General features: G+C 41.6%; 59 protein-coding genes and 1 tRNA gene (2 of these 60 only partly in view). 39 read left to right on the top strand and 21 right to left on the bottom strand.

The genetic code is table 11. The annotated features are described in order from the left end of the window. Positions 1 to 578 carry the 5' portion of a universal stress protein gene (locus BM291_RS03725; protein WP_092894820.1) on the bottom strand. It extends 253 nt beyond the left edge of the window, so only the first 578 of its 831 coding nucleotides appear in the window; it begins with the start codon at positions 576 to 578; the stop codon falls past the left edge of the window. Positions 579 to 849: 271 nt separating this feature from the next. Here BM291_RS03725 and BM291_RS03720 point away from each other — a divergent pair, with 271 nt between their 5' ends. Both BM291_RS03720 and BM291_RS03715 read left to right on the top strand, forming a co-directional pair. After that, positions 850 to 2454 (top strand): M14 family metallopeptidase, encoded by a 1605-nt coding sequence (locus tag BM291_RS03720; RefSeq protein WP_092894819.1) that lies wholly within the window; start codon positions 850 to 852, stop codon positions 2452 to 2454. Positions 2455 to 2466: 12 nt separating this feature from the next. After that, positions 2467 to 4209 carry a M14 family metallopeptidase gene (locus tag BM291_RS03715; protein WP_092894939.1) on the top strand — a complete coding sequence of 581 codons (1743 nt, stop codon included), beginning with the start codon at positions 2467 to 2469 and terminating at the stop codon, positions 4207 to 4209. A 407-nt stretch (positions 4210 to 4616) separates the two neighbouring features. On the opposite strand, the gene BM291_RS03710 is transcribed toward BM291_RS03715, so the two are convergent. The 6 genes from BM291_RS03710 to BM291_RS03685 form a co-directional block, all read right to left on the bottom strand. Then, entirely contained in the window at positions 4617 to 5183 is a 567-nt protein-coding gene (locus tag BM291_RS03710; protein WP_092894818.1) for a hypothetical protein, read from the bottom strand. 585 nt (positions 5184 to 5768) lie between these two features. Next, positions 5769 to 6254, bottom strand: coding sequence for a DUF4252 domain-containing protein (locus BM291_RS03705; protein ID WP_092894817.1), 486 nt, complete (start codon positions 6252 to 6254; stop codon positions 5769 to 5771). 85 nt (positions 6255 to 6339) lie between these two features. Beyond that, entirely contained in the window at positions 6340 to 6885 is a 546-nt protein-coding gene (locus tag BM291_RS03700; protein WP_092894816.1) for a DUF4252 domain-containing protein, read from the bottom strand. Between the two features lie 3 nt (positions 6886 to 6888). After that, complete coding sequence (locus BM291_RS03695) at positions 6889 to 7317, bottom strand: hypothetical protein (RefSeq protein ID WP_092894815.1); 429 nt, start codon at positions 7315 to 7317, stop codon at positions 6889 to 6891. Then, entirely contained in the window at positions 7314 to 7805 is a 492-nt protein-coding gene (locus BM291_RS03690; RefSeq protein ID WP_092894814.1) for an RNA polymerase sigma factor, read from the bottom strand. Before BM291_RS03690 ends, BM291_RS03695 begins: the two co-directional genes overlap by 4 nt. 274 nt (positions 7806 to 8079) lie before the next feature. After that, positions 8080 to 8152 (bottom strand) — tRNA-Phe (locus BM291_RS03685). Between the two features lie 104 nt (positions 8153 to 8256). On the opposite strand from BM291_RS03685, the gene BM291_RS03680 reads away from it, so the two are divergent. The 4 genes from BM291_RS03680 (at position 8257) to BM291_RS03665 (ending at position 13030) form a co-directional block, all read left to right on the top strand. Further along, on the top strand, positions 8257 to 9594 hold the full coding sequence (locus BM291_RS03680) for a 4Fe-4S dicluster domain-containing protein (RefSeq protein WP_092894813.1): 1338 nt from the start codon (positions 8257 to 8259) through the stop codon (positions 9592 to 9594). Between the two features lie 104 nt (positions 9595 to 9698). Beyond that, entirely contained in the window at positions 9699 to 10490 is a 792-nt protein-coding gene (locus BM291_RS03675) for a (Fe-S)-binding protein (protein ID WP_092894812.1), read from the top strand. Between the two features lie 79 nt (positions 10491 to 10569). Then, the gene (locus tag BM291_RS03670) at positions 10570 to 11058 is read left to right on the top strand and encodes a hypothetical protein (protein WP_092894811.1); all 489 of its coding nucleotides are present in this window, start codon (positions 10570 to 10572) and stop codon (positions 11056 to 11058) included. Between the two features lie 40 nt (positions 11059 to 11098). Continuing rightward, entirely contained in the window at positions 11099 to 13030 is a 1932-nt protein-coding gene (locus tag BM291_RS03665) for a CHU_0125 family OmpA-like outer membrane integrity protein (RefSeq protein WP_092894810.1), read from the top strand. A 331-nt stretch (positions 13031 to 13361) separates the two neighbouring features. Here BM291_RS03665 and BM291_RS03660 read toward each other — a convergent pair whose 3' ends face one another. The 3 genes from BM291_RS03660 to BM291_RS03650 are packed head-to-tail and all read right to left on the bottom strand — an operon-like array spanning position 13362 to position 16272. Next, positions 13362 to 14342 (bottom strand): YpdA family putative bacillithiol disulfide reductase, encoded by a 981-nt coding sequence (locus BM291_RS03660; protein ID WP_092894809.1) that lies wholly within the window; start codon positions 14340 to 14342, stop codon positions 13362 to 13364. Between the two features lie 6 nt (positions 14343 to 14348). Then, on the bottom strand, positions 14349 to 15113 hold the full coding sequence (locus tag BM291_RS03655) for an NRDE family protein (protein WP_092894808.1): 765 nt from the start codon (positions 15111 to 15113) through the stop codon (positions 14349 to 14351). A gap of 46 nt (positions 15114 to 15159) precedes the next feature. Then, a complete protein-coding gene (locus BM291_RS03650; protein ID WP_092894807.1) occupies positions 15160 to 16272 on the bottom strand; it encodes an alkene reductase in 1113 nt (370 codons plus the stop codon). 350 nt (positions 16273 to 16622) lie between these two features. Here BM291_RS03650 and BM291_RS03645 point away from each other — a divergent pair, with 350 nt between their 5' ends. From BM291_RS03645 to ftsZ, 15 genes are all read left to right on the top strand, one after another. After that, positions 16623 to 16994 carry a BlaI/MecI/CopY family transcriptional regulator gene (locus BM291_RS03645; RefSeq protein WP_092894806.1) on the top strand — a complete coding sequence of 124 codons (372 nt, stop codon included), beginning with the start codon at positions 16623 to 16625 and terminating at the stop codon, positions 16992 to 16994. Then, positions 16994 to 18988: a M56 family metallopeptidase gene (locus BM291_RS03640; protein ID WP_092894805.1), complete on the top strand. Its 1995-nt coding sequence runs from the start codon at positions 16994 to 16996 to the stop codon at positions 18986 to 18988. Before BM291_RS03645 ends, BM291_RS03640 begins: the two co-directional genes overlap by 1 nt. A 678-nt stretch (positions 18989 to 19666) precedes the next feature. Then, entirely contained in the window at positions 19667 to 20101 is a 435-nt protein-coding gene (gene mraZ, locus BM291_RS03635; protein WP_092894804.1) for a division/cell wall cluster transcriptional repressor MraZ, read from the top strand. A 4-nt stretch (positions 20102 to 20105) separates the two neighbouring features. Next, the gene (gene rsmH, locus BM291_RS03630) at positions 20106 to 21017 is read left to right on the top strand and encodes a 16S rRNA (cytosine(1402)-N(4))-methyltransferase RsmH (RefSeq protein WP_092894803.1); all 912 of its coding nucleotides are present in this window, start codon (positions 20106 to 20108) and stop codon (positions 21015 to 21017) included. After that, positions 21014 to 21397: an FtsL-like putative cell division protein gene (locus BM291_RS03625; protein ID WP_092894802.1), complete on the top strand. Its 384-nt coding sequence runs from the start codon at positions 21014 to 21016 to the stop codon at positions 21395 to 21397. Before rsmH ends, BM291_RS03625 begins: the two co-directional genes overlap by 4 nt. Then, complete coding sequence (locus BM291_RS03620; protein ID WP_092894801.1) at positions 21394 to 23502, top strand: penicillin-binding protein; 2109 nt, start codon at positions 21394 to 21396, stop codon at positions 23500 to 23502. The genes BM291_RS03625 and BM291_RS03620 overlap by 4 nt, the downstream gene beginning before the upstream one ends. Beyond that, positions 23503 to 24966, top strand: coding sequence for a UDP-N-acetylmuramoyl-L-alanyl-D-glutamate--2,6-diaminopimelate ligase (locus tag BM291_RS03615; protein WP_092894800.1), 1464 nt, complete (start codon positions 23503 to 23505; stop codon positions 24964 to 24966). Between the two features lies 1 nt (position 24967). Then, positions 24968 to 26179, top strand: a complete 1212-nt coding sequence (gene mraY, locus BM291_RS03610; RefSeq protein ID WP_092894799.1) for a phospho-N-acetylmuramoyl-pentapeptide-transferase — start codon at positions 24968 to 24970, stop codon at positions 26177 to 26179. A 5-nt stretch (positions 26180 to 26184) separates the two neighbouring features. Next, on the top strand, positions 26185 to 27537 hold the full coding sequence (murD, locus tag BM291_RS03605; RefSeq protein WP_092894798.1) for a UDP-N-acetylmuramoyl-L-alanine--D-glutamate ligase: 1353 nt from the start codon (positions 26185 to 26187) through the stop codon (positions 27535 to 27537). After that, a complete protein-coding gene (locus BM291_RS03600; RefSeq protein ID WP_092894797.1) occupies positions 27534 to 28712 on the top strand; it encodes an FtsW/RodA/SpoVE family cell cycle protein in 1179 nt (392 codons plus the stop codon). Before murD ends, BM291_RS03600 begins: the two co-directional genes overlap by 4 nt. A gap of 29 nt (positions 28713 to 28741) precedes the next feature. Then, positions 28742 to 29824, top strand: a complete 1083-nt coding sequence (murG, locus tag BM291_RS03595) for an undecaprenyldiphospho-muramoylpentapeptide beta-N-acetylglucosaminyltransferase (RefSeq protein WP_092894796.1) — start codon at positions 28742 to 28744, stop codon at positions 29822 to 29824. Then, positions 29821 to 31233 (top strand): UDP-N-acetylmuramate--L-alanine ligase, encoded by a 1413-nt coding sequence (gene murC / locus BM291_RS03590; protein WP_092894795.1) that lies wholly within the window; start codon positions 29821 to 29823, stop codon positions 31231 to 31233. The genes murG and murC overlap by 4 nt, the downstream gene beginning before the upstream one ends. After that, positions 31230 to 31988, top strand: coding sequence for a cell division protein FtsQ/DivIB (locus BM291_RS03585; RefSeq protein ID WP_092894794.1), 759 nt, complete (start codon positions 31230 to 31232; stop codon positions 31986 to 31988). The genes murC and BM291_RS03585 overlap by 4 nt, the downstream gene beginning before the upstream one ends. Before the next feature lie 10 nt (positions 31989 to 31998). Then, complete coding sequence (ftsA, locus tag BM291_RS03580) at positions 31999 to 33309, top strand: cell division protein FtsA (protein WP_092894938.1); 1311 nt, start codon at positions 31999 to 32001, stop codon at positions 33307 to 33309. 108 nt (positions 33310 to 33417) lie between these two features. Beyond that, positions 33418 to 35088, top strand: coding sequence for a cell division protein FtsZ (gene ftsZ, locus BM291_RS03575; RefSeq protein WP_092894937.1), 1671 nt, complete (start codon positions 33418 to 33420; stop codon positions 35086 to 35088). A gap of 3 nt (positions 35089 to 35091) precedes the next feature. Here ftsZ and BM291_RS03570 read toward each other — a convergent pair whose 3' ends face one another. Further along, positions 35092 to 35616 carry an NADPH-dependent FMN reductase gene (locus BM291_RS03570; RefSeq protein ID WP_092894793.1) on the bottom strand — a complete coding sequence of 175 codons (525 nt, stop codon included), beginning with the start codon at positions 35614 to 35616 and terminating at the stop codon, positions 35092 to 35094. A gap of 94 nt (positions 35617 to 35710) precedes the next feature. Between BM291_RS03570 and BM291_RS03565 the strand changes: the two genes are divergently transcribed. Next, positions 35711 to 36532 carry a purine-nucleoside phosphorylase gene (locus BM291_RS03565; RefSeq protein WP_092894792.1) on the top strand — a complete coding sequence of 274 codons (822 nt, stop codon included), beginning with the start codon at positions 35711 to 35713 and terminating at the stop codon, positions 36530 to 36532. Between the two features lie 12 nt (positions 36533 to 36544). On the opposite strand, the gene BM291_RS03560 is transcribed toward BM291_RS03565, so the two are convergent. The 3 genes from BM291_RS03560 to xerD all read right to left on the bottom strand — a co-directional run bounded on the left by BM291_RS03560 (position 36545) and on the right by xerD (position 38354). Then, entirely contained in the window at positions 36545 to 36793 is a 249-nt protein-coding gene (locus tag BM291_RS03560) for a hypothetical protein (protein WP_092894791.1), read from the bottom strand. 24 nt (positions 36794 to 36817) lie between these two features. Further along, positions 36818 to 37375 carry a hypothetical protein gene (locus BM291_RS03555; protein ID WP_092894790.1) on the bottom strand — a complete coding sequence of 186 codons (558 nt, stop codon included), beginning with the start codon at positions 37373 to 37375 and terminating at the stop codon, positions 36818 to 36820. 73 nt (positions 37376 to 37448) lie between these two features. Then, positions 37449 to 38354, bottom strand: coding sequence for a site-specific tyrosine recombinase XerD (gene xerD / locus BM291_RS03550; RefSeq protein WP_092894789.1), 906 nt, complete (start codon positions 38352 to 38354; stop codon positions 37449 to 37451). 130 nt (positions 38355 to 38484) lie between these two features. Between xerD and aroQ the strand changes: the two genes are divergently transcribed. The 4 genes from aroQ to rnhA all read left to right on the top strand — a co-directional run bounded on the left by aroQ (position 38485) and on the right by rnhA (position 41357). Continuing rightward, positions 38485 to 38898 (top strand): type II 3-dehydroquinate dehydratase, encoded by a 414-nt coding sequence (gene aroQ, locus BM291_RS03545; protein WP_092894788.1) that lies wholly within the window; start codon positions 38485 to 38487, stop codon positions 38896 to 38898. A gap of 11 nt (positions 38899 to 38909) precedes the next feature. Further along, positions 38910 to 39965 (top strand): aminotransferase class V-fold PLP-dependent enzyme, encoded by a 1056-nt coding sequence (locus tag BM291_RS03540; RefSeq protein ID WP_092894787.1) that lies wholly within the window; start codon positions 38910 to 38912, stop codon positions 39963 to 39965. Positions 39966 to 40274: 309 nt separating this feature from the next. Then, positions 40275 to 40865, top strand: a complete 591-nt coding sequence (locus BM291_RS03535) for a MarC family protein (protein ID WP_092894786.1) — start codon at positions 40275 to 40277, stop codon at positions 40863 to 40865. A gap of 36 nt (positions 40866 to 40901) precedes the next feature. Continuing rightward, a complete protein-coding gene (rnhA, locus tag BM291_RS03530) occupies positions 40902 to 41357 on the top strand; it encodes a ribonuclease HI (RefSeq protein ID WP_092894785.1) in 456 nt (151 codons plus the stop codon). 53 nt (positions 41358 to 41410) lie between these two features. Here the strand turns inward: rnhA and BM291_RS03525 are convergent, their stop codons facing one another. The 5 genes from BM291_RS03525 to yihA all read right to left on the bottom strand — a co-directional run bounded on the left by BM291_RS03525 (position 41411) and on the right by yihA (position 44681). After that, entirely contained in the window at positions 41411 to 42532 is a 1122-nt protein-coding gene (locus BM291_RS03525) for a sugar phosphate isomerase/epimerase family protein (protein WP_092894784.1), read from the bottom strand. A 101-nt stretch (positions 42533 to 42633) separates the two neighbouring features. Beyond that, complete coding sequence (locus tag BM291_RS03520; RefSeq protein WP_092894783.1) at positions 42634 to 43110, bottom strand: lipocalin family protein; 477 nt, start codon at positions 43108 to 43110, stop codon at positions 42634 to 42636. Between the two features lie 79 nt (positions 43111 to 43189). Beyond that, a complete protein-coding gene (locus tag BM291_RS03515; protein ID WP_092894782.1) occupies positions 43190 to 43498 on the bottom strand; it encodes a hypothetical protein in 309 nt (102 codons plus the stop codon). A gap of 42 nt (positions 43499 to 43540) precedes the next feature. Next, the gene (locus BM291_RS03510) at positions 43541 to 44029 is read right to left on the bottom strand and encodes a DUF5606 family protein (protein ID WP_092894781.1); all 489 of its coding nucleotides are present in this window, start codon (positions 44027 to 44029) and stop codon (positions 43541 to 43543) included. Positions 44030 to 44078: 49 nt separating this feature from the next. Beyond that, positions 44079 to 44681 carry a ribosome biogenesis GTP-binding protein YihA/YsxC gene (gene yihA, locus BM291_RS03505; protein WP_092894780.1) on the bottom strand — a complete coding sequence of 201 codons (603 nt, stop codon included), beginning with the start codon at positions 44679 to 44681 and terminating at the stop codon, positions 44079 to 44081. A 124-nt stretch (positions 44682 to 44805) separates the two neighbouring features. On the opposite strand from yihA, the gene ubiE reads away from it, so the two are divergent. The 8 genes from ubiE to BM291_RS03465 all read left to right on the top strand — a co-directional run bounded on the left by ubiE (position 44806) and on the right by BM291_RS03465 (position 51507). After that, positions 44806 to 45528 carry a bifunctional demethylmenaquinone methyltransferase/2-methoxy-6-polyprenyl-1,4-benzoquinol methylase UbiE gene (gene ubiE, locus BM291_RS03500; RefSeq protein WP_092894779.1) on the top strand — a complete coding sequence of 241 codons (723 nt, stop codon included), beginning with the start codon at positions 44806 to 44808 and terminating at the stop codon, positions 45526 to 45528. Beyond that, positions 45477 to 46298, top strand: coding sequence for a type IX secretion/gliding motility protein PorT/SprT (gene porT / locus BM291_RS03495; RefSeq protein WP_092894778.1), 822 nt, complete (start codon positions 45477 to 45479; stop codon positions 46296 to 46298). Before ubiE ends, porT begins: the two co-directional genes overlap by 52 nt. A gap of 81 nt (positions 46299 to 46379) precedes the next feature. After that, positions 46380 to 47144: an SDR family NAD(P)-dependent oxidoreductase gene (locus tag BM291_RS03490; RefSeq protein WP_092894777.1), complete on the top strand. Its 765-nt coding sequence runs from the start codon at positions 46380 to 46382 to the stop codon at positions 47142 to 47144. Positions 47145 to 47272: 128 nt separating this feature from the next. Then, positions 47273 to 47887, top strand: coding sequence for a M15 family metallopeptidase (locus BM291_RS03485; protein ID WP_092894936.1), 615 nt, complete (start codon positions 47273 to 47275; stop codon positions 47885 to 47887). Between the two features lie 66 nt (positions 47888 to 47953). Continuing rightward, complete coding sequence (locus BM291_RS03480) at positions 47954 to 48691, top strand: ThuA domain-containing protein (RefSeq protein WP_092894776.1); 738 nt, start codon at positions 47954 to 47956, stop codon at positions 48689 to 48691. 118 nt (positions 48692 to 48809) lie between these two features. After that, on the top strand, positions 48810 to 49391 hold the full coding sequence (locus tag BM291_RS03475; RefSeq protein WP_092894775.1) for a NifU family protein: 582 nt from the start codon (positions 48810 to 48812) through the stop codon (positions 49389 to 49391). 10 nt (positions 49392 to 49401) lie between these two features. After that, positions 49402 to 50475, top strand: coding sequence for a DUF3810 domain-containing protein (locus BM291_RS03470; RefSeq protein WP_092894774.1), 1074 nt, complete (start codon positions 49402 to 49404; stop codon positions 50473 to 50475). Between the two features lie 138 nt (positions 50476 to 50613). Next, the gene (locus BM291_RS03465; protein ID WP_092894773.1) at positions 50614 to 51507 is read left to right on the top strand and encodes a M23 family metallopeptidase; all 894 of its coding nucleotides are present in this window, start codon (positions 50614 to 50616) and stop codon (positions 51505 to 51507) included. Here the strand turns inward: BM291_RS03465 and BM291_RS03460 are convergent. Together BM291_RS03460 and dusB are read right to left on the bottom strand one after the other, a co-directional pair. Further along, positions 51504 to 52415 (bottom strand): DMT family transporter, encoded by a 912-nt coding sequence (locus tag BM291_RS03460; protein WP_092894772.1) that lies wholly within the window; start codon positions 52413 to 52415, stop codon positions 51504 to 51506. The two genes, BM291_RS03465 and BM291_RS03460, sit on opposite strands and share 4 nt — an antisense overlap. Before the next feature lie 163 nt (positions 52416 to 52578). After that, on the bottom strand, positions 52579 to 53568 hold the full coding sequence (gene dusB, locus BM291_RS03455) for a tRNA dihydrouridine synthase DusB (protein ID WP_092894771.1): 990 nt from the start codon (positions 53566 to 53568) through the stop codon (positions 52579 to 52581). Between the two features lie 37 nt (positions 53569 to 53605). Here dusB and BM291_RS03450 point away from each other — a divergent pair, with 37 nt between their 5' ends. The 5 genes from BM291_RS03450 to BM291_RS03430 all read left to right on the top strand — a co-directional run. Then, positions 53606 to 54556, top strand: a complete 951-nt coding sequence (locus BM291_RS03450) for a CPBP family intramembrane glutamic endopeptidase (protein ID WP_092894770.1) — start codon at positions 53606 to 53608, stop codon at positions 54554 to 54556. Further along, entirely contained in the window at positions 54531 to 54737 is a 207-nt protein-coding gene (locus BM291_RS03445; protein ID WP_092894769.1) for a putative signal transducing protein, read from the top strand. The genes BM291_RS03450 and BM291_RS03445 overlap by 26 nt, the downstream gene beginning before the upstream one ends. Then, positions 54721 to 55560: a phosphatidate cytidylyltransferase gene (locus tag BM291_RS03440; RefSeq protein WP_092894768.1), complete on the top strand. Its 840-nt coding sequence runs from the start codon at positions 54721 to 54723 to the stop codon at positions 55558 to 55560. The genes BM291_RS03445 and BM291_RS03440 overlap by 17 nt, the downstream gene beginning before the upstream one ends. A 70-nt stretch (positions 55561 to 55630) precedes the next feature. Next, positions 55631 to 56908 carry a Glu/Leu/Phe/Val family dehydrogenase gene (locus BM291_RS03435; protein ID WP_092894767.1) on the top strand — a complete coding sequence of 426 codons (1278 nt, stop codon included), beginning with the start codon at positions 55631 to 55633 and terminating at the stop codon, positions 56906 to 56908. Between the two features lie 72 nt (positions 56909 to 56980). Continuing rightward, positions 56981 to 57018: the 5' portion of a phosphatidylserine decarboxylase family protein gene (locus tag BM291_RS03430; protein WP_092894766.1), read on the top strand. Its footprint extends 622 nt past the window's final position; the window shows 38 of its 660 coding nt (coding positions 1-38); the start codon lies at positions 56981 to 56983; the stop codon falls past the right edge of the window.

Below are 57018 nucleotides of genomic sequence, written 5' to 3'. Positions count from 1 at the left end.
TGTCTGCGAGTTTGAGAGGCTTCTTCTTCTGAGTCTTCGCTGGCAGTTCCCATTTGAAGTCCATACATTTTGATTTCATTCAAAATATGAACCTGCTCAGCCTTGATTTTTTTGGAGAAATTAATCCCTACTTCGATCACGTGTGGAGTGATTTCTAATTGCGTTCCGTTCAGAACTATTTTGTCGAAAACGGTAGATCCTACTTTAGGTTCGATCAGTGTCAAAACTGAGCAAGGAGCTTTTCTAATAATTTTTCTACCTACAGAACCCATATAGTAGGTCAAGAATCCTTCACGTTTTAAGGCTCCCGCAACCAGAAGATCTGCTTGCTCCTCCTTACATGCTTGGATGATCATTTTCACCGGCTTGCCCTCTTTCCAGATCAGTTTGGTTTTCACTTTATCCAAACCTGTTTTCACAATTATTTCGTCAAGTTTGGCTTCCAGTTCATCGGTTTTTTTACCAATGTGAATAAGGATCAGTTCAGAGCCGAAAAGCTCCACTAGACGTTTTGTTTCTGAAATAAGAGCTTCCATCCGTGGGGAAAAAGCTATGGCAAGGGCTACTTTTTGATACATTTTAAAAAAGCTAATGCCCTTAAATAAGCGAATTTTCATCATCTGTACAATAGCTGGGGCTCAACTCCATTTATCCTGATCCATATCCATTCAAGAGCTATTTCTGCATTCAGAAAAAGGAAAGGGCATATTGTCACGAAATTTTAGTAAAATTTAGGTGTTGATCTTTTTTTTGGATTGGACGAAATTGAATAATATAACCCAAAGAGATTCCTCTCGATTGCCCCGATTATTATCGGAGGGAGGACCATTTAAAACAAATTATAATCATATGAAAAAAACACTACTCAGTTGGTTGTTGATCGGAGGTATGGGGCTTTCAGGAGCTGCGGTTGCGCAGTCGGATTACCCTACTATCAGTCAACTTAATCAACGTTTGCAGCGTGTGGCTTCCAACGCCTCAGCTACGCTCACTTCGCTCACCAAAACGGAAGGCGGAAAAGATATCTGGGTGCTGAAAATAGGCACTGGACAATTGGATCAAAAACCCGCTATTGCTGTAGTAGGTGGAGTGGAAGGTTATGAAGTTTTAAGTGTAGAGCTTGCAGTTCAATTTGCTGAAAAGCTAGTTGCTGATCACTCAGACGCACTTGAAGCGAGCACTTTTTACATTTTTCCAAATATGTCTCCAGATGCTTATGAGCAATATTACGCTTCTTTGAAATATGAGAGAAGGGGAAATGCAGTTTCAGTAGATCATGATAGAGATGGCACTCCAGGTGGAAGTGGTTATTCTGATCTAAACGGTGATGGCATGATCACTATGATGCGTGTAGAAGATCCTATGGGAGACTATATGATTTCAAAAGAGGATGATCGAGTGCTTGTAAAAGCAGATCGTTCTAAAGGTGAATCAGGCAAGTACTCGCTTTATAAGGAGTCTAGGGATGACGACAAAGACGGTGAATTTGCAGAGGACTTGAAAGAAGGAATAGCCTTCAACAAGTCTTTGACTTACAAATTCCCAGTGTTTGAGCCTTTGGCGGGCGATATGCCAGTGACACAAAAAGAGTCTAGAGCCATGTTAGATTATCTTTTCGAGCAATGGAATATTTTTGCTTTCGTTACTTTTTCTCCAGCTAACAACTTGACTTCACCTTTGAAATACAATGCGGGAAATGCAAAGAAAAGAGTAGTCACCTCTATTTTGGAGAAAGATCAGGCGCTTAATGTGTTGGTTTCTGACCTTTACAAAGAGACGGTGAAACAGAAAGCTTTCCAGCAAGACAACCAAGGGACTGATGGTGATTTTTTCCAGTGGGCCTATTTTCACTTTGGTAGATTGAGTTTCGGAACACCGGGTTATTGGACTCCTGAATTCAAAGACTCTACAGGAAAAGGCAAGTCGAATGCAGAAGCAAATTACTTGGCTTGGGCGGATTCACTGAACAATGATGTATTTGTACCATGGACAGAAGTGAAGCATCCTGACTTTCCTGGAAAAAAGGTAGAAGTTGGTGGTGTGAAGCCGTTTGCGATGACAACTCCTTCTTATGATAAAGTTGGGGAGATAGCAGAGCAGCATACAGAATTTATACTGAAACTAGCAGCAATGCAGCCTAAGCTTGAGATTCACAATGTGAAGACTGAGTCGCTTGGTAATGGATTAACTCGGGTGACGATGGATCTTTTCAATAATTCCTCCATGCCTACACATTCAGAAATGGGTGAAAAATCCAGATGGCTTCGCAAAATTAGAATCGATATAGATGCCGCCGCAGACAAAATCGTCTCTGGAAATAAGATTGAGCTTATGGAATCATTAGGTGCCTATGAGAAAGCTAGTTTTAGCTGGATCATTAAAGGCTCCGGAAATGTGACAGTAAAGGCCGGCGCTTCTCATGCTGGATTCACTACTTCAACTGTAAAACTCTAAGCCATGAAAAAGATGATAACAAAAAAATTGATCCTTTCCTTGGCTGTAGGCGCACTTAGTCTTGGAAGCTATACCACTGCCGATGCGCAGGAGAAATTTTTCCGAGCCGTAGGTACACCGCACAATCCTAAAGTAGATATCGCTTTCAATAGATATTATACCTATGAGGGATTGGTAGATAATATGAAAAAGATTGCCGCAGCACATCCCGATATCGCCAAACTTGAAACGATAGGGAAATCCTTCGAAGGCAGAGACATAATGACGCTGACGATTACAGATTTCTCTACAGGTAAAGATACAGACAAGCCAGGCATGTGGATCGATGGCAATATTCACTCTAATGAAATTCAGGGTGGGGAATTCTCACTCTATGGTGCTTGGTATTTGACTGAGATGTTTGCTGATAATGAGTTTGTCCAGCAATTATTGAAGGACAAGGTGTTTTATATCACTCCGACTATCAATCCTGATGCGCGAAATGATTTCTTCTTAGAACCTAACACCGCTAATTCGCCTAGATCTGGAATGATTACTCTCGATAACGATGGTGATGGTATAGCAGGTGAAGATGGAATGGATGATCTCGACGGTGATGGTCATATTACTATGATGATCAGAAAATCTCCTACTGGACGATATATCAAAGATCCCCAAGATGGCCGAAAGCTCATTATGGTTGGGGCTGATAAAGTGGGAGAGTATGAAATGCTTGGTCAGGAAGGTACTGATGGTGATGGTGATGGTCGCGTGAACGATGATGGAGTTGGGTATTATGACCCGAATAGAGATTGGGGATGGAATTGGCAGCCTGATTATATCCAGCGTGGTGCGATGAGATATCCGTTTACACTACCTGAAAATCGCTCTGTGATGGAGTTTGTGATGAAACATCCAAATATCGCTGGAGCTCAGAGTTTCCACAATTCAGGCGGAATGATTCTTCGTGGTCCAGGTGCCGAAGAAGATGCAGGTACGTACAATAGAGAAGATATACGGATCTATGATGCGATAGCAAATAAAGGAGAAGAGATTATTCCTGGCTATAGATATCTGACAGTTTACAAGGATATGTATTCTGTATTTGGCGGAGAGTTAGATTGGTTTTATGGAGTAAGAGGTGTTTTTACGTACTCAAATGAGTTGATGACGCCTTATCTATATTTCCATAAGGACTCTCAAGGACGTGGACAAGATGAGATGTTCAAAGTAGATGAATTGTTGACTATGGGCGATGCTTTTGTCAACTGGCATGAATTTGAGCATCCGCAGTTTGGAACTGTGGAAATTGGAGGATTTAAGAAAAACTTCGGACGTGCTCACCCAGGTTTCTTGCTTGAGCAAGATGCGCATAGAAATATTGCGTTCACGATCTATCATGGTTATCACACGCCAAAACTATCTGTAATGGATGTGAAGGAAGAAGATCTTGGTGGAGGCTTAAAAGCTATCACGGCTACGATCTTCAACGAGCGCTTAATGCCAACTCATGCGAGCCAGGATCTCAAGTACAAAATCGAACGGCCTGATTACGTAACGCTTTCAGGAGCCAAAGTTGTCGCAGGTTTTGTAGTAGAAGATGAAGACTTTAACAAGTTGACAGAGCAGAAATTGACTCCTGAGAAAATCTCTGTTGCTAATGTTCCGGGGATGACTGGAGTAAAAGTGAAGTGGATTGTATCCTCAGGATCTAATTATTCTATCACTGTTGATTCTGCCAAAGGTGGAAAAGCGAGCTGGAAGAAAGAGAAATAGGGTCGCAGAGGTCATCACTCAGTGATCTCGCAGTTTAAGATTGAAAAATGGAATGCGGAGCAGAGATGTTCCGCATTTTTTTTGGTTTAACCGAAATGGGTACAAACAAAGGTTAACACAGAGGGCGCAACTTTGGCGGTAATTGAATTCAAGTCCCTTTAGGGACGAACTATGGCTAGGAAAGTAAGGAAGAATTAATCTTTTATCTCTGTCCCTTTAGGCACGGGACTAGAGAACAATTATTAATAGAAATGAATAAATCCTGATTCTGGAAAAGAAGGATAACATTAAATGTAGCATGTGGGAAGAGCAGGGAACTCCGCAACAAAACCAGTACAAATCCTTATAAACAACAAAACCCCGCTTGATTGCTCAAGCGGGGTTTCTTTACAGAAAGTTGGTTTAGCTTAAAGGCTAGTCACGTATCCTTCAAATCCTGAAGCAGTTTTTACTTTGAAGTTGATACCTGCTCCACTAAGATTGCTTAGTGTATAGATTTTGTGAAGTCCCTGTGGGTTATCGATTTTCTCTGTGTGGATCAATTTGTCACCATCGTAGATCATCACTTCTACATCTTTAGACTGTAGGTTGCTTACAAGCAATCTGTATTGATTGTCACCCATTGGAGATACTCTAGAGAATACAGCTGGAACTTCTGTTACGAAGTTGTTGAAAGAAGCAGTTCTTAAAACGCCTGATTCGTCCATAACTTCTACAGAGTATGATCCTTGAGGAAGAGATTTTAGATCATATTTCTTAGCAAACGCTTCGTCCTTGTTGATTCTGTCTCTCAAGATCAAACGATCTTCTGAATCTGTGATTTTCACGATCACAGTTCCTTGTGGTGCTTCATTGAAGGACACTGCTACCTTAGTAGTTTCAGTTTTTCTAATTAGAACAGTTGTTCCTTCAGATTTTGCAAAAGCTCCTGCAGCGATCCCCGCTACAAAAAGCAAAGTGAATAATTTTTTCATGTTAATAATTGGTTTGAATAGGTTCTAAATTTTGTGTAACCGCCAGACGACTGATCCGTCTTTTAGTGAGTATTTTGGGTTACAGTTTCCATCGGGGTAACCGATTGGTTTGTTATTATGATTCAAAGGTACTACGGAAAAACTCAATTGCAAATACTTCAATAAAAAAACATCATTGTTAATGATTCCATAACATAACATTGTAAAAATTGTAAATACAATAAAATGCTTTCGCAATCGATAGCGTGCCTTGTTGCATTTTGATTTTTGGGCTATTTGTAAAATATTTGTTTGTTATTTTGAAATACACAAAATATAATTACTTCAAGGCAAAAGGATTTCTATAGAATTCCAATGTAAATTTTGTGAAAAAAAAATCTCAAGTTTTAATATTGACCTTAAAAATTGAGGTTAAATCAGACCATTATTATAATAATCTCCTGAAAAATATTTCTTGATAGATGTGTTTTTACCCTATGATTCTAGATTTGACAAAAAAAATAGGTTTAGAGTTAAATTTCTAAACCTGTTTGGATGAATATAGCGAAAACTGAAATATTGCTGTTTTCGGCCTTTTGGGTAAAATCAGTTTTTGTTCTTATAATTTGTCGCTTTAGCCACCAATTCTTGATCAAACTTACCTTTCAATTCTACTACCATCAAGTCTCCATCATCACCTCCAACAAGTACCACTAAATCTGAAATGGTATTACCTCCTTTTGAATATACGATTACCCCGCCTTTTCCTTCAGAAGCTTCCATCAACAGCTCATATCTTTCTCGCTCCAATCCTTTCTGTAGTGCTTTGTATTCTTGACGTGTGTCATCAGCGTGGTCTGGTAGTGTGAAGAAGTTCAATTTCTCGATTGACTTTGCTACAGTAGCCATGTCATTTTTATCGATATCGATTTTGAAGCCTTCGGCAAAGTTCATGAAGTTGCCTCCCAGCTCCATGTGGAAGAAGTCATCTTCACCTTTGAATTTTTCATAAAGTGCTTTGACGCTTTTGCTTTGTGCCTGAACGGACATTACCGCTCCAATTAGTGCTAGGGTTAGAATGAGCTTTTTCATATGCGTATTATATAGTATGATTTGTTTAATGTTTTCCGAATTGTGAAACCTAGGGACTACCTTCTAGTTTCGCTTTACTTAATACTTATTTAACTCCCTTTGGCCCCTTGCTTCCTTTGCCATACATGTCCATTCCAGGAATATTAGTCTTTTCAGCAAGTAGGTTGAGATCTTCGTAAGTGAAGTTTCCTAGCATAGATAATAAGGTAAAGTCTCCCTCTTCTCCAGAGATCATCATTAGCTCTTTTACTAACCCGCCCTCCTCGCGAACCATAAACTTGAGGCTACTTCCTTTGTCTTCGACAATCATCAGGTCCTCGTACTTATTTTTGGAGAGTGTTCCCATTGCCTCTTTATAGAAAGTCAATCCATTGACCTCGTCTGAGGAAAGTATTCGGATCCCTTTTACTTTTTGTATTAGGGCGCCTAGGTCTTTCGAGTCTTTGTCTGTCCCCGCATTGCTTTTCAGAAATCCTCCCGCCATCTGCATCATCTTAGGGCTGATGTACACTCTGGAGAATCGATCGTCATCCATGTACTTGGAGAAAAAGCGCTGAATAGCATCATCCTGAGCCTGCGCTTTAATAATAAAGGCAAATAGCAATAGCGGAATTAGTATGAATTTTTTCATAGCTTATTTATTTGAAGGGTTGCCAAATAGTTGGTTAGTCGTATTCAGGTATTTCATATCATTCATTATGGTCATTTGCTCTTGCCCTCTGGAGAGATTGGTTTGGATCAGCGCAAAAGCCTGCATGACTTCCATATAAGCTTCTTGCTCAGCCTGCTTTTGCTCATAAACTCTCCATCCCCATACAGAACCTATCAGGATTGCTGCAGATGCCGCCCAATTCATCCAGTTTCTGGATTTGATTGGTACTACCTTGGTTGGCATTTTTAGGCTTGGCTCTTCAGAGGAAAAGTCACTTAAGCCCAAGAACAAGGCTTTTTCATCGGCATAGCCTTCAGTAGATAGGAGTAAGGTCTTGAGTTCTTGCTCTTCTTCTTGGCTGCTTTCAGCTTCCCAGTACTTTTCGAGTAATTCTTCTATTCGCTGGCTCATTTGGTTAATTTTTGGTTGAGCATCCGCTCTCGAATGCTTTTTCTGGCTCTGTGAAGGTTTACTTTCACTTGTTCCAGGCTTATATCTAGGTGCTCAGTGATTTCCTCGTAACTCAATCCTTCTACTTCTCTCAGGTGAAAAATCTCCTGCTGACGCAAAGGCAGTTCCTTGACAAGGATCATTACTTTTCGTACCGAGTCTTTCGTGTCCTCTGAAATTGATTCTTCTGCTTTCAATGCTTCCAGTCCTTCCAAAGAGTCGAGCTTTTTGGTTTGCCGAAAGTGCATCAAAGCTTCATTTTTTAAGCTGCTTACTAGCCAGCCCATCAGGTTTGGGTGGCTCCGAAGTTCATCTTCCCGTGCAAAAGATTTTTCGAAGACATTCTGAAGCATATCCTCAGCAAGGGATCTATCCCTCACCCAGAGATACCCTAGCCGGTAGAGCCTGCCTCTTTGCGGCCAGATATGTGCTTCAAAAAATGACTTCATTTGATACGGTAATGCATGGGAATTGTAAATGTTACAGTTGAGATGAGAAAAAAATTTAAAGTTTTTTAGATAAACTACAATAAAGGAGAGGGGAAGATGCTCAATAAATTAGGGTTTGGCTGAGATGGCTGTCTAGACTAAATTGCTTCTAAATTAGAGAGGGAAATAGTATGCATGCCGACTATTTCTTAATTTGCTAGAGCCTTATGGAAAAAATGACTGGAAATCTTACGAAAAAACGCATAAAAAAAGCCCTGAATTGCTTCAGGGCTTGTGGTGATAAATGGACTCGAACCATCGACTCACGGATTTTCAGTCCGATGCTCTACCAACTGAGCTATATCACCTTGTTTGTAAAGTGATGCAAAGGTAATTATTTGAGCATTTGATGCAAGTCATTTCATGAAAAAAAAACAGTCTAAAACCCAAAAAACACGCTAATAACATCACTATGAGCTTTTTACCTCAATTAATATTTTTGATCATTTTGAGCGCTGCAGGCTTCTTTCTGGTCAAACGGGTCAAATTCCTCCGAAGGAACATTCTTTTGGGTAAGGATGAAATCAGAAACGATCAGCCGGACAAGCGTTGGAAGACAATGCTGTTGGTGGCTTTTGGTCAGCAGAAAATGTTTAAGCGCTTTATCCCCGCATTTCTCCACTTCTTCGTCTATATAGGCTTTCTGGTTATCAATCTTGAAGTCCTAGAATTTGTCCTAGACGGTATTTTCGGTACGCATAGATTATTTGCTCCTTATCTCGGTGGTGCTTATCTGGCGGCGATGAACTTCTTTGAGTTTCTTGCTGTGATGGTTCTTGTTTCCTGTGTGATCTTTTTGATCCGAAGAAATGTGGTCAAGGTGCCTCGCTTTACGAAGCCAGAGATGAAAGGATGGCCAGCGATGGATGGTAACTTGATCCTTTGTATTGAGATCGTCTTAATGATGGCGATTTTGAAAATGAATGCAGCTGATCAGATCCTAGCTTCGAGAGGAGTGGGGCATTACATCGTAGTTGGGGATTTGTTCTTCAGTGGTCTGCTCCATCCGATTTTCGAAAGCATGAGTACGGGATTCTTGATTTTCGTGGAGAGAGCAGCTTGGTGGTTTCACATTGTTGGGATTTTAGCCTTCGCTATTTACGTGACGTATTCGAAGCATTTACATATTTTCCTAGCCTTCCCTAATACCTGGTATTCGAATTTGAAGCCTAAGGGTGAAATGGAAAACATGCCAGCCGTCACCAATGAGGTGAATATGATGCTTGGAATTCCTACAGAAGCGCCAGCTGATCCTCCCGCTGAGATTGGCAGGTTTGGAGCCAAAGATATCAATGACTTGAGCTGGATAAATGTGATGAATGCGTATTCCTGCACCGAATGTGGGAGATGTACTTCAGAATGCCCGGCAAATCTCACTGGAAAGAAGCTTTCCCCTCGTAAGATCATGATGGATGTGCGGGATCGTGCTGAGGAAGTAGGAAAGAGTTTGGATGCAGGAGGAAAAGGTTTGGAAGATGGTAAGTCTCTTTTGGGGGATTACATCACCAAGGAAGAATTGAATGCCTGTACGAGTTGTAATGCATGCGTGGAAGCATGCCCAGTGAATATAGATCCGCTAGCTATCATTCTGGAGATGCGGCGCTATGTCGCCATGGAAGAATCCGGAACACCAGCGCAGTGGAACGCGATGTTCCAAAACATGGAAACCAGCTTTGCTCCTTGGAAATTTAGTCCTCAGGATAGATTCAATTGGGCAGAGAAGGTGAAAGATGAAGAGATTCCAGATTAAAAAATTGAAAAATTTTGTAACCCAAAGAGTTTGAATTCGCGAGAATAAGCACAACTCTGAAGTTGCCCTCGCAAATCCAATATCGTAAATCGTAAATCAAAATCATGTCAACATATAAAGTACCAACCATGGCCGAAATGGCCGGCAAAGGAGAAAGTCCAGAAGTATTGTTCTGGGTAGGTTGCGCCGGGTCATTTGATGAGCGATATAAAGCCGTCACACAGGCTTTCGTGAAAATCTTAAATAAGGTAGGAACAAGCTTTGCCGTGCTCGGTCCAGAAGAAGCCTGTACCGGAGATCCTGCTAGACGTGCTGGAAATGAATTTCTTTTCCAAATGCAAGCAGTAGCAAATATCCAGGTGATGAATGGCTACAACATCAAAAAAGTAGTCACTGCCTGTCCTCATTGCTTCAATACCATCAAAAACGAATACCCTGCTTTGGGAGGGAATTATGAAGTGATTCACCATTCTCAGTTTCTCCAGCAACTCATCAATGATGGGAAAGTGGCGCTGAAAGGTGGTGGAGAATTTAAAGGAAAGAAAATAACCTTCCATGATTCCTGCTACTTAGGACGCGGAAACGATGTGTATGAAGCTCCTAGAGATGTTATCAAAGCGTTGGATGTGGAATTGGTGGAGATGAAGCGCTGCAAGACCAAAGGGCTTTGCTGTGGAGCTGGTGGAGCGCAGATGTTCAAGGAGCCAGAGCCAGGTAAAAAAGACATTAACGTGGAGCGTACCGAGGAAGCTTTGGCTACTGGTGCGAGCACAATAGCAGTAGGATGTCCTTTCTGTCTGACCATGATGACGGACGGTGTGAAGAACAAAGAAAAGGAAGCGGAAGTGAAAGTTTATGATTTGGCAGAAATGATCGCCAAGGACATGGGGATTTAAGTATTTTCTCTGAATCAATTTGGCCCTTTTTGCCGTTAGGTAGAAAGGGTTTTTCTTTGCCAACAAGAAACAAGCAATTATGTACGTAGAATTTAAAGATATGCCGGAAGATTCGCGGGTTTGGGTTTACCAGGCTGCACGCCAATTTTCTGAGCAGGAAAAAGAGTTAATAGCTTCCAGATTATCCCTCTTCTGTAATGGGTGGAATACACATGGCAATAGAATGCCGACTTCCTTCCAGATCTTGGAGGATCAGATTCTGGTTTTAGCGGTAGATGAGTCAGGACTTGGGGCAAGTGGTTGTTCTATTGATAGCTCCGTTAGAACTTTACGGGAACTGGAGGATGAACTGGAAAACAATATCACGGATCAAGGCAAAGTGACTTTTAAATCCAATTCGGGTGAAATCAACGTAGCTTCTGCTTTGGGAATCAAGTCAAAAGTCACTTCTGGAGAGATTGATTCGCAAACACTAGTGATCAATCCGCAGGTGCAAAGCAAAAAAGAACTTGAAAGTGTGTGGATTTTGGCAGGGAATAGCTGGCTGAACCGATACTTTCCAAATTAATTTAGTAATATTCAGAATAGATCATCAATAGCCGTTTCAGATGAAAAACCATTTTTTTTGGATTTGTCTTATACTCCTCATCGGGGTAAGCTCATGCAAAAGCCTTCAGGAAAAAGGTAATGACCAGTTTCTATCTGGTCAGTATCAGTATGCCATCAATTCTTTTTCTCAGATCTTGGCAGATGATCCTGAAAACAAGGAAGCAAATCAGGTGATCGCAGAGAGTTATAGACTGTCTAATAGGATCGAAGATGCTGCTCCGTATTACCAGAAACTAGTCGAGGCAGACCCTACTTTTGATAGCTATTATCGACTAGGTTTGAGCTTGAAAGCTCAAGATAAAAACGAGGAGGCACTGGAAGCTTTTGAAAAAGCTAAAGGCTACACACAGGACGAAACTTACTTGGCAGAGACTCAGCGTCAGCTCGAAGCTATCAAACTGACAAAGGGTATTAAAGATTATTGGCCTTATCATGAGTTGGTTAATTACAAAGAACTCAACACGTCGGGGCCTGACTATGCGCCTGTAGTCTCCGAGGATTTCATTTATTTCACTTCAGGTCGTCAAGCAAGCGGGCTTTATCCTGCCGATGGGTCGCCCTATACTAAAATATTCCGAGCAAGAGCAGAAGGACTTCGTGTAGATGTCACTGGAGCACAGCCTCTTCCTGAGTTTAAAAATGAAGAAGGATTGAATCAGGCGGCAATTGCTGTTAGTCCTGATGGAAATACGATTATTTACGCGAGAGGAAACTCTACCTCTGATAAAGATCTTCCAGAAACTGCGCTTTTTGTTTCTTATTTCAGAGGAGGAGGCTTTACACAGCCGATATGGATGCCTGTGAATGAGGATGAAACTTGGTGGAATTCTACTCCAGCTTTCTCCGCGGATGGTTCTGAATTGTATTTTGCTTCAAATAGACCAGGTGGTTATGGAGGGGTAGACCTTTATAAAGCAACCAAGTTAGCAAATGGAGATTTTGGAAGTCCTGTGAATGTTGGGCCAAATATCAATACTCCAGGCAATGAGCTTTTCCCAAGGCCGATGGCTGATGGTAAGTTTTTCTTTTCTTCAGACGGACATCCTGGTTATGGTAAACTTGATCTTTTCGTAGCTGAAAAAGATGCTTCCGGTGCTCAGGTGATCAAAAACCTAGGAGAAAACTTCAACAGTACAAATGATGATTTTGCTCTTTTCTTCACCGAATATCCAAAAGCTGGTTTCATCTCATCCAATCGTGATGGTGGTCTAGGTGATGATGATATCTATTTCTTTGAGGATAAAACACCGAAGCCAAAAATCATTAATGTCTTGCTAAATGTATTTACCAAACAGAGAGTGGCAGGAGCGGATGACGCTGTGCTAGAGCAAGCTCGAGTGGTATTGTATGATGAAAATAGTAAACAAGCAGGAGGAGATTTCTCGAACACCACTGGTCGTGTGAGATTTACATTGACACCAGATGCTGACTTTACTATCATAGCTTCAAAGAGTGGCTACTTCTCTAAGTCCATACCTTATACCACAAAAGGTAAAACGCCTGATATTTCCACACTCATCCAAGATGTAACCAATATTACGTTGGATACTACGATCGTGTTAGATCAGCTTGTTCTTGATCGTTCTATCGTATTGGAGAATATCTATTACGATTTGGATAAAGCGGAAATTAGAGCTGATGCAGCAGTGGAACTGAGTAAATTGGTTCAGATTTTAAAGGATAATCCGGCGATAAAAATTGAGTTGAGCTCACATACCGATTCGCGTTCTGGAGATGCTTATAATCAAAACCTTTCACAGAGAAGAGCTCAATCAGCGGTTGATTACATTGTTTCGCAAGGTATAGCTGCAGATAGACTGGTAGCCAAAGGCTATGGAGAAAGTCAGTTGATCGTCGCGAACGCAACTACTGAAGAAGAGCATCAGATTAACCGTAGAACTGAATTTAAGGTAATCGAGATTAAAGAGTAAGACAATATCTCCGATGAAGTAAATGGGCCTGTGCAAATCACTTTGCACAGGCCCATTTGTTTTAAGTGTATAGAACTTATAGATATTCCGCTTTGCTGCCAGTAGTTATTATTTTGCAATTGGCCTCGACTGCGCTCGGCCACCGGATTTAGGTAATTGTTAGGAGGGGGAGGAAAAGTGCGGCAGCGCCGCACTTTTCCTCCCCCTCTATATCTTCATTAAACGGCCGCCGAGCGTAGTCGAGGTGCAACAATTTTTATTTGGGTATTGATGCAATCTAGTATATACACGCATTGAATTACCTCTTTACTGACTTACTACTTATCACTTTTTACTTCCTTTTTACCTTCTCTACAATATCCTTCACGATCATCCCAGCATGTACTACGCTGTTTTCGATGAAGAACTCCCGGGTATTTAATCCACCGCAAACTACCCCTGCTAGGTAAACTCCCTGCACGTTAGTCTCGTGAGTGTGCTCGTCGTATTGTGGCTGGCATTTCTCGTCTTCACTCAGTTTTACTCCTAATTGATTTAATAATCCAAAATTCGGCTTGTAGCCTGTCATGGCAAGCACGAAGTCATTTTCTATGGTCACTTCTCCCTCAGGAGTTGAAATCACGACTTCATGCGCACGGATTTCCTTAAGCCTAGATTTGGTGAAGGCTTTGATAGATCCTTCCTTGATTCTGTTTACAATGTCTGGACGCACCCAGTATTTCACTGCTTGGTCTACTTCTTCTTCGAGTAAAACCATGCTTACTTCTGCTCCTTTTCTCCAGCATTCCAATGCTGCATCTACCGCGGAATTTGCTCCGCCAACTACCACGATTTTTTGGTTGATAAATGGCCAAGGCTCCTTGTAGTAGTGCTGCACTTTTGGTAAGTCTTCGCCTGGAATATTCATCAGATTTGGCAAATCGTAAAAGCCAGTGGCCAGAACCACATTCTTAGCTTGATATTTTCCCTTGGAGGTTTTGATGTGGAACAGCTCATCTTTCTTCTCTAGTATCTGCACCGCTTCATACAGTTTGACATTCAGATCGAAATGGGAGAAAATCCTTCTGTAATATTCCAGAGCTTCGGTGCGGTTAGGCTTGTTGCCAATTGACATAAAAGGTATATCTGCCATCTCCAGCCTATCTGAGGTGGAGAAAAAAGTCATGTTGATCGGGTAATTAAAGATAGAATTCGTAAGTGCTCCTTTTTCTACAATCACATAATCCAATCCTGCTTTTCCTGCTTCTACACCGCAAGCCAGACCAATTGGTCCACCGCCGATGATCAGCATATCGTATATTTTGTTTGACATTTGGTTTTAGGTTTGATCGAGTTGAAATTGAAAATCCAAGTCCTGAAAGATCTCAGGTTTCCATTGAAAACTTCGTTGTTTGAGCTGAACCAGCCCAGATGTATGTTGAACCACCGCAGCTGCCGAAACCGTTCCATAATTACCTGACATTCGAATTAATTGAGATGAAAGGCAAGTTTCCATTTCTAGGGGAATACCGGTTTTGGGAAGTTTTTCTGGCGGATAAGTGTCTTTGGATTTCAGGATATTAAGCAGATCATTGGTGGAAAAATCAGTCTTAATTAATTGCTCAAGCTGTTGTTTTGCCAATTGTACTTTTGGCCAAGGATCATCGAGAAGGGCATTACTCAAACCATAAGTTCCTGGTTGAACTTCCTGTATATCAAGTGAATAATTGCTTAGGTAAAACAGCTTTTTCCCATCACTGACCAATAGATTAAATCCATCATATTGATCTTGGTGTTTTTGAATTCCTTTCAGATATTCCTCCGCAGTAATATCAGTTTCAAGCCAATCCTGAACAAGCTTACCTCGGCTGATTTTTGCATTTCTAGGATTGTCAAAATCCCGATAATTTGTTAAAAGAGACCATCGTCCGTTAGGATGAAATCCCATCCAAGTACCACCGCTTCTAAGATCTTTACCAGCGTAAAATCCGCTTTCCCAGACGTGCATTGCTTGGGTAGGGCGTTCAAAAAACTCATCACGATTGGTACTGATGATCAATGGGTATTCTGGATGATTTCTCCAAGAAAAAGCTACTAGACACATAGGCTAAAAATAAAGAAAAGGCCGGGAATTCCGGCCTTTAGGGTGATTATCCAACTTTTATTTCTTCTAGTGTAGGGTAATCGGTGTAACCTGTTTCTCCAGGAGTATAGAACGTGTCCTTGTCTGGACTTTCAAGCTCGGCATTCTGCTCGAAACGCTCAACCAGATCTGGATTAGAGATATATAGTGTACCAAATGCAACCGCATCTGCATCGCCTTCTTCAATCACTTTATTTCCTTTTTCTTGATCAAAATCTGCGTTGATTACTAAGGTGCCATGATACAATGGACGGAAATGCTTCGCAATTTTGCTTACCAAATAAGGGATTTCTCTAACGTCATTAAAAGGCTCAGATAGGTGTAGATAAGCTAAATCGTACTCATTCAGTTTTTTGACGATGTACTCAAAAGTAGGGATGGTTTCTTCATCAGCAGTCATTCCGAAAATACCATTAAGAGATGGGTTTAGTCTCAAACCGATCTTTTGCTCAGGCATTACTTCTTTGAGTGCATCGATGATTTCAAATAGAATTTTTGCTCTATTCTCAATAGATCCTCCATATTCATCCCTTCTTGTATTACTGGTAGCATTGAAGAACTGATGAAGCAAGTAGCCATTAGAACTGTGAATCTCAATTCCGTCAAAACCAGCTTCCATTGCATTTTTACCAGCATTCTTAAAATCCTGAATGGTCTGCTTAATTTCTGCACGACTCATCTCTTTCGGAGTGACAGTTTCTTTGAAACCTTCAGGGGTAAAAGACTTTTCGTGCGGGTTAATGGCTGAAGGAGCTAAAGGCAATTCACCGTTATGAAAATCTGGGTGAGAGATCCTGCCTACATGCCAAAGTTGAATGAAGATGTGTCCACCTTTCTCATGTACAGCTTTCGTGACGCCTTTCCAACCTTCTACCTGTATGTCGGAGTAAATCCCTGGCGTGTTAATATAACCTATTGCCTGCTTAGAAACTTGTGAACCTTCGGTAATGATAAGTCCTGAAGAGGCGCGCTGAGCGTAATATTTTTCATGGATGTCAAAAGGTTTGTTGGAAGGATTGTCAGCTCTGCTTCTTGTCATTGGTGCCATCCAAACTCTATTTTTTAATTCTAACCCGCCTGCTAGAGTAATGGGTTTAAGTAATGCTTGATCGGTATTCATGGTATAGTTGGTTTACTTTTCAAAAATTCAATGTCTATACAACTAATGTCAGGGAAGTAAAGTTCAGCGTTTAAGGCTTAAGCTTATAGACTATGACATAAGGTTTATGCGAATTCCTTATTTGTATTCAAAACCTTTCCAAAGATTACCAATGGAACGAATTTCATCTTAAAATTAGGCGTAAATATGAGCTAGCTTTTACAGTGGGAGTGTTTTCAAAACATTTTTTCTATATATAATCGTTTGTTAAATAAGGTTTTAACGATTTTTAATACGATTATTTTCGTAGATGTTTTGACTTACGATTCTCTTCGTATATCTTTGGTACGAAAGTTATCGTATAACCTCCTATGAGTAAGCCAACCGAGTCAGAATTAGAAATACTTTCCCTGTTGTGGGAAATGAAGCAGTCCAATGTTCGTCAGATTCATGAGCGTTTAGCTCTGACAAAGGACACTGGGTACACTACTACCTTGAAGACCATGCAGAACATGCACGCCAAAGGAATGGTCAATCGAAATGAAGACCAGCGAACTCATGTTTATAGTCCTGTGACCAATCAAAAGGAGACCCAAAAGTCTTTGCTAAAGAATCTGGTAACTACGGCTTTTGGGGGGTCTGCGCAGAAATTGGTACTCCAGGCACTGGGGGAAGAGAATCCTTCTAAAGAGGAATTAGATGAAATACGTGCATTTTTAGACCAACTCGAAAACAAGAAATAATGAATCTTTTAAACGACTGGGTTCCTGAAAGTTTGCTTTATGCCATGGGCTGGACGCTCGTGCATTCACTTTGGCAATTAGTATTGATAGGAGCGGCTCTGTGGTTGATGCTGAAAGTTTTTCACAAAAACAGTCCCAATTTCAAGTATAATCTGGCTTTGGGAAGTCTGGGAATGAGTTTGCTTTTTGCGATAGCCACTTTCATCTATGAATTCTCAAGCTTTAGTCCGACTCCACTAGTGGATCGAATAGCATTTGAGGGAATGGTACTAAGTCAAGTTCAATCCTCAGCGAGCTTAGGAATCGAGAGTTTGATCAACCAATCAATTAACTGGATTGAAGGTCAACTTCCGCTCTTGGTTAATTTTTGGTTTTTGGGAGCACTGCTCTTTCTTTTCCGCTTAGTTAATAGCCTTTCAGAAATCAGAACACTTCGAAAATCATCCTCGGATCCTCAAGATTTTCAATTAGAAAAAATGCTTTACCGCCTAATGGGTAAAATGAATGTTTCCAGAAATGTGGAGATTCGACTTACTTCTTACGGTGTGTCTCCAGTCACTTTCGGCTATCTCAAACCTATTATTCTTATTCCGTCAGCACTGATTTTACAATTAGCACCAGTACAGCTTGAAGCGATCATCGCTCATGAACTGGCACATGTGAAGCGTAATGACTACCTCTCGAACCTACTGCAGTCTGCTCTAGAAGTACTTTTCTTCTATCATCCATGCTACTGGTGGATGAACCAGACGGTCAAAGAATTGAGAGAAAATGCTGCCGATGATGTGGCGGTGAAGGCGGGTGTAGCTCCTAAGGAATTAGCTTATAGTTTGGCTGAGGTCTTGAACTTTGCTAAGCAAAATCCTCCGGAATTAGCGCTGGCAGCAGCTAAAAAGAGAAATCCTACGCTGCAGAGAATCAAAAGAATACTAGGCCATCCAGCCCAGACTTATCCACAAAACCCTATTATTTCTATCCCTATGTTACTTACACTCTTATTAAGTGCTGGCCTGATGGCTACAGCGCAGCAGGACGTTTCTGTCTCTGTAGAAAATGCGAAGACGGTAGCCGTGAATGTGAATACCAATTTAAATCCGGTTGTTGAAGTTCAGAAAAATGCCAACGTTAATTTGGATGTCAATACGAATGTCAATGTGACTGTTGACACGATTATTTCCAAGTCCGATACCGTAATTGTGAAGAATAGCAACAAAAGGTCTTACGTATATAGTCATAATGGAGAGACCATCATTTTGGAGGATATGCCAGCGCTAGAGCTGACTCCAATGCCTCCGTTCCCAGCTGAATCGATGGCTCCTGTGATGGATTTCGTCATGGCAAGTGCTCCAGTAATGGACTTTGCAATGTCTCCAGTTCCTGGGTTCGAAATGGGTTCTATGCCAGCTATGGACTTTGATATGGGTGCCATGCCTATTATGGATTTCAAAATTTCTCCGCCGGTTTTTGATTATAGTTTTTATTCTTTCTCGTCAAAAGACACGATCAATATGTCAAAATCGGAGAAAGAGAACTGGGTAAAAGACATGGAGAAACGTGCCGATGAGTATGCCAAAAAGATGGAGAATTGGGAAAGTTCTATGAAGCCACAAATGGAAGCGTATGAGGCAAAAATGGCTGAGTGGCAAAAAGCATATGAGCCAAAAATGGAAGCTTACGAAGAGAAAATGAAGGCTTGGCAAAAGGAAATGGAGCCAAAAATGAAAGAGTTTGAGCAGAAGATGGAGGCGTGGCAAAAGACGCAAGAGCCTAAATTGAAGGAGTTTGAAGCTAAAATGAAAGCATGGCAAGATGCTAATGAGCCGAAAATGAAAGACTATGAGGCTAAGATGAAGGCGTGGGAAAAAGAGATGAAGCCAAAGATGGAGGAGTACGAGCGTAAAATGGAAATCTGGCACCAAGAGAATGCTGCCAAAATTGAAGGATACCAGAAAAAACTTGAGCAAGAATTAAAGAAAAAAGAAGACAATAAATAGACCTTTTATTCTTACGAACTTATCTGAAAAGATAATTGTGTGTTGATGCTTTGAAAAAGACCTGTCCGTTGGGCAGGTCTTTTTTTGGTTCTAGTTTAATTGCGCTAGTAAAGAGAATATCACGGTCAGTAGACGTGTAGATTCTGTTCTTTTTGTCCCAAATTCATTTCTGTTTTTTGGCTCTAATTTTAAGATTTTTCTAGTTTGATTTTTCAGCACTTTGGTCCTGACTAAGGGATCATCTAATCAGAAAAAGTCACCATTTCACTCTTTTTTTTGCTAAAAATGAGTGTTCAGTATTTAAATTTTCAAAATCAGAGTGAAGTACCGTGGGATTTTTCCCCACTTCACCGTAGAGTCTTCATCATTTACGGGAAATCACCCCACTTTTCTTCTGAGGGATAGGACTCTAATGCTATCATATTCCTTTCTGGCTATGAAAAACCTGTAATACGCTCTGTTTTACCCCATTTTGGGGAATGTCTAACCGCTTTCTAATCAATACTATACCCCTAAAAAAAACCTAGATTTTTTACTGATAAATATTGGGATGGAATAAAGATTTGTCTACTTTTAAGTCAAAGTGGGAATTTGTGGGGGAAAGTGGTAGAAAGTGAAAGTCATTTTGCTACTTTTGTCTTTACTACATACTCATCATTCTAAAGAGTTCAAGAAATTATGTTCAACAGTCAATACGATTGCAAGCTAGATCCCAAAGGGCGTCTGGTATTGCCAGCCAAGATCAAGGCGGCAATTCCGGAGGCTAACGGCGCTACGCTTATGCTTCGGATGGCTGAAGATAGATGTTTGGCTCTTTATCCTATGGTGGAATACAAGAAACTTGAGAATCAAATCAAGTCACTCTCCATTCATAATCCGGAGCAAAGAATGTTGCAACGTTCCTTTTTCAATTCTGTCGTCGATGTGGAGTTGGATAGTGCAGGGCGCTTGTTGATCCCAAAAGCTTACCAAGCCTACGCAGGTCTTGAAAAAGATGTAATCGTGATAGGTAATGGAGGGAGAATCGAATTCTGGAATCAAGAAAATTATAGCAAGAATATCATAGTTGATCCTGCGGACTTATCCAGTCTAATGGAAAAGCATCTCTCTTAATCACATGACAGAGTCTATTTACCATATCCCAGTGATGCTAGCCAAATGCACTGAAGGCTTGTCTATTGATCCCAATGGGATTTATGTAGATGTGACTTTTGGTGGAGGAGGTCATTCCAGAGAGATTCTGAAGCACCTTGATAAAGGGCATTTATATGCTTTTGATCAGGATGTAGATGCTGAAGCAAACATACCTGCCAGTGACAACTTTACTTTCATTGCTGCCAATTTCAGGGATTTGAAAAGATACCTGAGGCTTCATGGTGTAAAGAAAGTGGATGGCATCTTGGCTGACTTGGGAATTTCATCTCATCAGATCGATGAGCCCAGCCGAGGTTTTTCTACCAGATTCAGCGGTGATTTGGATATGAGGATGAACCAGTCAGATGAAGTTTCTGCCAAAGAAATTTTGAACACATACGACGAGGGCAGACTTCATAAAATTTTGGGGATGTATGGCGAGGTGAAAAATGCTAAGACCTTGGCGCAGGCCATCGTCTCTGAAAGAACCTCACAACAATTTGAGACTACAGAAGGATTTACCTCCTTCCTAAAAAGATATGCTCCTCGGGGCAAAGACTTCAAGTATTACGCTCAGGTCTTCCAGGCATTGAGAATAGAAGTGAACGATGAAATGGGCGCTTTGGAGGAAATGCTTTTAGAAGCAGTGGAGTTGCTGAAGCCTGAAGGCAGATTGGTGGTGATGAGTTACCATAGTCTAGAAGATCGATTGGTGAAAAATCTGATGATCAAAGGCAAGTTTCAGGGCGAAGTCGAGAAGGATTTCTACGGAAATCTTATTCGTCCGCTTGAGCCTATCAGCAAAGGTGCTGTGGTGGCGGATGCAGAGGAGATAGCATCTAATCCTAGAGCAAGAAGTGCAAAACTGAGAATAGCGAAGAAGATAGAGGCATGAGCAATAACACGTTCAGAAAGAAATTAAAGTCAGGTAACAAGCCAAAAGGCGGTCCTCGCAAATCCATATTTAGTTGGATTGAGGAGAAGTTGGATGTCACTGGAATTTTGGGTGAAGGCGTACCTGTCCAATTGGTTCCTCCTGTTGGATTTGTGGCTTTACTGGCTTTGGTCTATATCTGGAGTAATCACCGCGCAGAAAACATGGTGCGGAAGATTGAAAAGGCTCAGCAAGAAGTAGAGGATTTGCGTGCAGATGTCACTACGCTTGAAGCTGAGTACATGCTTAGTAGCATGCAGTCTGAAGTGGCGAAGCGTGTAGCAGCACAAGGAATATTTGAACTCAATCAACCACCGATTAAAATCGAGGTAGAAAAGTGAATTTTAAGCGATCCATATTGCTCCGAGTACGGGTGGTGTTCATCCTGATAGCGCTTTGTGCAGCGGCGATTCCTTATAGGGTTGCGAAGCTTCAGATGGCGGAGGGAGACGTATGGCGCGAAAAAGCTGAAACAATCAACTTCCAATACAGAGAAGTGCCAGCTACTCGTGGTAATATTTACGCAAGCGATGGGTCCTTGTTGGCTACTAGTTTACCATTCTATAGAGTAGCGCTCGATCCTACTATTGCGAAGTCTGATCGATACAAAGCTGGAATTGATTCCCTTTCAAGAATGCTTTCTGCCTACTATAAGGACAAGTCATCTGCCTCTTATAAAAGAATGATTAATGATGCCAGGTTGGATAACAAACGCTACTTGGTGTTGAACAGAAAACAAATCGGTTACCAAGGCATGCAGGAAATGTCCAACTGGCCGATTTTCAGAGAAGGAAGACTGGGAGGTGGAGTGATTTTCGAGAAAGTAGAGAAAAGATATAGACCATTTAATTCCCTTGCCAGCCGTACAGTTGGCTTTTTGAATGAAGATGATTACGGTGCAGGAATTGAATATAGTTTCAATAATTATCTACAAGGTCAGGATGGCAAGGCTCTTTTTCAGCGACTAGCTGGTGGAAGCTGGAAGCCAGTATTTGACGCAGAAGATGTAAAGCCTGAAAATGGCTATGATGTCACCACTACGCTGGATGTAAATATGCAGGATGTGGCTGAAACTGCGCTTCGTCGTCAGTTGACTGATCGGGATGCGGATTTTGGTTCGGTGATCGTGATGGAAGTGAAGACTGGGCAGATCAAGGCCATTACCAATTTGCAACGCAACAGCAACGGCAATGGCTATGGTGAGAATTACAATTATGCCATTGGTGATCAAGGGAACACGGAGCCTGGCTCTACTTTCAAACTGCTTTCCATGCTTGCGCTCTTGGAAGAGAATAAAATCACTCTAGAAGAAACTGTGGAAACCGGAAATGGTGCACACAAATTCTATAACCAAGTGATGCGTGATTCTAAGAATGGCGGTTACGGAACCTTGACTATTCGTGAGGCATTCGAAAAATCCTCCAATGTAGGTATCTCCAAATTGGTAGATGAGCACTTCGGGGCAAGTCCTTCCAAATTCATGGCATACATAGATAAAGTCGGTTTGAGAGAGCCTTTTGGTTTTCAGTTAATCGGTGAGGGTAAGCCTTACTTCAAGAAGCCAGGTGATAAAAATTGGTATGGAACTACTCTCCCTTGGGTTTCTATAGGGTACGAAGTAAAGCTAAATCCACTTCATACGCTGGCATTGTACAATGCAGTAGCGAACGGTGGAAAGATGATGAAGCCATATATCGTAAAGTCAGTTTCTAGAGGAAATACCATCGAGCAACGATATGAGCCTGAGGTGGTGCGCAAGCAAATTGCCTCTGAGAAAAATATTAAACTTCTACAGAGTCTTCTGGAAGGGGTAGTGGAAAAAGGGACTGCAAGAAATATTGCTAACGCAGATTATAAAATCGCCGGCAAAACAGGTACTGCGCAGAAGCTTCTAAACGGGAAATACACTAAGAATTACTATACGAGTTTTGCTGGGTACTTCCCAGCTGATCATCCAAAGTATTCCATGGTGGTGGTGATCGATAGCCCTAAGGGTCTATTTGCCTACGGGGGAGATGTTTCAGCGCCAGTTTTCAAGGAAATCGCAGACAAAATCTACGCACTTGATGTAGAGTTGAACCCTGAGAATCAGAAGGGAATAATTAGAGCCGAAGCAAATGGAACTCAATTGCCTTATGTGCAAGCAGGTAAGGCGGAGGAGCTACAGGGGATATTCCAGGAATTAGGATTGAAGGCGACTGCTGCCAATCCAGAAGAATGGGTGAAGACGGTGGCTCATGAAGCTAGTGTGCAAATGAACGTTAATGACACGGATCAATCACTTGTTCCAGATGTGTCAGGTCTTCCACTTAGAGATGCACTTTTCATCTTGGAAAACAAAGGAATGAAAGTGAATTACTCTGGAAAAGGCCGGGTGAAAGGCCAGTCTATTTCACCGGGAACACAATTAACTCCAAACGCAACTATAAATCTTGTATTAGGATAAATGAAAGTACTGAAAGACATATTATATAAAGTATCACTTACCTCTACTACCGGAGACATGGAGTTAGGGGTGAAAGATATTGTCTTTGACAGTCGTCAGGTGACGGAGGGAAGTGCTTTTGTAGCTATCAAAGGCACTCAGGTTGATGGACATGAGTTTATAGAAAAAGCGATCGGGCTTGGAGCTCAGATTGTAGTTTGTGAGCAATTGCCAGAGAAATTGATCGATGGAATTACCTACGTAGAAGTAGTGAATTCTGCTCGTGCGCTAGGTATCATGGCAAGCAATTACTTTGACAATCCTTCTGAGAGTATCAAAGTCGTAGCGATCACCGGAACCAACGGCAAAACAACGACAGCCACACTTTTGCATCAGTTATTTATGCGAATGGGCTACAGCACAGGTTTGCTTTCTACAGTAGAAAATAAGATCAATGAAACAGTAATTCACGCTACTCACACTACGCCAGATGCGGTAAGTGTGCAGGCTTTGCTTCGCAAAATGGTAGCGGAAGGATGTACCCACTGCTTTATGGAAGCGAGTTCTCATGCGATTGTGCAAGAGAGAATAGCTGGATTGAAGTTAGTTGGAGCTGTTTTTACAAATATCAGCCATGACCACTTGGATTATCATGGCACCTTTGACGAGTACATCAAGGCTAAGAAAAAGTTATTTGATGAGCTTCCAAAAGATGCTTTCGCACTAGTAAACGGTGACGATAAGCGCGGATCTGTCATGCTTCAGAATTGCAAAGCTTCGCATCAGTTTTTTGCGCTGAAATCTCCAGCTGAATTCAAAGCCAAAATCATCTCCAACACGCTTGAAGGCTTAGAGCTAGAAATTAACGGCAAGTTGATTTGGTTCAGAATGATCGGTGCCTTCAATGCTTACAATCTGTTGGCGGTATTGGGTGTCACGGTTCTTTTGGGTGAAGAGGAGGATGAAGTTCTTCGTGAGCTATCTGGAATTCGTGGAGCCAAAGGCCGTTTTGATAGAATTTCCATTGCCGGCATTACTGCCATCGTGGATTATGCACATACGCCAGATGCTTTGGACAATGTACTGAAGACAATCAACGGAGCACGAACTGGCGGCGAGCAACTGATCACAGTCGTGGGCTGTGGAGGAAATAGAGATAAAACCAAGCGTCCTGTTATGGCAAAGATCGCTGTTCAGGAAAGTGATAAAGCAATTCTTACTTCCGACAATCCTCGCTTTGAGGAGCCTGAGGAAATATTGAAGGATATGCAGGCTGGCGTAGGCCCGTCTGAAATCAGAAAAACATTAACTATTGTTGATCGTCGAGAAGCTATTAAAACGGCTTGCATGCTTTCGCAAAAAGGAGATATCATCCTTATCGCTGGTAAAGGCCATGAGGATTATCAGGAAGTCAAAGGGGTGAAGCATCACTTTGATGATACTGAAATAGTAACCGAGTTTTTACAACAATTGACACAAAGCTGAGATGTTATATCCTCTTTTTGATTATTTGGACAAAGTGCTTGATATCCCTGGAACAGGGGTGTTTAGATATATCTCGTTTCGTGCGGGAATGGCATCGCTTTTTTCATTAATCATTACGATATCCTTCGGTCACAAAATCATCGCTTGGATCAGAAATAAGCAGATCGGAGAAACTGTAAGAGATCTTGGTCTGGAAGGTCAGCAGGAGAAGAAAGGCACGCCTACGATGGGTGGCTTGATGATCATGGCTGCCATTTTGATCCCAACTTTGCTTTTCGCAGATCTTAATAATATCTACATCATCCTACTCCTTATTACTACTGTTTGGTTAGGAGCGATAGGCTTTGTAGATGATTATATTAAGGTTTTTAAGAAAAACAAGGAAGGTCTAGCCGGTAGATTTAAAATTATCGGTCAGATCGGTATCGGTATTATCGTGGGTTCTACGCTTTATTTTAATGAGAGTGTTGTGATTCGTGAATTTACCAATCCGGTTTCCATAGAAGAAGGCGTGGTAGAGACACCAGCTTACAGAGATGTGAAAGTGGCGAAAACCACCATTCCTTTTACCAAAAATAATGAGTTGAATTACGAGACTATGCTTGGCTTCATGGGCGAGGCGATGACTCCTATTCTCTACATTTTCGTGGTGACCTTTATCATTACGGCTGTTTCCAATGGTGCAAATATCACGGATGGGATAGACGGACTTGCGGCTGGTACTTCGGCTATCATTGGTATTACCATTGCGATTTTTGCCTACATCAGCGGCAACGCCATTTTCTCCCAATACCTCAATATCATGTACATCCCCAACTCAGGGGAGCTGGTGATTTTTGCTTCGGCATTTGTTGGAGCATGCGTGGGTTTCCTTTGGTACAATGCTTATCCAGCTCAGGTTTTCATGGGCGACACGGGCAGCTTGATGCTGGGTGGGGTGATAGCAGTTTTGGCTTTGACGCTTCGCAAAGAATTACTGATACCGGTAATGTGTGGGGTGTTTGTTATAGAAAATGTCAGTGTCATGCTCCAAGTGGGCTATTTCAAATACACGAGAAAAAAATACGGTGAGGGCAGGAGAATATTCTTGATGTCTCCACTGCATCACCACTACCAAAAGAAAAATATACCTGAAGCCAAGATCGTAACTCGATTCTGGATTGTAGGGATTTTATTGGCAGTGATCACTTTGGCAACACTAAAACTTAGATAATAGAAATGAAAAGAATAGTCGTTCTGGGCGCAGGAGAAAGCGGATTGGGAGCAGCAATGCTTGCCAGACAGAAGGGCTATGCCGTTTTCGTTTCAGATGCAGGACAGATTTCTGAAGCTAGAAAAGCTGAAATGCAGAGTTTAGAGATTCCATTTGAAGAAGGAACACATACGGAAGAGCAAATCCTAAATGCTGACCTGATAATCAAAAGCCCAGGGATTCCTTCTAATGTAGCAATTGTTCAAAAAGCGATAAAAGCTAGAATTCATGTTATAGATGAGCTGGAATTTGCATTTGGCTATAGCAAAGGTAAAGTGATTGCCATCACTGGTACAAATGGAAAAACCACGACCACACTTCTTGCCTACCACTTGATGAAAGAGGCAGGACTTGATGTGGGATTGGCTGGAAATGTTGGTAAAAGCTGGGCTGCCCAATTACTCGAGGGAGATCACGAGTGGTGGGTGATCGAATGTAGCAGCTTCCAAATCGATGGGTTTGAAAACTTCAAGCCTGCTATCGGTATTCTTACGAATATCACTCCAGATCATCTTGATCGATACGACTATCAAATTGATAAATACATCGATTCTAAGTTTTCTATTTTCAAAAATATGAAAGTCACGGATCAGGCAATCCTGTGTGATCAGGATTTCTTGACTTTGGAAGGGTTAAAATACCGAGCTATTCTACCTGCTTTAAACTGGATTTCTTTAGAAACTGAGCAAAAAAGTGGGGGATTTTTCAATGGAAATACTTTGGAGATCACCATAGCTGAGCAGTCAGCATCTATTCCGCTTAACATCCTTCCTATAAAAGGGAAGCATAATATTTTGAATGCCCTTTGTGCTGCTACAGCAGCATTGATTACTGGAGTGAATGAAGCAGCATTACTAGCTGGATTAAAAACTTTCAAGAATGCCCCGCACCGTATGGAGCAGATCAGAGAAGTGGATGGTGTCACGTTTGTCAACGACAGCAAAGGCACTAACGTGGAGGCCACAGCTTATGCCCTGGCTAGCTACGAGAATCCATTAATCTGGATTGCAGGTGGAGTGGATAAAGGGAATAATTACTCTGTCCTTTTGCCCGTGGTAAGTCATAAAGTGAAATCATTGATATGCCTTGGCAAAGACAACGAGAAATTGAAAATGGCTTTCGGGTCAGTGGTAAGTGACATCCGTGAAACTCAGGATATTTCAGAAGCAGTGAAGTGGGGACAAATGCTTGGAGAAGCTGGAGACATAGTCTTGCTATCACCAGCATGTGCAAGCTTTGACTTGTTTAAAAATTATGAAGATCGCGGCAATCAATTTCGCGAGGCTGTTGAAAACCTTAAATCTAAAACCATCGCATGACACAGTTTAAAGCATGGATAGACAGGAATTTCAAAGGCGACCCAATTATTTGGGGTATAGTCATTCTATTGTCTCTTTTCAGTATTCTGGTCGTGTATTCTGCTACGGGTTCGTTGGCCTATAAGTATGCTGGAGGCAATACCGAAATCTATCTGATCAGACATTCCATGTTGATTTTCGTGTCGTTGGTAGTGATGTGGTTTGCACATAAGATTCCATATAGAAAGTATGCCGTTTATGCTCGGTTGGGAGTGATTATATCTATTCCACTCTTGCTGGTTACTTACTTGTTTGGCTCTAATATCAATGAAGCTAATCGCTGGATCACTATTCCGGTAATCAACCAGGCTTTCCAGCCTTCAGATTTGGCGAAACTTGCCTTGATCGCTTCCATAGCAGGAATGCTGGCTAAGCGTCAAAATAATATTAAAGACTTCAAGAGCACCTTCGTGCCTATCATAATCGCTATAGGTTTGATCTCCGGATTGATTGCTATGGCAAATTTCTCTACAGCCATTCTTCTATTGGTGACCTGTCTTTTGATCATGTTTATTGGAAGAGTGCCAGTAAAATACCTAGCGATGGTATTGTTGGTAGGAGCTTTAGGCTTGACTGCTGCGGGATTCATTGGCCAAAGAGGAGCGACGCTAGTGTCTCGAGTGGAAGACTTCATGAACAAGGATGAGATTCCATTTCAAGCTGAGCAATCATATATCGCTATTGCTACTGGTGGAATCGGGGGGAAAGGTCCAGGGAATTCTGAGCAGAGAAACTCCCTTCCACATCCATATTCAGATTTTATCTACGCTATCATAATAGAGGAATATGGACTGATCGGAGGATTCTCTGTGCTGTTCCTTTACCTCGCGCTTCTGTATAGAGGAATGCGAATCGTGGCGAATTCAAACAAAGCATTTGGAGGATTGCTGTCTGCGGGACTGAGTTTCGCTCTAGTAATCCAAGCATTGGTAAATATGGCTGTAGCCGTTGGCTTAGGCCCGATTACAGGTTTGCCACTTCCGCTTTTAAGTATGGGAGGAACATCATTGGTATTCACGGGAATTTCTTTGGGAATCATCCTATCAGTGAGTCGTGGTGATCATCAAGATGAATCTCAAGGAAGTAGTGCTAATAGCGCTGCATTTGGAAATAGATCAAGACTTAAAACCGCATAATTATTAACGCACAACGCACATATCGCATTTTGATCAGTGGTGGAGGTACCGGAGGGCATATCTATCCGGCTATCGCTATTGCAAATGCCTGGAAGGAAAAGCATCCTTCTAGCGAGATCTTATTTGTGGGTGCATTAGGCAAAATGGAGATGCAGAAGGTTCCTGAGGCTGGATACAAAATCAAAGGACTTCCAGTAGCTGGATTACAAAGAAGTTTAACACTTGAAAACCTCAAGTTTCCTTTCAAACTGTTGAAAAGTCTGACTCAAGCTTCGCAGATCATCAAGGATTTTAATCCAGATGCAGTGGTAGGAGTCGGTGGCTATGCAAGCGGGCCGGTGCTTTATGCTGCGCAAAGAAAGGGTATTCCTACGCTGGTACAGGAGCAAAATTCCTATGCTGGCTTGACTAATAAGATTCTGGCTAAAAGAGCCAAAAAAATATGTGTTGCTTATCCTGAGATGGATCGCTTTTTCCCAGCTGATAGCATAGCCTATACAGGAAACCCTGTTCGAAAGGACATTCTTGACTTATCGGGGAAAAGAGAAAAGGCATTGACACATTTCGGATTGGATCCTGCTAAAAAAACGCTGTTGGTTTTGGGAGGATCTCTTGGAGCTAGAACACTCAATCAAGCGGTACTTGCAGATCTGCAAAAGCTGGATGCGGAAGGTTACCAAGTGCTTTGGCAATGTGGTAAGTTTTATTTCCAAGAGATGAAATCAAAGCTGGCAGAATCAGGCTTGACAACAATTCATCTGAATGAATTTATCCGCGAAATGGATTTGGCTTATGCTGCTGCAGATGTGATCGTGTCAAGAGCTGGCGCTTTATCGGTTTCAGAACTTTCACTAGTGGGCAAGCCAGTGATTTTCATTCCTTCTCCGAATGTGGCGGAAGACCATCAGACCAAAAATGCCATGGCTTATGTAAGTCATGATGCAGCTTTGCTTTTGAAGGATTCAGAGGCAATAGGTGCTTTGAAACAAAAAGTGAAAGAGTTAATGGAAGACAGTAAGCTGTCTGAATCATTAGGGAGAAATATAAAGAATCTGGCCAAGCCGAATGCGGCAAATGCCATAGTGGAAGAAATAGAACAATTGATTGCATGAGTTTCGAAGGAATAAATAGCGTCCATTTGCTCGGTATCGGCGGCATAGGCATGAGTGCCTTAGCTCGATGGTTCCGCCATGAAGGATATGCTGTGTCTGGGTATGACCGTACGCCTTCGTCACTTACAGATGAATTGATCGCTGAAGGAATGCAGATTTCTTTCGAAGATAAGTTGGAGACCATACCAAATGTGATCAAAGACAGCCCGGAAAAGACGCTGATCATCTGGACTCCAGCAATGCCGAAAGGCAGTGTTCAGCTTAATTTCTTTCAGGAAAATGGCTATCAATTCAAGAAGAGATCGGAAGTGTTAGGTATGGTGACGAGTTCCTATTACACCATTGCGGTGGCGGGGACACATGGAAAGACGACTACTTCTTCCATGATCGCGCACATGCTCAAGTCTGCAGGTAAACCTGTAGTAGCATTTCTAGGAGGAATCACTCAGAACTATCAGAGTAACCTGATTCTTGGAGACAAAAAGTCAAAAGAAAAGACGCTAGTTGTGGTAGAAGCTGATGAATTTGATCGCTCTTTCCTAAGACTTCATCCTAACGAAGTGGTATTGACAAGTGCTGATCCGGATCACCTAGATATCTATGGTGATGAGCAGCACATACTTGATGGATTTTTGGAGTTCGTCAATCTGGTAGATAAAAAAGGAAGATTATATATACAGCAGAATGCTGCGCAAAGACTTGGTGAAGGTAAGCTGCCGAAAGTGGCTACCAGAGAATATGGCTTGAGATCAACTGGAATTGGAGCTGAAAATATTCAGGCGCGACCAGGGTCATTCGTGTTTGACTATTTGGCAGGTAAGAATGAGATCAAAGGTCTGGAGCTATTTATTCCAGGTTTTCATAATGTGGAAAATGCTTTGGCAGCAATTGCTATCGCCTTGGATCACCAGATTTCAGTAGAGCAGATTCGAAATGGAATTAGCTCATTCAAGGGGGTGAAGAGAAGATTTGAGATTCATGTGAATGAAGGTAATAGTGTCTTCATTGATGACTATGCGCATCACCCTGAGGAGATCAGAGCTTGCTTAAGTTCTGTTCGGGCAATGTTCCCTACAAAGAAATTGACGGTGATTTTCCAGCCTCATTTGTTCTCACGTACGAGGGATTTTGCAGCGGGTTTTTCTGAAAGTCTATCACTAGCTGATTCGGTGTTTTTGTTGGACATCTATCCAGCGAGAGAGCTTCCGATTGAGGGAGTTTCTTCTGCTATGCTATTGGAAGGTATCAATACTGGACACAAGGAATTGGTTGCGAAAGAGGATTTGATAAATCACTTGAATCAGGCTTCGCCTGAGGTTTTGGTTACGCTGGGAGCAGGAGATATAGATCGTTTGGTGCCAGGAATTGCTTCGTGGATGAAAGAGGGACTTAACCGATCTGCATCATGATAACGGCAAACGTAAAAAAGATACTCGCTTTTGTAGTGCTCACTTTAGTACTGGTAGGATTTATTGGCTTTGTGGAAAAGCAGACGCTGTATAAAACTTTCCAAGGGACTGAAATAAATATTGAAGGAGTAAGCGGAGTCTATTTCGTAGAGGATGCTGAAATCGCTAGGATACTAAGCCAAGCATTTCCTGATCTAAAACCAGGATTAATGCTGGAAGAGGTACCGATGAAAGACATTGAAACTAGGCTGCTAGGACATCCTTTCGTGAAGTCTGTACAAGCAATGATTGGTCAAAAGGGCATTTTGAATTTAAAGATCAGTCAGCATCAGCCAATTGCGAGAATTGCTCAGCCGATTGGTGCTGATGGATATATCACTACGGAAGGGAAAGTGATCCCTACCTCTACTTCATACACTAGTCGTGTGTTGATTTTGGAAGGTGATTATGCAGAGATGCTGATGGATAAAGGTGATATCAAAGCAGATATGCCTGAGCTGATGGACCTGATCACATTCATCACTGAAGATGAATTTTGGAATGCACAGATCACCGAATTGGAAGTGAATTCCAAAGATAATATTCGCCTATTCCAACAAGTAGGGAGGCAAATTATCGAATTCGGAGATGCCCATGATATAGCAAATAAGTTTGACCGTATAGCGGTCTTTTATAAGGAAATATTGCCCCGAAAGGGTTGGAACGCTTATGATAGGGTAAGTGTAAAGTTTAAGGATCAAATCGTCTGTGAATAATAGCTTGGATATGGAAAATAAAGAATTAATAGTAGGACTGGACATTGGGACAACCAAGATCTGTGTCATCGTGGGTCGCAAAAATGAGTACGGCAAGCTCGAGGTTTTGGGCATGGGCAAAGCCGTTTCTGACGGGGTTGATCGTGGCGTTGTGACCAATATTGACAAGACTGTTCATGCAATCGAAAAGGCAGTGGAAGAAGCGTCAGAAATGGCGAATGTGGACATTGTGGATGTCATTGTAGGAATTGCTGGCCAACATATTCAAAGCAAGATTCAAAGTGGCAGCATTATGCGTCAGCCGACGGATGATGAGATTACTATTGAGGATGTGAGGAGACTTTCCAGTGAAATGGAAAATATCCTGATCCCTCCGGGAAATACAATTATTCACGTAATGCCACAGGATTACACCGTGGATTATGAAGGTGGTATCAAAGATCCTGTAGGGATGTCTGGTACACGTCTAGAGGCTGATTTCCATATCATCACCGCTCAGACCACCGCTATCAACAACATTAACAGATGTGTTCGCCGTGCCGAATTAGTTTCCAAGCAATTAATTCTAGAACCACTAGCGAGTTCACTATCTGTTTTAAGCGACGATGAGAAAGAAGCAGGCGTTTGCCTGATTGACATAGGAGGCGGAACCACAGACATCGCCATTTTCTATGAAAATATAATCCGCCACACGGCTGTGATTCCTTTGGGTGGGAATATTATCACCAAGGATATCAAAGAAGGCTGTATGGTGATGCAGAATCAGGCTGAACTTCTGAAGACAAAATTTGGCAAAGCCATCACTGAAGAAGCTAATCCAAACGAGATCGTATCGATTCCAGGTTTGAGAAATCGGGCGCCAAAAGAGATTTCTATCAGAAACTTGGCTTCTATCATTCAGGCAAGAATGGAAGAGATCATTGAGATCGTGCAGAACGAGATCATGCAAAGTGGTCACTACAAAAAACTGGCAGGCGGAATCGTACTGACCGGTGGTGGCTCCCAACTGCAATTTATCAGTCAATTATTCGAATACATGACTGGACTGGATACAAGAATAGGCTATCCAAATGAACACTTGGGTAAGTCAGTGATAGAAGAGGTCAAAAGTCCAATGTATGCAACATCGGTAGGGCTAGTACTTGCAGGTTTCAAAGCGCTAGACGACAGAGATCAGGGGTATACCAATCGCACTGCCAATGGAAAGACTGTGAAAAAAGTAAAAAGTATGGACATCAATCCAAAAGATATATTCGATAAAATCGCCGGAAGACTGAAAGGGATTCTAAGCGATGATATCGGTGACGATTCAAATTACTAGGGCTTATGATTGGGGGAGATTGCTGGCTTTGCTGCCAATTTCCCCATTTAAAACCCCACAAAAACAACCATAGAAATTTCACCAATAAATATAAATATGTCAGATAACATGAAAGATTACAGATTTGATTTACACAAAAACCCGAAGTCGATAATTAAAGTAATCGGCGTAGGTGGAGGCGGTTCTAATGCCGTAAACCACATGTATGGTCTAGGTATTAAGGACGTTGAGTTTGTGGTAGTCAATACCGATGCTCAAGCTCTTAAGTCTAGCCCAGTTCCACTTAGATTGCAACTTGGTGCCAATTTGACCGAAGGTCTAGGTGCTGGAGCGAATCCTGAGCAAGGAAAAAATGCAGCGATAGAATCAGAGGATGAGATCCGTGAACTATTGGCTGATAATACCAAAATGGTATTTATCACAGCTGGAATGGGTGGAGGTACCGGTACTGGTGCAGCTCCTGTAGTAGCTAGAATCGCGAAAGAACTGAATATCCTGACTGTGGGTATTGTTACCGCTCCATTCATGTTCGAAGGTAAGAAGAAGATGAATGTAGCTCAGGCGGGTATTGAAGCGCTTCGTGAGAACTGTGATACCGTACTGGTTATTTTGAATGACAAATTGAGAGAGATCTATGGTAACCTTGCCATCAGAACAGCCTTCAGCAAAGCGGATGATATTCTATCTACTGCTGCAAGATCTATCGCTGAAATCATTACTATCCATCAGGATGTCAATGTGGATTTTGAAGATGTGAAGACAGTAATGAAAGATGCCGGTGCTGCTGTGATGGGTTCTTCCACTGAGGAAGGCGAAGGACGTGCGATCCGTGCAGCTGGTGCTGCGATTTCTTCTCCATTGTTGAACAATGTAGACATCAAAGGAGCTGAGAAAATCTTGCTTTCTATTATGTCTGGTGAAGATGAGGAGTTGTCAATGGACGAATTGAGCGAAATCACTGAGTACATTCAGGAGAAAGCTGGTGACAATGCTGAGGTAATCTTCGGTCAGGGTATCGATCCAGAATTAGGCAAAGCTATTCGTGTAACTGTAATTGCTACAGGATTCGAAATGGACAGACTTCAAGGAGCTAGCAAGAAAGTGGAAGTAGCAAAAGCGGTAGTAATTCCTGCACCTGCTCCAGTAGCAAGCACTCCAGTAGAAGAAGTAGAGGAAGAAAAGACAGTAATCAATTTGGATTCTGGAAAATCTGAAAAAGTGAAGGAAGAGTCAGTTTCTGGAGGGTCTACTTTTGTATTCTCTATGCCTAAAACTCCTGCACCTGCACCAGCTCCAGAAGTGAAGCCTGTAGCTGAAACTCCTAAAAGAGAAGAGCCTATTCAAACTCCTGCTCCTAAAAAGGAAAGCCTATTTACTTTCATGAAGCCTAAGGATGAAATTAAAGCTGAAGCTCCAAAGCCTGCTCAAGAGAAAATCGTTCATGATCTTTTCGAAGAGGAAGATGAGAAGAAAACAGAAGATGAGCCTAAGAAAGAAGAGCCTGCAAGTCCTGCTTTTGCCAATGATTACTATGAGCAAATGAAGCAGAAGGCAATTCAGAGAGCGCACGAGCGTTTCGAAAAGCTAAAAGGTAACCGTGCATTCAATCCAACTCCAGACGAATTGAAGGAGAAAATGGAAGTGCCAGCTTATCAGCGTAAAAATGTAGTATTGAACGAACCTCAGCATAGCTCAGAGCCAAGCATCAGTAAGTACAACTTGAGCGATGACAATGAGATTCTAGGTAATAATAGATTCCTGCATGATAATGTGGACTAAGTCCTAAAATTCAAGCAGCATGTCTGCCTGGGTTTGCAGCAAGTCCATGTACAACCTGTTGGTGAGCAGGTTATCTGACATATTTTGCTCTATCTTAGCCAGTCTTGGCTTGAGAGCAAGGACATGCATTCCCAGATAATGGAAGATGTCGGTAAGGTGGCTCATAGCGATGCCACCCCCGCCTATTCCAGATGAAATCCCCACCAAAGCACACTTTTTATTCCTAAATGTATTAGGATAGGTCATCCCATCAATAAAAGTTTTTAGAATGCCCGGGAAAGATCCATTGTACTCAGGTACGATGAAAACAAACTTTTTTCCATCCACTAATTGATCGTGGAATTCGTTGTACGAGTCATGTTTCCCATTATTTTCATACAAAGCATTCTCAATAAAATCACTGGGTAAGTTTTCCAATTCAAGGATTTCTGATTGCTCCCCTCTCTCATTCAGTAGATGTTGATATAGCTCTGCGATGGTTTTGGAAACTGAATTCTTGCGGTTTGTTCCTACGATTATCTTGATCATTTTCTTGTTTTTCTGAAAGGATTACATTCTTGCCAAGGCAAAAGTTCGAAGCTGGGAGGTAATTTATATATTTAGGACTGGCAAATTAATCTCTATGAATTACCTAAATCAAATTTCAGAAGCAACTTCTTTCATTCGCTCACAATATACTGGTGAAGTATCAATCGCCATCATTCTAGGAACGGGCCTCGGTCATTTGGGTGATCAGATTACCGTAGAAAAAGAAATTGACTATGCGGATATTCCTAATTTCCCACTTTCTACTGTGGAAAGCCATTCTGGGAAATTGATTTTTGGAGAGCTTTCAGGCAAAAAGGTTATGGCTATGAAAGGGCGTTTCCATTACTACGAAGGCTATTCCATGCAGGAGGTCACTTTTCCAGTCCGAGTGATGAAAAAGCTTGGGATAAAGACTTTACTTGTTTCAAATGCTAGTGGAGGGCTGAACCCTGATCAGGAAGTAGGAGATGTGATGCTGATACGTGATCATATAGATTTGTTTCCAGAGAGTCCCCTTCGTGGAAAACACTACGAGGAATTTGGGCCAAGATTTCCAGATATGAGCGATGCTTATTCATCAGAATTGCATGCAGTTGCACGGGGTTTTGCGAAAGCAAATAATTTTAGAGTACACACTGGAATCTATGCAGGTGTCCAAGGGCCAAATCTCGAAACTCCCGCTGAGTACAAATATCTACGAGGAATTGGAGCTGATGCGGTGGGTATGAGTACCGTGCCTGAAGTGATCGTCGCGAGACAAATGGGTATTGAAGTTTTTGGGATTTCCGCAATAACCGATTTGGGTGTGGAGGGGAAGATCAAAAGAATCACACTAGAGGAAGTATTAGCTGCTGCCTCTATCGCTGAGCCGATGATGGCAGCGATTATCAAGGAATTGGTAAGAGTGATTAAATAAAGGGCTATTGGGTTAATCTAGCGTAGAGACCTCACTTCTAGTTCTATAGCTAGCCCACTTGCTCAGTAAACCGGCAATAGAAATTATGTGAAGAATCATTGCAGATCCCAGGATTAAGTCAGCGTTTGGATGATCGTTGATTTTAAAATAAGCTCCAAAAAACACCAAACTTACACTGAGAAGCAACACACGAAACATCAGTTTCTGACGCTTGGTTAAGCTGTCCAGCTTTGGGGAAAGTTTGTATAAGAGATTAATCATGTAGGTAAGTTAGTTGCAATAGTGTCAAAACCTGTATCCAAATCTGAGATGCAAATTCACCATGAAGTTCCCCTCATCATAAGAGTATCCTTGGGATTTGTAGAAATAATGTATGTAACCGAATCCAATCCCTGTTTCAAATACAAAATTTGTGGATAAAGGTCGGCGGATTCCCCAAGTGGGTACAATCGACAAATCAGGGATGACGATATCATCGTATTGAGAAATCACAAAGAGATCAGGATGAAAACTGGTTTTTAAAGAAAAGAAATTTCCAAAGTTACCTTTAGTGGTCTTTCCCTTATTACTTCGTTTTGCTAAATTATAATACCATCTAGGTTCCGCTGTGATTACGGGCAAAAACACGTAGCTACTTGTATAGTTCAAATCTCCCCAAGCCTGCATATCTAATCCGATTTCTGCTCTTAAGGCAAATTGATCCGAAAGCCTATATTCATTGTTCAGCCAAACTCCTAAGAAACCTATTTGAAGTTCTGGTTTATTGGTTGTCACTTCTACTTCCTGAGCATTGGCAAGTGAAATTGAAAATAGAAAGACATAAAGAGTGAATAGTTTTTTCATTGAGACTATAATTTTAATTCTCCAAAACTATTCTTTTTTGATTAACAACCAACCAACAACCAACAACCAACAATTATTTCCTAGGATGAAAATCTGTCAGCACCTGCCTCAAATAATCCCGATCTAGATGCGTGTAAATCTCAGTCGTCGTGATGCTTTCATGACCGAGCATTTCCTGAACAGCTCGAAGATCTGCTCCGCCCTCTATCAGATGGGTGGCAAAAGAATGGCGGAACGTATGTGGGCTTATGTTTTTATCAATGCCAGCTTGTTCTGCAGTTTTTTTGATAATCAGAAAAATCATTACTCGTGAAAGCTTTTTGCCACGGCGATTAAGGAATACGAATTCTTCATGGCCTTTGGCAATGGCTTGATGCACACGTACGTCATCTTTATAGATATTCAAATACTTCAGCGCATCCTTCCCGATGGGAACCAAGCGCTCTTTGTTTCCTTTTCCAGTCACTCTCAGAAAACCTACGTCTTCGAAGACCTGACCTTTTTTCAATTCTGTTAGTTCCGAAACACGCAATCCAGAGCTATACAACATCTCTAACATAGCACGATTGCGGTGACCTTCAGGTTCGCCAAGTGGGATAGCTTCTAAGAGTTGGACTATTTCCTGATAACTCAAGGTGTCAGGGAGTTTTCTGCCAAGCTTCGGAGCTTCCAAGAGTTGCGCAGGATCTTCGGTTATGATGTCTTCATACATCAGGTATTTGTAGAAGGCTTTGATGCCGGAGATGATTCTTGCGTGCGTGTAATCTGATATTTCCAGTTTTGCTAAGTCATTCACAAACTTCCGTAAGTGCTCCAATTCCAGGTTCAAAGGGCTTTTTTCTTGGAAATTTGTTTCTGAGTAAGCTGCCAATTTCTCCACATCACGGGTATAAGCTTCTATAGAATTTTCGCTTAGGGATCGCTCCAGCTTGAGGTAATGACGGAATTGTTTGATGTAGTTTTGCCAGGTCTTAGACATTGGAAGATTAAAAATTGAAATATTGGGAAATTAGGTTGGAAAGTTGGAACGTTCAAATGTTGAAAGGTTTTAACTTTCCAATCAGAAACCAATTACCTTTGAATCATCAACCATCAAACCGAATTTTGTTTTGAAAATCCTGATAATAAACGGTCCAAATCTTAATCTTCTTGGAAAAAGAGAGCCAGAAGTCTATGGAAGCACTTCTTTTGAAGAATATTTTGAGGGAATGAAAGTTGCTTTTCCTGATGTTGATCTTCATTATTACCAAAGTAATGTGGAAGGTGAGCTGATCAATAAAATCCACGAAGTAGGCTTTACTTTTGATGCCATATTATTGAATGCCGGAGGATACACCCACACTTCCGTGGCGATCTCTGATGCCATTGCTGGGGTAACTACTCCGACTCTGGAAATACATATTTCGAATATTTATAAGCGGGAAGAATTCCGCCACAAAAGCATTATTTCCAAATCCTGCGTCGGAATGATCTCCGGACTTGGCCTTAAAGGCTACGCACTTGGAATTCTCTATTTTCAATAACCTATTTCCCTATGCTCACATTTGCTCCCGGGCCATCTAAAGTATATGATGCCCTTCCGACTTATTTGCAAGATGCCTACAATGAAGGCATTCTGAGTGCCAATCACCGTAGCAGTGCTTTCATGAACTTGTATCAGGCAACTGAGCAATTGATGCGTGAAAAGCTCCACATGCCAGATGATTACAAGTTGCTTTTCACTTCCAGTGCTACTGAAAATTGGGAAATTATCACCCAGTCCATCGTGCAGCAGGCGAGTTTTCATATTTACTCAGGTTCCTTTGGGAAAAAGTGGATCGGCTTCGCAAAGCATATCAATCCAGCTACTGACGGACTGAAAATCGAAGCAAATGTAGCTATCGATGTCGCAAACTTGGAGATCTCTGAAAACTTCGATGTGATCGCGCTTACGCAAAATGAAACTGCCAATGCTACTCAGGTCTCGATGTCAGTGATTGCTGAGATCAAGGAAAAATATCCTGAAAAAATGATCGCAGTAGACACTACTTCTTCCATGTCTGGAATCGAATTGGATTTCAGTCTGGCGGATATTTGGTATGCATCAGTGCAGAAATGTTTTGGTCTTCCCGCAGGTTTGGGGATACTTATTCTTTCTCCAAAAGCCATAGAAAAGTGCGAAAGCAAAGGAGAAAAGGGGCTATATAACAGCTTGAGTTTTATTCTTGAAAATGCAGCTGGCTATCAGACCCATTATACACCAAATGTACTGGGAATCTATCTGCTCAACCGGGTACTGAAGGATCTGGAAGAAATACAGCACATCGACGAAAATCTGCGCGCGCGTATGCAGAAGTTAGAAACAGCTATAGCTCAATCCAAGTCACTTAGAATGCTAGTGGACAATGCCGAGACTAGAAGTACTACAGTTTTAGCCGTGACTGGCTCGGAAGAATTAATTGCATCTGTGAAAAAGGATGCCGAAAAAGAAGGAATGCAGCTGGGGTCTGGGTACGGCCCACACAAGCCAACAAGTTTCCGAATCGCAAATTTCCCTGCTGTGACAAACGCAGAAATGAATAAGTTGATAGCGTTTTTATCGAAGTATTGAATTTGACCTTTGGGGTTTTCAAAACCCCGAAGGTCTAATGTGTATAAACCTCCGAAGTCTTGATGACTTCGGAGGTTTTGTTTTTATGTAATCGTTGAGTACATAATTTATTGTAATGCTGAAATCTTTTAGTACTGCAATTCCCCCTTGGACTGCATATTCATTTTGGAAATGAGAAGTTAACAAAGGGGGATTTGATTTTCGATCTGGATCCTAGGTCCAAAGCAAATTCCTTTCCTTCACCATTTCATAATCTAAAAACCTTCGAGGTTTTTGAAACCTCAAAGGTTAAATGTCTACTTTCGCGCAATGTTTGATTACAAAGAAATTCTCTCGGTTTCCCTGATCCTTTTTTCTGTGATTGATATACTCGGTTCTATTCCGATTATCGTCAATCTAAGGCAGAAGGTGGGGCATATTCAGTCTGAAAAAGCAACGTTGGCTGCGGGAGTTTTGATGATTCTATTTCTTTTCGCTGGAAAATCGATTTTGAGCCTTTTTGGAATAGGTGTAGAAGATTTTGCAATCGCTGGAGCGCTGATCATTTTTGCTATTGGAGCAGAAATGATCTTGGGTATTGAACTTTTCAAGTCCGATCCCGATGCTAAAGACAGTGCGTCCATTGTGCCTATTGCTTTTCCATTGATCGCAGGAGCAGGGACACTCACTACGATTTTGACTCTGAAAGCTGAGTTTGCACAGATCAATATTGCGATAGGAATTCTTTTAAATCTAGTCTTGGTTTACATCGTGCTGAAAAGTACGGGTTGGCTAGAGCGGAAAATCGGCAAAACTGGTTTGGATGTCCTAAGAAGGATTTTTGGAATTATTTTGCTTTCCATCGCTGTGAAGATTTTCAAAACAAATGCCTTTCCTATTGGAGTAGAATCTGGGATTTAACATTATTCTCCATTTCATTTTTCTTTTCTTTGTCGCATGATTACCATTTATACTGATGGCGCTGCCAAAGGCAATCCCGGTCGGGGCGGCTATGGTGCCGTTCTGAAATTCAACAAACATCGCAAGGAGCTTTCCGAAGGCTTTCGGCTCACTACGAATAACCGCATGGAATTGCTTGCGGTAATTCGTGCACTTCAAGCGATTAATACTACTGAATTCCCTGTTCAGATTTATTCGGACAGCAAATATGTAGTTGACTCGGTAGAGAAAGGCTGGATATGGGGCTGGCAAAAAAAAGGCTTCAAAGACAAAAAAAATCCTGATCTCTGGTTACGCTACATTCCACTTCATCTGAAGTACAAGCCCAAATTTATCTGGGTAAAAGGGCATGCTGGCAACATCGAGAATGAGCGTTGCGACCAGCTCGCTGTGGCTGCAGCAGAGGGATCAGACTTGCTAGTCGATACAGGGTATGAAGAAAGCCAGAAATGAAAGTGAAAAATCATAAGTCCGAAGTGCTTTTTTCAGACTTATGATCTAATACTTTATAATTTTTCCATAGTCACTAACGGTACATCCCCGCGATTGATTTCCAAAAGTGGCTTGTATTCTGACTCTGGATATTGCCAGCCATCTTCTCCCAACTCATAAAGTAGCGGAGCTAGATTTTGCACTGCAGCTTTACAGCCTTGGACGATGGCTCCCATGTTTCCGGTTTGTTTGGAGAGAACTGCCTCGTTTTCGATTTCAAAAGGCCCAGTGAACTTGCGCTCCTTTAGAATATTCACAAATGCTCGCCAATCCATCGAGTCGCCTAATCCAAAACCAGGAAGCGTGGCTTCGTAATGATGTCGATCCCACGGGTTCGTGCTGCTCGTAATTCCAAGTTTAGATGCCAATTCAGGATTTACTTCCTGCATAGGATACATATTTCCCCAGAATGGATCAGGATTGTTTCTAGTGGATTTTACGTGGATTCTCTTCAGGCGATTCATGTCCGTATGTTTGATCACTTCCATAGGATCTGTGTGTTGCCAGACGTCGTGAGAAGGATCGTAGATTTCTCCATGATTTGTTTCTGGAACAAGCTCATACATGATTTTTCGTGCAGCTAAGACTCCTGTAAGGTTATTGAAGGTGCCGAAATGACCTGAGCTTCTCCAGCCTTCCATCGGGCAGTTTTCATAGAGAACTGTCACTCCGAGGCTATTTGCATAGCGGATGATCGGCCCAAAGATCCGCTGATATTCCAACAGGTTTTTCTCAAATCCACCTTCTTGATTTCCGAGTTCGTGATTGTAACCCACGAATGTTCCAACTTTCACATCATTTTCATCCCCACCGAGTAGGTATGCCATTCGGATGAGTCTCAAAAGATGGTTTTGATTCTTAATACGCTCCGCTGGATCTCCTCCGATAAGGTTATCGAAAGCTCCTATGGAAAGTCGAAGTTTGGCTCCATTAAATTTCTCAAGTAGTTTTTTGGCTGCTTCAGGCCCGAAGTTTTCATACTCGAGGTGAGTAGCCACGAAGTCATCACGCGTTCCATCTTTGCGGAAAACACAAAGATCTAGGCCTTGAGAACCAATTTCTAAAGCTTTTTCTACTGTTTGATCCAAATTAAGTTGGTCAAAAGCAGAGGTCATGATCCAGATTGGATTTGCCATTTTATGATAGTTTGGGTGTGAAACAAAAAAAGGAAATAAACCAACTGCTTACAAGCTCATGGTCTATTTCCTTTTAAGGACTTAAAGAAGTTGAAGGCAAATCAATGAACCAATGTGAGCTTTACTTCTTGAGTGCCAAAGTTTGGTATTGATACATTTTGAGAAAGTACAAGCTCAATACTAGTGACGCTGACTACTTTTAAATCTCCGGATGCTCCAGGAATATCTATGACATCACTATTGACTGATAAGATCTTAGTGGATTCATTGTAATCCCATGTGAAGTCCTCAGTCTGTGGAGAAGAGCTATCACATTTGGTAGCGCCAGAATCTACTACTCCAGTTTTAAGATTAGTCTGGAAGTTGAATGTAATAAGGTTGTCAAGATGGCAAGCATCTATAAAAGCACTTGCATCAATTCCTGCTGCAGTGACTTTGCTAAATTTCCAAGTAATGCCTGATCCGATCAGTTCGGCGTCTGTCTTCGGGGGATCAGTATCGTCGTCGCTGCTACATGATCCTAAAACAACAAGGCAAGTGAGTGCCACTAGAAAATTTAATTTGAATAATGATTTCATAGAGAAAAATAGTTTTAAATAGAAAGTCTAAAAATAGGAAAAATTAGAGTTAGGCTAGTCGATATAATGACGAAGAGCTCTATTCGTTTGCTGAATACCTTTTTCTGATTTCTATTTTTTGCTTTTGGCGATTCCAGAGCGCACGAGCTAAATCTGGGGCTACTTGGTCTGGTTCGGATACGTGTAGGATTTTTTTGAGCTTTTCTTCTCCTAGATCAATGCGGTAACAAATCTGTAGCAAGCGCTCAAATTCCCGGTCTAGCATGTATGCGATGACTTTGGTTAGTGTCAGAACGGCCTTTTCTTCGTCAAATTCAGATGTGACTTCTGGAAGTTCAAAGTCTTTTCGAAGCAAAGAAAAAGTATCGAGGGTTATGGATTCACTCATGCTGGGATCAAAAAAGCCCCGAGGTTAACCGGGGCAGTACTATTATTCTTTAGTTTTTCCTTTAGCCTTGGCTTTAGGTTTTTCCACTTTAGCTTTTTCTTCCACTTCAGGAGTTTTTTCTACTTCAGTATCCTCTTTTTTCAATACTTCAGGAGCTTGAACTCGAAGTAATTTGTACCAAGTGATCAATTTCTTGATATCAGAAGTGTAAACTCTCGCTTCGTCTACTTCAGGAAGTATATGCTTCATGAAAGCTCTAAGTTCTGAATCGTCTGGATTAGCATCCAATCCAAGATCACCTTGGAATTCTGCTTCAATCTTTTGCATAACAGACTCTAATGGCTCAGCACCCTCTTCTGTCAATGTGTAGATAGAAATATCGCTTAGAATAGATACACGCTGGGACATGCCTGCAACGAGTTTAGTTTTTTTAGCGTCCATGCTTTCTAGGATCACTCCTGTGCGTGAAGGCTTCAAAACTTTGAACAAACCGGGTTTACCGGCTACGGTGGCAAGATCTTTAAAATTCATTTGGTTTATTTTTTCGAGGATGCAAATATAGGATTATCAATTAAATGATTCACCTAGCTGTATATTCTGTTACTAGTTGTTCCATAAACTTCGTTAGTTCCTTTTTGCCGGTGCTTGCTTCTGCACTTGTCACGAAGTAATCGGGATTTTCTCCGAACATTTCTCTCGTTTTCTTAAGAAACTTCTGGATGTTTAGATCAGTTTTTGATTTGGACTGCTTATCAGCTTTAGTGAATACCAGTGCTGTAGGTACTTCCTGTGTGCCACACCAAAGCAAAAATTCTAAATCAATCTGCTGTGGTTCTAATCTGCTGTCTATCAGTACGAAAACGCCACATAGATTTTCTCGCTTCGTAAGGTATGTAGTGATCATACTTTCCCAACCTTGCTTCACTTTCAGGTTTACTTTGGCGAAGCCATAGCCTGGAAGATCGACTAGGTACCACTTGTCATTGATGACGAAGTGGTTGATCAACTGGGTTTTACCTGGCTTTTGAGAAGTCTTTGCGAGTCCTTTTTGGTTGACTAGCATGTTGATCAATGAGCTTTTGCCCACATTAGATCTACCGATAAAAGCAATCTCAGCTCGGTCTGGCTTTGGACAATTTCCGGGGTTAGAATTACTGATTACAAAGGTTGCTGTCTGGATCATCTGCTGGTATTTGTTTGCAAAAGTACGATATTATCCGAAAAGGGAAGGATGAAGCGGAAGTGTAAGATTTTTCCATTCCTCGTGATTCTTGCCTATTATTGTTCTTTCAAAGACAGAATACAGAATGGCCGTAGTTCCTTACAAAGACAAGCAAGATTCCAAAAAAGATCAGGTAGCTGAGATGTTCAATAACATTTCTGGCAAATATGATTTGCTCAATCACGTGCTCAGCATGGGGATTGATATCACTTGGAGAAAAAAAGCAATTAAATATCTGAAAGATGATCAGCCAAAGTTGATCTTGGATATTGCTACTGGTACCGGAGATTTTGCAATTGAAGCGCTTTCTCTAAACCCAGATAAGATCATCGGAGTGGATATTTCCGAAGGAATGCTAGAGGAAGGACGAAAGAAAATGAAGAAAAAAGGTCTGGAAGATAAAATCGAGCTTCAGCTTGGTGATTCTGAAGGATTGCTTTTTGAAGATAATAAGTTTGACGCAGTCATCGTTTCTTTTGGTGTTAGGAACTTTGAGAACCTGGATAAAGGGCTAGCTGATATGTATCGCGTGCTCAAGCCAGGAGGAAAAGTGGTGATTTTGGAATTTAGCAAGCCAACTAAAGCTCCGATGAAGCAGGCGTATGCGTTTTATTCCAAAGCAATTTTACCGCAAATCGGTAAATTAGTATCGAAAGATAATTCTGCTTATACCTATCTTCCTGAGTCAGTACAGGCATTTCCAGACGGAATGGACTTCCTGAGAATTATGAATAACGTTGGATTCACTAGTAACCTATGCAAACCACTCACATTTGGAATAAGCTCAATCTACGTAGGAACAAAGTAGTCCTAGTAGGTTTAGTATTTTTCTTAGCAACGATTCCAACGTTTGGGCAAGGGATGTTTGGCTTGACTTCAGCTTCAAGCTCTGATAATAAACCTCTTTCTTACGGATTCTTTTTGGCTACCCATAATAGCACACTGAGAGTGAAGTATTCTGATGCTTTTCTGAATTCTTCGGTGACAAATGCCTTCACTAATGTGCGAAGTATACAGCCTAAGTTTTCTCCTGGATTTTCACTGGGCTTCATAGGGATCTTGAGATTTCATGATCAGGTTTCTATGATGTTTACTCCTAAAGTGGGGTTCTATGAGTATAAGACGGAGGTGACTTATTTTGGTGTAGAATTAGATCAAAGTCTTATTCAGACTAATCCTGTTGGGTTTCCTATAGACGGTGAGCCGCCTAGGGTAGGAGGAATAGTTGAGTATACCTCGGAAGAAACTGTAGTAGAACTTCCACTTCTATTCAAATACCGGTCACAACGATTCAACAATACAAGAATGTATTGGCTGGGTGGAGCGAGCTATCAGTTCCGTACCAAAAGCCAGGATGAAGCAAATGTGGATGATATCGTCATGACTGGTCAGGATTTTTCGCTTGAGGCAGGAATGGGGTTTGAAGTTTATTTTAAGTACTTCAAATTTGCTCCAGAGATCCGCTTCTCTCATGGTTTGAATAATCTTTATCAGGCCGAAAATACAATTCCAGAGCTAAGGGATGCCATTTCTTCGCTTAAGAAAAAATCAATTACTATTTATCTGAATTTTCAGTAAAGGTTAGATTTGGGAAGGGTTTTTTAACTTGATCATTGAGTATTGAAAATTGTCCATTGATATTTTTTTTATCTTGCCTTGATGAAAAACAAAATTGCCTTAGTCACCGGAGCGACTTCTGGAATCGGCAAAGCTGCTGCAATTACCCTTGCCAAATTAGGTTACAACATTATCGCCACAGGCAGACGTGGAAATCGTCTGGAAGAACTAAAGTCAGAATTGCCTGAAGGGATTGATTTTTTGCCCTTGATATTCGATGTGCGTGACAGAGAAAAGGTAGTGGAAATACTACAGAATCTGCCCGAAAGATGGAAAGCAATCGATGTGCTGATCAATAATGCTGGCAATGCCCATGGGATTGACCCAGTGCAAACTGCCAATCTCGATGATTGGGATGCAATGATGGATATCAATGTGAAAGGGCTTCTTTATGTCTCCCGAGCGATTATTCCTGGGATGACAGAAAGGACGTCAGGGATGATCATCAATATTGGTTCTATCGCCGGAAAGGAAGTGTATCCCAATGGTAGTGTCTATTGCGGAAGCAAGCATGCTGTGGATGCCATCACGAAAGGTATGCGAATGGACTTGAATTCATTTGGAATTCGGGTAGTAGCGATTCACCCAGGCTTGGTGGAGACGGAGTTTTCTCTCGTCCGCTTCAAAGGAGATGAAGGTAAGGCGGAGACTGTTTATCAAGGAATTGAACCATTGGTAGCTCAGGATATTGCGGATATTGTAGAGTTTGCCGTAACTAGACCTGCTCATGTGACCATCGCTGATGTAGTGGTTTTGCCAACAGCGCAAGCATCTGCTACGATTGTGAATAGAAATTCGAAATCTTGAAAAGATCAGCTTTAATTTTTCTTACCCTAGCGATTGCCTGCTCATCTCCGAAAAGCGATCAGGAGGTATTCTCTGAGCAGCAACGGGAAGAATTGGACCCAATAAGGGAAATAGATCTGGTGGAGGAAATGCCTGAATTGGAAATGACTCTTCGCGATCAAGGATTGGTGAATGTGGAGGAAGAAATTCCTGGAATTATGGTAGAGCTAAAGTATTCTACAACTGATAATTTCTTTAAGCAAGACGTTTATGGAGATCTTACGAAAGCATTTCTTCAGCCAGAGGTAGCGGAGCGCCTGAAGAAGGCTCAGGAAATGCTACAAGCGGAGAATCCCGGTTATACTTTACTTGTTTATGATGGCGTTCGTCCCTCTTCTGTTCAGCAGATTCTTTGGGACAATCTGGATAAACCCGATAGTTTGAAGCCACTTTATGTTGCGGATCCTAAAAAAGGTAGTTTACACAACTTTGGAGTTGCGGTGGATTTGACGATTTTTGACACGAAAGCTGACTCAACTTTGGATATGGGCACTAGCTATGATTACTTTGGCTATCCGGCTTATCCTGACCGTGAAAAACAAATGCTTTCCGAAGGAAAACTTACCAGAGCTCAAATTGCTAATCGGGATATTCTTCGAAAAGTGATGACAGCAAATGGCTTCTCAGGAATCGGATCGGAATGGTGGCATTTCAATGCTTTTTCCAGAAAAGAAGCTGGCGAGAAGTTTGAAATTATTAAGTAATAACACCCTATTTTCAATATTCATTTAATTAATATCAATATTCAATAACCCTATAACTCAATACCTATGACCTTAAAAAGAACACTTCTCACCCTCTCGCTGATATTCAGTATAGCGATGGTATCACAAGCACAGCAATTCAAAGCCTTAGTTTTCAGTAAAACTGCAGGCTTCCGCCACCAATCTATTCCTGAAGCCGTAGCGGCGATTAAGGAACTTGGTAAAACTCAAGGATTCGGTGTTTATACGACCGAAGATGCAGGGGCTTTCAACGACGAAAATCTAGCAAAATATGACGTGGTGATTTTAGCTTCCACTACAGGCACGATTTTCAATGAGGAGCAGAAAGCAGCTTTTCAGAAGTTCGTTCAGAGTGGTAAAGGAGTTGTAGGAATTCACTCTGCGACTGATACAGAATATGAGTGGCCTTGGTACAATAAGATGATTGGTGCTTATTTTCTTACCCACCCTGCACAGCAAACTTTACGATTGGAAGTAGTGGATCAAAATCACCCAGCTACTTGGCACTTATCTAAAAGCTGGATGTGGTTTGACGAGCTATATGAGTTCAGAGATATCAATCCAGATATTAAGGTCTTGATAAAAGCAGACGAAAGCACCTATAAGGTAGGAAAAGGTAACGGAGATAATCATCCTATGGCTTGGTACCATGAGTTTGATGGCGGTAGAGTGTTCTACACGGCGCTGGGTCATGTGGAGTCCGCATGGGTAGAAGCCGATTTCCTAAAGCATGTGTCCGGCGGAATCTGGTATGCAGCGACTGGTCATCCTTTTAAGAAGTAATTATTTGACCCAATTGGACTAAGCCAATTGCAATCAAATTGAAGAATACAAATGAAATTCCGATTTGCTGGAACTTAAAACCGGCAAATCGGATTTCTAAACAAAAATCAAGAATACCATGCTACAAGCACAAGCAAGACCTGTACACCTCTACATGGAGGCTAATCCAAATCCTAATTCTTTGAAATTTGTTGCCAACTTTATGTTGGTAGATGAGGGCGTAAGTTTTGATTTTCCAGATGCTGAAAGTGCTAAAATCAGTCCTTTAGCTCAGGAGCTTTTCAATTTTGCAGCGGTCGAGCGCGTTTTTGTCGCTTCTAATTTTGTGACTGTTACCAAGTCTGAAAGCGTTGATTGGTCCGAGATTCAGGGCATTGTTCGTGATCATATCAAGCAATATCTGGAAGCAGGCAAAGCGCCAGTTCCAGTAAATATTGAGAAGGATCCACTTTTTGATGAGAACGACTCTGAAGTAGTGAAAAAGATCAAAGGAATTTTAGATGAATATATTCGTCCAGCTGTAGAGCAGGATGGAGGTGCCATCGTATTCCATTCCTTCAATGAAGGAGTAGTGAAAGTTCAGTTACAAGGCTCCTGTTCAGGATGTCCTTCAAGTACGGTGACATTGAAAGCCGGCATACAAAATCTTCTTACCAGAATGCTTCCAGAAGTAAAGGAAGTGGTAGCAGAAGGAGTTTAAGCTTTTAAATATGGGTAAGAGAGATTGGTCCTGGGCGATTCTTGGAGTTATTGCTTTGGGAATACGTTATTTGGCGGCTCAGAACCCTGAAGCAACAGACGATATTTATTCTAGAGTATTCTTTCCGGGCATTCGGAATGTAATCGATATGACGCTGGGAAGACTGCCTTTTCCCAGCGTTTATTTGTTTATAGTGTCAGTGATGCTGGTCATTGGCATTTATCTTTTTAGGGTTACCAAGCGAAAAGGTTGGAAATGGAAATTGTTCTACACTTTTCGGGCATTAGCCAATGGAGTTGGGGCATTGATCTTCTTTTTCCTTTTCCTTTGGGGTTTTAATTATCAGCGCACTCCAATAGTGCAGCAATTGGGACTTAATCCACATGCTATGAATTTGGAGGAATTGAAACATGAGGTTCTGATCACGCAGCGCCTAGTGCAACAATACAGGAATTCTATCACACAGGACACTGTCGCTATTGAAGAGATTTTGCCTTATCCTGAGTTGGAAAAACTCGTGCGGTCGAATATTGCAGACAATCTCGATATGCTTGGTTTAAATTTCACAGGTAGGCCACGAACCAAACTTTTTCCTCCGCCTGGATTCATGCGGAAAATGGGGATTCTTGGAATCTATTTTCCCTTTACGGGCGAAAGCTACATCGACCCTACTTTACACGCGCTAGAGCAGCCTTTTACAGTTGCACATGAGATGGCACATAGCTATGGTGTGACAGATGAGGGAGAGGCGAATTTTATTGCTTGGGTGATCTGTACCAATAGTGATGATCCACTCTTACGCTATTCAGGACAATTAAGGTTATTGACTTATCAAATCCGTGACTATTACCGAATGGCGCCGGATGAATACAAAGTATGGGTGAAAACCTTGGATAGAGGAGTACGGAATGATTTGGTTTCCTTGCAAAAAGCCAGTGAATCTGTCAAAGCTTATTCTTTAGAATTAAGCAGAAAAACAAACGATGTGTTTCTGAAAACACAGGGTGTTAAAGCTGGGATCAACAGCTATCAACAACTGCCTAAACTAGCTTTTGCTTGGAGAGAGCGGATGAAGTGGGAGTAGTTTGACTATTTGATTATTGGAACTTTTTTGTTTTTAGTTTGAGCTGATTTGACAAATCACTATTTTGGTGATTGCTTTACTAAGTTCCAGATTCTATGGAGCGAGTACAGAATTTAGCTTTTACTCCAAAATCAACTTATGCGTCCATTTCTAGCTGTCGTGTGTTATTTCTTTTTCTGGCAAGTTAGCCTAGCTCAAATCACCATGGAAACTGTTCGGGCTGAAGAGGGAGGTATGGAATTGTATGCTACTAATACGGGAAATGTACCTTACACTGTTTTAATTGACTACACGGAGTTAACTAACTTGAATTCAATAGGTAGTTCGGGGATTGTGGTTGCTCGGCCAGGAAAATCTAAAGTATTAACTCTGAAGAGAGTAACGGAAAGTCAGTCTACAAATCTTCGTTATACTTATTCATTTATCAAAGGCGATTACAGCCGGAGATCAAAAGAGGAAACTGTTTACTTGATTCCACTGCCAGAAGGCACAGTTGCGACGGGAATTCGCATGACTCATATAGAAAATCGTCTCCAGCCAAAGGAGGAGAATACGGATTATGTTGGGGTTTCTTTCAGGTTTGGCTTGCCTACGGAGGTGGTCGCTCCTCGCAAAGGAGTCGTTTCGGAGATCAGTATGGATAAATATTCAGATAAAAATAATCTGGATTTCGACCGAGGAGAAAACTTCATAGAGCTATTTCATGATGATGGGTCCCTGACTAAAATAATGGTCTTAAGTCCGGGAAGTGAAAAAGTGAAATTGGGTCAGGTTGTTTTTCCGGGCGATGTGATTGCGGAGTCAGCAGGGGAGAGCTATAACTCTGGTTTGCATGTCAGGCTGGCCAATATGAAACCTGTAAAGGACGGCACAACAAAGCTTAAGTACGAAATGCTACCGATGAAGTTTGTATCAAAAGAAGGCGTGTCTGATGTCGCTGAAATACAAGAATTAGTCGTGGTGCATCCCGACGAGGTAGTGACAGCAGAAATGAGCAAAAAGGAGAAAAAGACCTATGAGGCGGGGAATTAAGGCTGAGTTACTTTCTTTCTATTTCCAAACCATACTCCTATGATCACAGCTACGATTCCTATATAATGACCGAAAAGTAGAACTTCGCCATCAAGCACGCCCCAAAATATGGCAACAATTGGAATAATGTAGGTAACTGAAGCTGCGAAAACTGGCGTTGCCGTTTTTACCATCACATTGAAAATAATCAAGGCGATGGCTGTTCCCATTACTCCCAAAAGAGTGACATAACCAAGGGCTGGAAGTGCGCCATCAATATTCACGACTTTGTAAGAAAACTGTGTGCCGGCCATCAGGTAAATCAACGCCATAGGCAAAACCATGATTAGGGAAATAGCAGTGATCTCTATTGGTTTGAGTTTTTGAAAACGGTATTTGATAATATTCAGATTGAACCCATAGCATACACAAGCTAGGATCACATAGAATGCATGTGAATTGATATCAGCAAATGCACCGAATCCTGAACCTTCTTTTACAGTCACCAAGATAAAAACCCCGATAAATGCGATGGCTAGGCCGATTCCATTTCGACGGGTGATTTTGGAATTAAAAAACAATGCGCCGATTACGACAACAGCAAGTGGGGTGAGCGCATTGAGAACACCTGTCAAGGAGCTACTAAGTTGAGTTTGTGCTTTCGCAAAAAGAAAAGCAGGGATAAAACTACCTACCAAGCCTACGATAATTAGGTTTTTGATCTGGGTTTTATCTAAATTTTTTAGTCTTGGAATTGAAAGTGGCAAGAGGAAGGTCGCTGCTGCTACGATTCTATATGCACCAACTTCCCCAGCAGAAAATACTTCCAATCCTCTCTTGATCAGAATAAATGAACTGCCCCAAATCAGGGACAAAAGTATGAGTAAACCCCAGTTTCTGAGATTGCTGTCGTTGGTGGTAGTGGACATCTGCTAGTGCGGAGAATTGTCCGCGTCACAAAGGAAGCAAAACCAAAGAATATTTGTTTGGAAAAATAAAGTCTGAAGAGTAAAAAATTTAGGAGACTAAAAATAGAAAAGCGGTGAAGTTGAAGCTAACCTGTCAACCTCACCGCCTTTCAACTTATTTCTCCTAGAAAATGTGATCTGCATATACGTCAGAAACTTTCTCCAATACTTCACAAACATGCTCGTAAGTTTCAGCAGTGACCATTTCTGCTCGGTATTGTTTGAAATTCGGCATGCCTCGAAAGTAATTTGTGTAATGTCTTCTCATTTCCAGAATCCCAAGTTTTGGACCTTTCCACTCTACTGAGAAATCCAGATGTTTCTTTGCGACAGCAATTCTTTCATCCAGTCCAGGAGCAGCAAGTTTTTCACCAGTAGCAAGAAAATGTTTGATCTCATTGAAAATCCAAGGATACCCTATCGATGCTCTGCCGATCATCATGCCATCGACGTTATATTTATTCTTGTATTCCTGCGCCTTTTCCGGAGAATCAATGTCTCCATTTCCAAACACTGGAATATGTAAGCGCGGATTGTCTTTGACAAGATTCAAATAACTCCAATCTGCTTCGCCTTTGTACATTTGAGCTCGGGTACGGGCGTGGATACTAATTGCTTGTATTCCTACATCTTGAAGTCGCTCAGCTACCTCTACGATACGAATGGTGTTCTGATCCCAGCCTAGTCTAGTTTTCACGGTGACGGGGATGTTTACTGATTTCACGATTTCGGCAGTCATGGAGACCATCTTATCGATGTCTAAGAGTATCCCTGCACCAGCTCCTTTACAAGCTACCTTATTTACAGGGCAACCATAATTGATGTCCAATATATCAGGTTGAGCTTCTTCCACGATCGCCGCAGCTTCTCGCATGGAATCAATCTCATTTCCGAAAATCTGAATTCCAATTGGCTTCTCGTAGTCAAAAATATCAAGTTTTGCCACGCTCTTCGCTGCATCACGAATCAAGCCTTCTGAACTGATAAACTCCGTGTACATGAGGTCTGCACCGTTCTGTTTGCAGACTGCTCTGAACGGCGGATCGCTCACGTCTTCCATTGGTGCAAGCAACAATGGGAAGTCCCCTAACTCCAAGTTTCCTATCTTAACCACTTCTTATTTTAAATTTGCGCGTAAATTTACCTCAATTATGGAGATATACGAAACGGAATCAGAAATTGGTAAACGAAAGAGTTGGCTTTTGTCCTTGATAGTCATTGTTTTAGTGACAATAGGAGTTTTGATTGTACTTCAAGTTGTTGCTTTGGCAATCGCACCATTTCTTTTTAATATCTCTATGGAGGAGATAATTGGGCTCATGACAGGCGATTATTCACCGAGTAACGGGAGAATGGCGATGTATTTTGTGCAAGGAATAGGATCTGGTATTGGCTTTTGGGTAGCTGCTTATGTAATCATGCGCTTCATTGATAAGGCTGATTTACATTGGGAGATACAGTTACCAAGATTTACTATAAAAGGAGCAGGTTTGGTCTTGTTAATCACCGTGGGAGGAATGCTCTTCAATGGTTTGCTTGTCTATTTGAATTCACAATTAATTCTTCCGGAATTCTTGTCTGGAATGGAGGCGTGGATGCTGGAAATGGAGGAGCAATTATTAGAGTTGACTAAGTTTCTTACCGATTATCAAAGTATTCCAGAATTGCTTGTTGGGATTTTGGTAATAGGTGTTCTAGCTGGAATTGGGGAGGAAATGTTTTTTAGAGGGCTTATTCAGCCTAAACTGCATTTATACACAGGAAATGGTCACGCAGGAGTTTGGGTGACAGCTTTTATATTCTCAGCTATTCACTTACAATTTTATGGGTTTCTGCCTCGATTGTTTTTAGGAGGGATGTTTGGTTACCTTTATTATTATTCTGGAAGTCTTACCTATCCTATACTTGCTCATATTTTGAATAATACGGTAACGGTTTTGATGGTCTATGCTTCTAATCAAGGAATGATAGATTTTGATATGGAGTCGACAGATACAGTGTCTTATCCTGCTGCCATTATTGGATTATTGGTTCTTTTGGCAGGAATCTTTTACTTTAAGAAAATAAATAAACCCGATGGAGAACTGGAACAAGGTATTTGAAACCCCAATGCAGGTGAGAGCTGAGATCGTCAAAGGCGTCTTGGAAGAGCATCAAATACAGGCTGTGATATTGAATAAAAAGGAAACTGTTTATCAGATTTTTGGGAATTATGAGGTTCATGTGCAGAGTGAAAATATGATGTCGGCGAATAATATAATCCAGAATGAGATCACGTTTTAGTATAAATAATTACAGTAATCTAGGTCAGAGAGCCATCACCGCATTGTTTGGAGCGTTGATTATCGTGGGAGGCTGCATATATTCTGACTACACTTATTTTCTGGTTTTCGCAGGGATTTTGGGTTTTTCCCAAATGGAATTCTATAAACTGAGTGGCTTGGATGGGATGCTTCCCCTTAAAAGCTTTGGGACATTTCTGGGTCTGATGATTTTCTGTCTCACCTTTCTGGTGGAGAAGGAGCATTTGTCCAGTAATTACTTCTTTCTGATCTTCCCAATAGTCTCACTTACCTTTTTTATTAAGCTTTATCGCAAAACTGATAAGAAACCTTTCACTGGAGTTGCCTATACTTTTTTGGGTCTTTTCTATGTAGCAGTGCCCTTTTCTCTGCTTAATCTTGCCGTATTTTCAGTAGATGCCACATATAATTATCAGATCATTATCGGGTGTTTGTTGATTCTATGGGCTAGTGATACAGGAGCCTATTTTGCGGGAACAAAATTTGGTAAGACTAAGTTATTCGAACGGGTTTCACCAAAGAAATCATGGGAAGGGTTTTTGGGCGGAGCTTTCTCTGCAATCGGAGTAGCATTTGTCCTGACACGATACTTTCACGTGATTGAAGATTGGAAATGGTTAGTGATTGCCGGGATTATAATTATAGCCGGTACATATGGAGATCTTATCGAGTCGCTTTTTAAGCGATCTATAGAGATTAAGGATTCTGGAAAAGGCCTTCCTGGACACGGTGGATTTATGGACCGTTTTGACGGATTGTTACTTTCAGCCCCATTTATCACTGCCTTTTTGAAAATCTTCTAATTCTGACCCCTGTTGATTGAAAATCTGCTTAATATTGCAGCGCATTTGAATAACTAAATCAAACCCGAATATGGCTTACATTGAACCGGCTCCAATCAAGGATAAAGAGAATCCTTTGGAGTCAATGATGGAAAGATTCAACATTGCAGCTGAAAAGCTAGGCCTCTCCGATGAGGTGTACAATGTTCTGAAAAATCCTGCCAAACAAGTAATCGTTTCCCTTCCTATCACGATGGACAATGGAAAAATCCAGGTCTTCGAAGGTATCCGAGTAATCCACTCAAATATTCTTGGCCCAGCAAAAGGCGGTATCCGCTTTGCTCCCGATGTACACATCGATGAGGTGCGTGCACTAGCGGCTTGGATGACTTGGAAATGTGCCGTAGTGGACATTCCCTATGGTGGAGGTAAAGGTGGAGTGAGATGTAATCCTAGAGAAATGTCTAGCGGTGAAATCGAACGTCTTGTCAGAGCCTATACTATGGCAATGATCGATGTCTTCGGTCCGGATAAGGATATTCCTGCGCCAGACATGGGTACAGGGCCTAGAGAAATGGCTTGGCTGATGGATGAGTACTCTAAAGCGAAAGGAATGACAGTGAGTTCAGTTGTGACGGGTAAGCCACTTGTACTTGGTGGATCTCTTGGAAGAACTGAAGCTACTGGCCGTGGCGTGATGGTTTCCGCTTTGGCAGCCATGCAGAAGTTGAAAATTAACCCTTTTCAGGCTACTTGTGCAGTTCAAGGCTTTGGTAATGTAGGCTCTTGGGCAGCTAGACTTTTGGAAGAAAGAGGTCTGAAAATTGTATCTATCTCCGATCACACTGGAGCATTTTACAATGAAAAAGGAATCAATATCGTAGAAGCGATAGAGTACCGCGATGCAAATGGCGGAAATCTAGAAGGCTTCAAAGGCGGCGACAAAATGGAGAATGCAGCTGATTTGTTGACTTTGGATGTCGATGTACTTGTGCCTGCTGCAGTAGAAGATGTAATCACTATTCACAATGTGAATGATATCAAAGCTAAACTGATCGTAGAAGGAGCCAATGGGCCTACTTCTGCTAAGGCAGATGCGATCATCAACGAAAAAGGTATTATGGCTGTACCAGATATCCTGGCAAATGCTGGAGGTGTGACAGTATCTTACTTCGAATGGGTACAAAATAGATTAGGCTACAAATGGACTGCTGACCGCGTGAATCGCCGTTCAGACAGAATCATGAAAGATGCCTTTGATATGGTGTATCAGACCTCATTGAAGTATGATGTGCCTATGAGAATTGCAGCTTATATCGTTGCTATTGATAAAGTTGCGAAGACTTATACATATAGAGGAGGATTCTAAGCCTTTTCTATCGAAAGAATATTTTATCTTTGAGGCGTGGGGAAATCTCCACGCCTTTTAGTTTTAAAGCTTATGACCATACACAGAGAAGGACGAGTTTTGTTATTTTG

This window comes from Algoriphagus aquimarinus, assembly GCF_900112005.1.
GTDB classification, from domain to species: Bacteria; Bacteroidota; Bacteroidia; order Cytophagales; family Cyclobacteriaceae; genus Algoriphagus; species Algoriphagus aquimarinus.
The sequence above is the reverse complement of the archived record's forward strand: the minus strand, read 5'-3'. Positions and strand labels throughout refer to the sequence as shown.

Excerpts from the sequence above, each read along its gene's own strand:
- BM291_RS03720 (WP_092894819.1), top strand. The coding sequence starts at position 850 with ATGAAAAAAACACTACTCAGTTGGTTGTTGATCGGAGGTATGGGGCTT.
- BM291_RS03715 (WP_092894939.1), top strand. The coding sequence starts at position 2,467 with ATGATAACAAAAAAATTGATCCTTTCCTTGGCTGTAGGCGCACTTAGT.
- BM291_RS03710 (WP_092894818.1), bottom strand. The coding sequence starts at position 5,183 with ATGAAAAAATTATTCACTTTGCTTTTTGTAGCGGGGATCGCTGCAGGA.
- BM291_RS03705 (WP_092894817.1), bottom strand. The coding sequence starts at position 6,254 with ATGAAAAAGCTCATTCTAACCCTAGCACTAATTGGAGCGGTAATGTCC.
- BM291_RS03700 (WP_092894816.1), bottom strand. The coding sequence starts at position 6,885 with ATGAAAAAATTCATACTAATTCCGCTATTGCTATTTGCCTTTATTATT.
- BM291_RS03695 (WP_092894815.1), bottom strand. The coding sequence starts at position 7,317 with ATGAGCCAGCGAATAGAAGAATTACTCGAAAAGTACTGGGAAGCTGAA.
- BM291_RS03690 (WP_092894814.1), bottom strand. The coding sequence starts at position 7,805 with ATGAAGTCATTTTTTGAAGCACATATCTGGCCGCAAAGAGGCAGGCTC.
- BM291_RS03680 (WP_092894813.1), top strand. The coding sequence starts at position 8,257 with ATGAGCTTTTTACCTCAATTAATATTTTTGATCATTTTGAGCGCTGCA.
- BM291_RS03675 (WP_092894812.1), top strand. The coding sequence starts at position 9,699 with ATGTCAACATATAAAGTACCAACCATGGCCGAAATGGCCGGCAAAGGA.
- BM291_RS03670 (WP_092894811.1), top strand. The coding sequence starts at position 10,570 with ATGTACGTAGAATTTAAAGATATGCCGGAAGATTCGCGGGTTTGGGTT.
- BM291_RS03665 (WP_092894810.1), top strand. The coding sequence starts at position 11,099 with ATGAAAAACCATTTTTTTTGGATTTGTCTTATACTCCTCATCGGGGTA.
- BM291_RS03660 (WP_092894809.1), bottom strand. The coding sequence starts at position 14,342 with ATGTCAAACAAAATATACGATATGCTGATCATCGGCGGTGGACCAATT.
- BM291_RS03655 (WP_092894808.1), bottom strand. The coding sequence starts at position 15,113 with ATGTGTCTAGTAGCTTTTTCTTGGAGAAATCATCCAGAATACCCATTG.
- BM291_RS03650 (WP_092894807.1), bottom strand. The coding sequence starts at position 16,272 with ATGAATACCGATCAAGCATTACTTAAACCCATTACTCTAGCAGGCGGG.
- BM291_RS03645 (WP_092894806.1), top strand. The coding sequence starts at position 16,623 with ATGAGTAAGCCAACCGAGTCAGAATTAGAAATACTTTCCCTGTTGTGG.
- BM291_RS03640 (WP_092894805.1), top strand. The coding sequence starts at position 16,994 with ATGAATCTTTTAAACGACTGGGTTCCTGAAAGTTTGCTTTATGCCATG.
- mraZ (WP_092894804.1), top strand. The coding sequence starts at position 19,667 with ATGTTCAACAGTCAATACGATTGCAAGCTAGATCCCAAAGGGCGTCTG.
- rsmH (WP_092894803.1), top strand. The coding sequence starts at position 20,106 with ATGACAGAGTCTATTTACCATATCCCAGTGATGCTAGCCAAATGCACT.
- BM291_RS03625 (WP_092894802.1), top strand. The coding sequence starts at position 21,014 with ATGAGCAATAACACGTTCAGAAAGAAATTAAAGTCAGGTAACAAGCCA.
- BM291_RS03615 (WP_092894800.1), top strand. The coding sequence starts at position 23,503 with ATGAAAGTACTGAAAGACATATTATATAAAGTATCACTTACCTCTACT.
- mraY (WP_092894799.1), top strand. The coding sequence starts at position 24,968 with ATGTTATATCCTCTTTTTGATTATTTGGACAAAGTGCTTGATATCCCT.
- murD (WP_092894798.1), top strand. The coding sequence starts at position 26,185 with ATGAAAAGAATAGTCGTTCTGGGCGCAGGAGAAAGCGGATTGGGAGCA.
- BM291_RS03600 (WP_092894797.1), top strand. The coding sequence starts at position 27,534 with ATGACACAGTTTAAAGCATGGATAGACAGGAATTTCAAAGGCGACCCA.
- murC (WP_092894795.1), top strand. The coding sequence starts at position 29,821 with ATGAGTTTCGAAGGAATAAATAGCGTCCATTTGCTCGGTATCGGCGGC.
- BM291_RS03585 (WP_092894794.1), top strand. The coding sequence starts at position 31,230 with ATGATAACGGCAAACGTAAAAAAGATACTCGCTTTTGTAGTGCTCACT.
- ftsA (WP_092894938.1), top strand. The coding sequence starts at position 31,999 with ATGGAAAATAAAGAATTAATAGTAGGACTGGACATTGGGACAACCAAG.
- ftsZ (WP_092894937.1), top strand. The coding sequence starts at position 33,418 with ATGAAAGATTACAGATTTGATTTACACAAAAACCCGAAGTCGATAATT.
- BM291_RS03570 (WP_092894793.1), bottom strand. The coding sequence starts at position 35,616 with ATGATCAAGATAATCGTAGGAACAAACCGCAAGAATTCAGTTTCCAAA.
- BM291_RS03565 (WP_092894792.1), top strand. The coding sequence starts at position 35,711 with ATGAATTACCTAAATCAAATTTCAGAAGCAACTTCTTTCATTCGCTCA.
- BM291_RS03560 (WP_092894791.1), bottom strand. The coding sequence starts at position 36,793 with ATGATTAATCTCTTATACAAACTTTCCCCAAAGCTGGACAGCTTAACC.
- BM291_RS03555 (WP_092894790.1), bottom strand. The coding sequence starts at position 37,375 with ATGAAAAAACTATTCACTCTTTATGTCTTTCTATTTTCAATTTCACTT.
- xerD (WP_092894789.1), bottom strand. The coding sequence starts at position 38,354 with ATGTCTAAGACCTGGCAAAACTACATCAAACAATTCCGTCATTACCTC.
- BM291_RS03540 (WP_092894787.1), top strand. The coding sequence starts at position 38,910 with ATGCTCACATTTGCTCCCGGGCCATCTAAAGTATATGATGCCCTTCCG.
- BM291_RS03535 (WP_092894786.1), top strand. The coding sequence starts at position 40,275 with ATGTTTGATTACAAAGAAATTCTCTCGGTTTCCCTGATCCTTTTTTCT.
- rnhA (WP_092894785.1), top strand. The coding sequence starts at position 40,902 with ATGATTACCATTTATACTGATGGCGCTGCCAAAGGCAATCCCGGTCGG.
- BM291_RS03525 (WP_092894784.1), bottom strand. The coding sequence starts at position 42,532 with ATGGCAAATCCAATCTGGATCATGACCTCTGCTTTTGACCAACTTAAT.
- BM291_RS03520 (WP_092894783.1), bottom strand. The coding sequence starts at position 43,110 with ATGAAATCATTATTCAAATTAAATTTTCTAGTGGCACTCACTTGCCTT.
- BM291_RS03515 (WP_092894782.1), bottom strand. The coding sequence starts at position 43,498 with ATGAGTGAATCCATAACCCTCGATACTTTTTCTTTGCTTCGAAAAGAC.
- BM291_RS03510 (WP_092894781.1), bottom strand. The coding sequence starts at position 44,029 with ATGAATTTTAAAGATCTTGCCACCGTAGCCGGTAAACCCGGTTTGTTC.
- yihA (WP_092894780.1), bottom strand. The coding sequence starts at position 44,681 with ATGATCCAGACAGCAACCTTTGTAATCAGTAATTCTAACCCCGGAAAT.
- ubiE (WP_092894779.1), top strand. The coding sequence starts at position 44,806 with ATGGCCGTAGTTCCTTACAAAGACAAGCAAGATTCCAAAAAAGATCAG.
- porT (WP_092894778.1), top strand. The coding sequence starts at position 45,477 with ATGCAAACCACTCACATTTGGAATAAGCTCAATCTACGTAGGAACAAA.
- BM291_RS03490 (WP_092894777.1), top strand. The coding sequence starts at position 46,380 with ATGAAAAACAAAATTGCCTTAGTCACCGGAGCGACTTCTGGAATCGGC.
- BM291_RS03485 (WP_092894936.1), top strand. The coding sequence starts at position 47,273 with ATGCCTGAATTGGAAATGACTCTTCGCGATCAAGGATTGGTGAATGTG.
- BM291_RS03480 (WP_092894776.1), top strand. The coding sequence starts at position 47,954 with ATGACCTTAAAAAGAACACTTCTCACCCTCTCGCTGATATTCAGTATA.
- BM291_RS03475 (WP_092894775.1), top strand. The coding sequence starts at position 48,810 with ATGCTACAAGCACAAGCAAGACCTGTACACCTCTACATGGAGGCTAAT.
- BM291_RS03470 (WP_092894774.1), top strand. The coding sequence starts at position 49,402 with ATGGGTAAGAGAGATTGGTCCTGGGCGATTCTTGGAGTTATTGCTTTG.
- BM291_RS03465 (WP_092894773.1), top strand. The coding sequence starts at position 50,614 with ATGCGTCCATTTCTAGCTGTCGTGTGTTATTTCTTTTTCTGGCAAGTT.
- BM291_RS03460 (WP_092894772.1), bottom strand. The coding sequence starts at position 52,415 with ATGTCCACTACCACCAACGACAGCAATCTCAGAAACTGGGGTTTACTC.
- BM291_RS03450 (WP_092894770.1), top strand. The coding sequence starts at position 53,606 with ATGGAGATATACGAAACGGAATCAGAAATTGGTAAACGAAAGAGTTGG.
- BM291_RS03445 (WP_092894769.1), top strand. The coding sequence starts at position 54,531 with ATGGAGAACTGGAACAAGGTATTTGAAACCCCAATGCAGGTGAGAGCT.
- BM291_RS03440 (WP_092894768.1), top strand. The coding sequence starts at position 54,721 with ATGAGATCACGTTTTAGTATAAATAATTACAGTAATCTAGGTCAGAGA.
- BM291_RS03435 (WP_092894767.1), top strand. The coding sequence starts at position 55,631 with ATGGCTTACATTGAACCGGCTCCAATCAAGGATAAAGAGAATCCTTTG.